The organism is Actinophytocola sp., assembly GCF_036555685.1.
Taxonomy (GTDB): domain Bacteria; phylum Actinomycetota; class Actinomycetes; order Mycobacteriales; family Pseudonocardiaceae; genus Actinophytocola.
The window spans coordinates 1-44,591 of sequence record NZ_DATBKY010000235.1; the positions used below are offsets into that span (position 1 = coordinate 1).

Annotated in this window: 46 protein-coding genes; 21 read left to right on the forward strand and 25 right to left on the reverse strand. The window is 72.8% G+C overall.

Annotated features, from left to right (window positions below; genetic code table 11):
* Positions 1–162: 162 nt before the first annotated feature.
* Positions 163–756 carry a dihydrofolate reductase family protein gene (locus VH969_RS22755; protein WP_331977558.1) on the forward strand — a complete coding sequence of 198 codons (594 nt, stop codon included), beginning with the start codon at positions 163–165 and terminating at the stop codon, positions 754–756.
* A gap of 33 nt (positions 757–789) precedes the next feature.
* Positions 790–1,167: a PPOX class F420-dependent oxidoreductase gene (locus VH969_RS22760; protein WP_331977474.1), complete on the forward strand. Its 378-nt coding sequence runs from the start codon at positions 790–792 to the stop codon at positions 1,165–1,167.
* A gap of 2 nt (positions 1,168–1,169) precedes the next feature.
* On the opposite strand, the gene VH969_RS22765 is transcribed toward VH969_RS22760, so the two are convergent.
* Complete coding sequence (locus VH969_RS22765) at positions 1,170–1,529, reverse strand: excisionase (RefSeq protein WP_331977476.1); 360 nt, start codon at positions 1,527–1,529, stop codon at positions 1,170–1,172.
* A 62-nt stretch (positions 1,530–1,591) separates the two neighbouring features.
* On the opposite strand from VH969_RS22765, the gene VH969_RS34580 reads away from it, so the two are divergent.
* On the forward strand, positions 1,592–2,608 hold the full coding sequence (locus VH969_RS34580; RefSeq protein WP_414638605.1) for a Clp protease N-terminal domain-containing protein: 1,017 nt from the start codon (positions 1,592–1,594) through the stop codon (positions 2,606–2,608).
* Positions 2,609–2,937: 329 nt separating this feature from the next.
* On the opposite strand, the gene VH969_RS22780 is transcribed toward VH969_RS34580, so the two are convergent.
* Genes VH969_RS22780 through VH969_RS22790 form a run of 3 tightly spaced genes read right to left on the reverse strand, consistent with a single transcriptional unit; the run spans position 2,938 to position 4,872 of the window.
* Positions 2,938–3,666 carry a VOC family protein gene (locus VH969_RS22780; protein ID WP_331977478.1) on the reverse strand — a complete coding sequence of 243 codons (729 nt, stop codon included), beginning with the start codon at positions 3,664–3,666 and terminating at the stop codon, positions 2,938–2,940.
* 31 nt (positions 3,667–3,697) lie between these two features.
* The gene (locus tag VH969_RS22785) at positions 3,698–4,462 is read right to left on the reverse strand and encodes a maleylpyruvate isomerase N-terminal domain-containing protein (RefSeq protein WP_331977480.1); all 765 of its coding nucleotides are present in this window, start codon (positions 4,460–4,462) and stop codon (positions 3,698–3,700) included.
* The gene (locus VH969_RS22790) at positions 4,459–4,872 is read right to left on the reverse strand and encodes an SAV_6107 family HEPN domain-containing protein (RefSeq protein WP_331977482.1); all 414 of its coding nucleotides are present in this window, start codon (positions 4,870–4,872) and stop codon (positions 4,459–4,461) included. The genes VH969_RS22785 and VH969_RS22790 overlap by 4 nt, the downstream gene beginning before the upstream one ends.
* 218 nt (positions 4,873–5,090) lie before the next feature.
* Between VH969_RS22790 and VH969_RS22795 the strand changes: the two genes are divergently transcribed.
* Both VH969_RS22795 and VH969_RS22800 read left to right on the forward strand, forming a co-directional pair.
* Complete coding sequence (locus tag VH969_RS22795; RefSeq protein WP_331977484.1) at positions 5,091–5,612, forward strand: YbaK/EbsC family protein; 522 nt, start codon at positions 5,091–5,093, stop codon at positions 5,610–5,612.
* Positions 5,609–6,172, forward strand: coding sequence for a GNAT family N-acetyltransferase (locus VH969_RS22800; protein ID WP_331977486.1), 564 nt, complete (start codon positions 5,609–5,611; stop codon positions 6,170–6,172). The genes VH969_RS22795 and VH969_RS22800 overlap by 4 nt, the downstream gene beginning before the upstream one ends.
* Before the next feature lies 1 nt (position 6,173).
* On the opposite strand, the gene VH969_RS22805 is transcribed toward VH969_RS22800, so the two are convergent.
* Positions 6,174–7,844, reverse strand: a complete 1,671-nt coding sequence (locus tag VH969_RS22805) for a DUF885 domain-containing protein (protein WP_331977488.1) — start codon at positions 7,842–7,844, stop codon at positions 6,174–6,176.
* Between the two features lie 91 nt (positions 7,845–7,935).
* Here VH969_RS22805 and VH969_RS22810 point away from each other — a divergent pair, with 91 nt between their 5' ends.
* The gene (locus VH969_RS22810) at positions 7,936–8,631 is read left to right on the forward strand and encodes an LppM family (lipo)protein (RefSeq protein ID WP_331977490.1); all 696 of its coding nucleotides are present in this window, start codon (positions 7,936–7,938) and stop codon (positions 8,629–8,631) included.
* A gap of 160 nt (positions 8,632–8,791) precedes the next feature.
* Here the strand turns inward: VH969_RS22810 and VH969_RS22815 are convergent, their stop codons facing one another.
* Positions 8,792–9,706: a methylenetetrahydrofolate reductase gene (locus VH969_RS22815; RefSeq protein WP_331977492.1), complete on the reverse strand. Its 915-nt coding sequence runs from the start codon at positions 9,704–9,706 to the stop codon at positions 8,792–8,794.
* A 159-nt stretch (positions 9,707–9,865) separates the two neighbouring features.
* Between VH969_RS22815 and VH969_RS22820 the strand changes: the two genes are divergently transcribed.
* The 4 genes from VH969_RS22820 to VH969_RS22835 all read left to right on the forward strand — a co-directional run bounded on the left by VH969_RS22820 (position 9,866) and on the right by VH969_RS22835 (position 14,982).
* On the forward strand, positions 9,866–10,990 hold the full coding sequence (locus VH969_RS22820) for a polyprenyl synthetase family protein (protein WP_331977494.1): 1,125 nt from the start codon (positions 9,866–9,868) through the stop codon (positions 10,988–10,990).
* A complete protein-coding gene (gene crtI, locus VH969_RS22825) occupies positions 10,990–12,540 on the forward strand; it encodes a phytoene desaturase family protein (protein WP_331977496.1) in 1,551 nt (516 codons plus the stop codon). Before VH969_RS22820 ends, crtI begins: the two co-directional genes overlap by 1 nt.
* A 64-nt stretch (positions 12,541–12,604) precedes the next feature.
* The gene (locus tag VH969_RS22830; RefSeq protein WP_331977498.1) at positions 12,605–14,035 is read left to right on the forward strand and encodes a hypothetical protein; all 1,431 of its coding nucleotides are present in this window, start codon (positions 12,605–12,607) and stop codon (positions 14,033–14,035) included.
* Entirely contained in the window at positions 14,032–14,982 is a 951-nt protein-coding gene (locus VH969_RS22835; protein WP_331977500.1) for a phytoene/squalene synthase family protein, read from the forward strand. Before VH969_RS22830 ends, VH969_RS22835 begins: the two co-directional genes overlap by 4 nt.
* Positions 14,983–15,211: 229 nt before the next feature.
* Here the strand turns inward: VH969_RS22835 and VH969_RS22840 are convergent, their stop codons facing one another.
* A complete protein-coding gene (locus VH969_RS22840) occupies positions 15,212–15,580 on the reverse strand; it encodes an Rv2175c family DNA-binding protein (RefSeq protein ID WP_331977502.1) in 369 nt (122 codons plus the stop codon).
* Positions 15,581–15,726: 146 nt separating this feature from the next.
* Between VH969_RS22840 and VH969_RS22845 the strand changes: the two genes are divergently transcribed.
* Positions 15,727–17,889, forward strand: coding sequence for a Stk1 family PASTA domain-containing Ser/Thr kinase (locus VH969_RS22845; RefSeq protein ID WP_331977504.1), 2,163 nt, complete (start codon positions 15,727–15,729; stop codon positions 17,887–17,889).
* 89 nt (positions 17,890–17,978) lie between these two features.
* The gene (locus VH969_RS22850) at positions 17,979–19,265 is read left to right on the forward strand and encodes a wax ester/triacylglycerol synthase family O-acyltransferase (RefSeq protein WP_331977506.1); all 1,287 of its coding nucleotides are present in this window, start codon (positions 17,979–17,981) and stop codon (positions 19,263–19,265) included.
* Between the two features lie 61 nt (positions 19,266–19,326).
* Here the strand turns inward: VH969_RS22850 and VH969_RS22855 are convergent, their stop codons facing one another.
* The 5 genes from VH969_RS22855 to VH969_RS22875 all read right to left on the reverse strand — a co-directional run bounded on the left by VH969_RS22855 (position 19,327) and on the right by VH969_RS22875 (position 24,808).
* Positions 19,327–20,715: a class II 3-deoxy-7-phosphoheptulonate synthase gene (locus VH969_RS22855; protein WP_331977508.1), complete on the reverse strand. Its 1,389-nt coding sequence runs from the start codon at positions 20,713–20,715 to the stop codon at positions 19,327–19,329.
* A 62-nt stretch (positions 20,716–20,777) separates the two neighbouring features.
* Entirely contained in the window at positions 20,778–22,157 is a 1,380-nt protein-coding gene (locus tag VH969_RS22860) for an amidase (protein ID WP_331977510.1), read from the reverse strand.
* 153 nt (positions 22,158–22,310) lie between these two features.
* On the reverse strand, positions 22,311–23,336 hold the full coding sequence (locus tag VH969_RS22865) for a 6-phosphofructokinase (protein WP_331977512.1): 1,026 nt from the start codon (positions 23,334–23,336) through the stop codon (positions 22,311–22,313).
* Positions 23,337–23,435: 99 nt separating this feature from the next.
* Complete coding sequence (locus VH969_RS22870) at positions 23,436–23,939, reverse strand: polyadenylate-specific 3'-exoribonuclease AS (RefSeq protein WP_331977514.1); 504 nt, start codon at positions 23,937–23,939, stop codon at positions 23,436–23,438.
* A gap of 98 nt (positions 23,940–24,037) precedes the next feature.
* Positions 24,038–24,808, reverse strand: coding sequence for a lysophospholipid acyltransferase family protein (locus tag VH969_RS22875; protein ID WP_331977516.1), 771 nt, complete (start codon positions 24,806–24,808; stop codon positions 24,038–24,040).
* A gap of 248 nt (positions 24,809–25,056) precedes the next feature.
* Here VH969_RS22875 and VH969_RS22880 point away from each other — a divergent pair, with 248 nt between their 5' ends.
* Entirely contained in the window at positions 25,057–25,533 is a 477-nt protein-coding gene (locus VH969_RS22880; RefSeq protein WP_331977518.1) for a hypothetical protein, read from the forward strand.
* A gap of 15 nt (positions 25,534–25,548) precedes the next feature.
* On the opposite strand, the gene VH969_RS22885 is transcribed toward VH969_RS22880, so the two are convergent.
* The 6 genes from VH969_RS22885 to VH969_RS22910 are packed head-to-tail and all read right to left on the reverse strand — an operon-like array spanning position 25,549 to position 29,670.
* Entirely contained in the window at positions 25,549–26,475 is a 927-nt protein-coding gene (locus tag VH969_RS22885) for an ROK family protein (RefSeq protein WP_331977562.1), read from the reverse strand.
* Between the two features lie 20 nt (positions 26,476–26,495).
* Entirely contained in the window at positions 26,496–26,867 is a 372-nt protein-coding gene (locus VH969_RS22890) for a hypothetical protein (protein WP_331977520.1), read from the reverse strand.
* Positions 26,864–28,003: an ArsA family ATPase gene (locus VH969_RS22895; protein WP_331977522.1), complete on the reverse strand. Its 1,140-nt coding sequence runs from the start codon at positions 28,001–28,003 to the stop codon at positions 26,864–26,866. The genes VH969_RS22890 and VH969_RS22895 overlap by 4 nt, the downstream gene beginning before the upstream one ends.
* A gap of 21 nt (positions 28,004–28,024) precedes the next feature.
* Positions 28,025–28,462: an SRPBCC family protein gene (locus VH969_RS22900; protein ID WP_331977524.1), complete on the reverse strand. Its 438-nt coding sequence runs from the start codon at positions 28,460–28,462 to the stop codon at positions 28,025–28,027.
* A 23-nt stretch (positions 28,463–28,485) separates the two neighbouring features.
* Entirely contained in the window at positions 28,486–29,274 is a 789-nt protein-coding gene (locus VH969_RS22905) for a metallophosphoesterase family protein (protein WP_331977526.1), read from the reverse strand.
* 9 nt (positions 29,275–29,283) lie between these two features.
* Positions 29,284–29,670 carry a polyketide cyclase / dehydrase and lipid transport gene (locus VH969_RS22910; RefSeq protein ID WP_331977528.1) on the reverse strand — a complete coding sequence of 129 codons (387 nt, stop codon included), beginning with the start codon at positions 29,668–29,670 and terminating at the stop codon, positions 29,284–29,286.
* A 41-nt stretch (positions 29,671–29,711) separates the two neighbouring features.
* Here VH969_RS22910 and VH969_RS22915 point away from each other — a divergent pair, with 41 nt between their 5' ends.
* The 5 genes from VH969_RS22915 (at position 29,712) to VH969_RS22935 (ending at position 33,340) form a co-directional block, all read left to right on the forward strand.
* A complete protein-coding gene (locus tag VH969_RS22915; protein WP_331977530.1) occupies positions 29,712–30,827 on the forward strand; it encodes an AMP-binding protein in 1,116 nt (371 codons plus the stop codon).
* A 108-nt stretch (positions 30,828–30,935) separates the two neighbouring features.
* Complete coding sequence (locus tag VH969_RS22920; RefSeq protein ID WP_331977532.1) at positions 30,936–31,976, forward strand: CHAP domain-containing protein; 1,041 nt, start codon at positions 30,936–30,938, stop codon at positions 31,974–31,976.
* Complete coding sequence (locus tag VH969_RS22925) at positions 31,973–32,278, forward strand: YbaB/EbfC family nucleoid-associated protein (RefSeq protein WP_331977534.1); 306 nt, start codon at positions 31,973–31,975, stop codon at positions 32,276–32,278. The genes VH969_RS22920 and VH969_RS22925 overlap by 4 nt, the downstream gene beginning before the upstream one ends.
* A 73-nt stretch (positions 32,279–32,351) precedes the next feature.
* Positions 32,352–32,813 (forward strand): hypothetical protein, encoded by a 462-nt coding sequence (locus tag VH969_RS22930; protein ID WP_331977536.1) that lies wholly within the window; start codon positions 32,352–32,354, stop codon positions 32,811–32,813.
* Positions 32,814–32,878: 65 nt separating this feature from the next.
* A complete protein-coding gene (locus VH969_RS22935; protein ID WP_331977538.1) occupies positions 32,879–33,340 on the forward strand; it encodes a hypothetical protein in 462 nt (153 codons plus the stop codon).
* On the opposite strand, the gene VH969_RS22940 is transcribed toward VH969_RS22935, so the two are convergent.
* The 7 genes from VH969_RS22940 to VH969_RS22970 form a co-directional block, all read right to left on the reverse strand.
* Positions 33,337–34,482 (reverse strand): glycosyltransferase family 4 protein, encoded by a 1,146-nt coding sequence (locus tag VH969_RS22940; protein WP_331977540.1) that lies wholly within the window; start codon positions 34,480–34,482, stop codon positions 33,337–33,339. The genes VH969_RS22935 and VH969_RS22940 overlap by 4 nt on opposite strands.
* Before the next feature lie 9 nt (positions 34,483–34,491).
* Positions 34,492–35,853 carry a peptidase MA family metallohydrolase gene (locus tag VH969_RS22945; RefSeq protein ID WP_331977542.1) on the reverse strand — a complete coding sequence of 454 codons (1,362 nt, stop codon included), beginning with the start codon at positions 35,851–35,853 and terminating at the stop codon, positions 34,492–34,494.
* An 89-nt stretch (positions 35,854–35,942) separates the two neighbouring features.
* Positions 35,943–37,001: an NlpC/P60 family protein gene (locus VH969_RS22950; protein ID WP_331977544.1), complete on the reverse strand. Its 1,059-nt coding sequence runs from the start codon at positions 36,999–37,001 to the stop codon at positions 35,943–35,945.
* Between the two features lie 429 nt (positions 37,002–37,430).
* Complete coding sequence (locus VH969_RS22955; protein ID WP_331977546.1) at positions 37,431–37,646, reverse strand: hypothetical protein; 216 nt, start codon at positions 37,644–37,646, stop codon at positions 37,431–37,433.
* 39 nt (positions 37,647–37,685) lie between these two features.
* Entirely contained in the window at positions 37,686–39,419 is a 1,734-nt protein-coding gene (locus VH969_RS22960; protein ID WP_331977548.1) for an NlpC/P60 family protein, read from the reverse strand.
* Positions 39,420–39,477: 58 nt separating this feature from the next.
* Positions 39,478–39,975 (reverse strand): GNAT family N-acetyltransferase, encoded by a 498-nt coding sequence (locus tag VH969_RS22965; RefSeq protein WP_331977550.1) that lies wholly within the window; start codon positions 39,973–39,975, stop codon positions 39,478–39,480.
* A 33-nt stretch (positions 39,976–40,008) separates the two neighbouring features.
* Positions 40,009–41,352: an NYN domain-containing protein gene (locus tag VH969_RS22970; RefSeq protein WP_331977552.1), complete on the reverse strand. Its 1,344-nt coding sequence runs from the start codon at positions 41,350–41,352 to the stop codon at positions 40,009–40,011.
* A 74-nt stretch (positions 41,353–41,426) separates the two neighbouring features.
* Here VH969_RS22970 and VH969_RS22975 point away from each other — a divergent pair, with 74 nt between their 5' ends.
* The 3 genes from VH969_RS22975 to VH969_RS22985 all read left to right on the forward strand — a co-directional run.
* Positions 41,427–43,136: a DEDD exonuclease domain-containing protein gene (locus VH969_RS22975; RefSeq protein ID WP_331977554.1), complete on the forward strand. Its 1,710-nt coding sequence runs from the start codon at positions 41,427–41,429 to the stop codon at positions 43,134–43,136.
* Between the two features lie 40 nt (positions 43,137–43,176).
* The gene (gene iolC / locus VH969_RS22980; protein WP_331977556.1) at positions 43,177–44,124 is read left to right on the forward strand and encodes a 5-dehydro-2-deoxygluconokinase; all 948 of its coding nucleotides are present in this window, start codon (positions 43,177–43,179) and stop codon (positions 44,122–44,124) included.
* The coding region (locus tag VH969_RS22985) for a Cgl0159 family (beta/alpha)8-fold protein (RefSeq protein WP_422653111.1) at positions 44,114–44,591 on the forward strand (478 nt) is incomplete at its 3' end. The genes iolC and VH969_RS22985, both read left to right, overlap by 11 nt.

The window sequence follows — 44,591 nt, forward strand, 5'->3', positions numbered from 1 at the left end:
CGTCCAGGGCTCCCCGAAGACGTCCAGCGTGCGCGCGATCGAGCACACCATCTCGCCGAAGTTCGTGCGCTGCATGGGACGACTCTAGCATGCGGGGTTCCCTTAGGGAACTCAAACTGTTATGGTCGTGACGTCTCTTGACGGAACTCGGAGGAGGGCATGATGGGCAAGATCTTCGCGGCGCTCGCGGTGTCGGTCGACGGTTACATCACCGGTCGCGGCCCCGGCCCCGGGCGTGGACTCGGCGACGGCGGGATGCTCTTCGACTGGTACGTCGACGGCGACACGCCCAGCGAGGTGTTCGACGGTTTCCGGCTGAGCGCACCCAGCGCCCGGGTCTTCGACGCGGTGGCCGGCCGCGTGGGTGCGGTGGTGGTGGGCCGCAACACCTACGACGACTCCGAGAACTTCGGCGGCGGCAGCCCGCACCCGACAGCACCGCTGTTCCTGGTCAGCCACCGCCCGGCACCGGAGATCAGCGACCGGCAGACCCTGGTGACGACCGGCATCGAGGACGCGATCGCCGCGGCCCGCAAGGCCGCCGGCGACCGGGACGTCGGCCTCATGGGCGGCGGCGTCGTGACGTCGGCGCTGCGGGCCGGCCTCGTCGACGAACTGGTCCTGCACCAGGTGCCGATCCTGCTCGGCGGCGGCCGGCCGTTCTTCCAGACGCTTCCCGAGCACATCCGGCTGCGCCTCGTCGAAGCCGTCCCCGCGCCAGGTGTCACCCACCTCCACTACGAGCTCGAGCGCTGACCCACACACCAACCCCTGCCAGGAGATGACGACATGCTCGACCAAGACGTCCGCCAGGTTCTCGACAGCACCTCGATCGCCCACCTCGCCACCGTCCTGCCCGACGGCGCTCCGCACTCCGTCCCGGTCTGGGTCGGCACGCACGGCGACCACATCACGGTCCTCACCGGTCCGGAGAGCCGCAAGGCGCGCAACCTGCGGCGCGACCCACGCGTCGCGCTCTCCGTGACACCGGCCGACAACCCGTTCCAGCCGGTCATCATCCGCGGCCGGGTCGTCGAGTGGCTCGAGGGTGACGCTGCCTGGGAGATCGTCGACCGGATGGCGGAGAAGTACATCGGCGGCCCGTACTCCCGCAGCGAGGAGCGGGTGGTCGCGCTCATCGAGCCGGAGCGGCAGAGCCGGGGTTGAGGTCAGCCGCGCGACTCCAGGGCGGCGAGGCGCATCTCGAGCTGGTCGAGGCGACTGCGGAGCAAGGTCACCTGCGCCTCCAGGCTGAGCTCGCGCTCCGCCCGCCGCTGGATCCGCGGCGACCGCGCCGCCCGCTCGACGACGGCGTCCAGCGGCACCAGCCGCTGCGGACCGTTGGGCCCGTCGACCAGGCGCGAACGAACCTCGCCGTTGCGGTACCACGAGCGCAGCGCGGACCGCGACACTCCGGTCTCCTGCTCGGCCTGCGCGAGCGTCACCCACGGCGTGTCCTCCAGCTGCGCGAACAGCTCCAGCTCGTCCCGCCAGCGCGAAAGGCGGTCGTCCCAATCCGAGGCACTCACACCGTCACCCTATCACTGGCACTGTATTGACAGGGTCGAAGACAACGTGCAGCATCAGCGGCATGTTCGAGCGGTTCACCGACAACGCGCGGGCGGTCGTTGTCTCGGCGCAGAACGAGGCGCGGTCGCTGCAGCACGACTACATCGGCACCGAGCACATCCTGCTCGGCCTCTTCAGCTCCCCCAGCGGCATCGCGGCGGAGGCGCTGCACCAGCTGGGAATCACCGCCGAGATGGTGCGCGCCGATGTCGTGTCGATGACCGGCACGGGCAAAGGCGCGCCGGGCGGGCACATCCCGTTCACCCCGCGCGCGAAGAAGGTGCTCGAGCTCGCGCTGCGAGAGGCGTTGCAGCTGAGCCACAACTACATCGGCACCGAGCACATCCTGCTGGCGCTCGAACGCGAGGGGGACGGCGTGGCCGCGAAGATCTTCGCGAGCCACGTCGAGAACATGAAGGACGTGTCGCGGACGGTCAAGGCGTTGATCGCCGAGCACACCGGGGGTGGGAGCAGCGCCTCGAGCAGGCCGAAGCGCACCACCGCGGCGGACGATGTCGTCACCGCGGCCGAGGCGCTCGCGGGTGGCGCGCCGATGGGCAGCCACCACCTGCTCGAGGCGCTGATCCGGGCCGAGGGCAGCATGGCCGCCACCGTGCTCGCCCAGCTCGGTGTGAGCGCGGACGAGGTCGCCGACAAGGTCGACGAGCTCGACGCCGACCAGACCACGGATGCCACGCCGCAGGAGACGGCCGCGCGCCAGATGGAGATCCGTATCGAGGGCGAGGAGGTGCACCTGGTCTTCCGCGACGAGGGCACGCTCGGCCTGGCGCGCGCGGTCAACGAGCTCACCGGCGAGGGCCCGATCCGCGCGAAGGGTCCGGTCATCGGCCGCTTCGTTCCACTGTGGACCCGGGTGAACGAGACGCTGCTCGAGCTGACGCGCCTGCTGCGCCCCGAAGGCGAGGCCGAGGGCAAGGACGTCAGCAAGGCCGCACTACTGGTCCGCCGCGTAGTGCACGACCGCCTGCGCCGGCGCCGCCCGGGGCCGCCTCCCGCCAACCCCGCCGCCGATGGCTGACGTAGCCACGGCCCAGCCGAGTTGTTCGAGCCCGCCCCGCTGGTTCGGCGTGAGGTCCTAAGGCGACAGTCGGGCCCTACCACGGCGCACCGACAATCCAGCGCGATGTCGATCAAGCCTGTGGACAACTTCGCGGCCCCCGATTTCAAGCATAGCCGCGAACACCGACGGTTCCTGGCGCGAACAGCGGGACGGACTCCCAGACACGCCAAGGAAATCCGCTAGATACCACGCAGCGCCGACATTTCCGAGCGGTGTTGATCAAGCCTGTGGATAACGCTTGGGCCCCCGATTTCCACATTACTTGGCGGGGCTGACGATTCCGGGTGTCAGCGAGGGGTGAGGATGCAGAACTCGTTGTCCTCCGGGTCGGCCATTACCTCCCACGGGACGTCGCCCTGGCCTATGTCGACTCGGTGGGCGCCCAGGGCCTCCAGGCGGGCCACCTCGCCGGGCACCGAGCCGGCCGGGAACGGGGCCACGTCCAGGTGTACGCGGTTCTTCACCACGTGGGGGTCGGCCGAGTGGATGAGCTCCAGCCATGGGCCGCGGCCGTCGGGGTCGCGCAGGGAGGCGTAGTCCTCCGCGCCGCGCACGACAGGCCAGCCGGACGCCGCCGACCAGAAGGCGGACAGCGCCCGCGGATCGGCGGCCTGGACGACGATCGCCGCGATGGCGCCGGTGTTCATGTACTCCGGGCGGGGATCCAGGACGCAGAACTCGTTGCCGCCCGGGTCGGCGAGTACGAACCACGGCACGTTGCGCTGGCCGATGTCGACGCGTACGGCACCGAGGCCCAGCGCGTGGTCGAGCATCGCCATCTGCTGGTCCGCCGAAGCGCTCGCGAGGTCGAGATGCACGCGGTTCTGCACCGTCTTCGGCTTCGAGACCGGGACGAATACCAGGTCGAACCGCCAGCCGTCGTCGGCCGGGGCCTGGAGGTCCACCTCGTCCGGCTCCTCCAGGCTGATTCCCCAGCCCAGCAGGTCCCGCCAGAACCGGGCCAGCGCGGGCGGATCGGCCGCGTCGACGACCACATTGACCAGTCGCGTGGACATGATCGGCACGCTAGCCGACCCCACCGACAAATCAACGCGTCGCGAGCCGCAGCAGGTACCACAGCTGCTCGATCGCCTCCCGCTCGCCGTCCGGCGTGGCCGTGCCGATCGGACGCCGGCCCCACAGCCACAGATACATCCCGGACGGATCCGTCGACACGGACGCGTCCGCTTCCTCGCCCGGTTCGGCCGGCCACGACGCCGTGCCGTCGGCCGTCATCTGCGCGATCCACCGCCGCCGGCCGGCGACCACCGCGACGCGGCCGGTCCACGTGTTCGTCACGCCCAGCACCCCGAGCCGGTGCGTGAACCACAGCGACAGCACCTCGTCGATGCCGTCGTACGCGATGTCCTCGTCGAACCGCGCGGTCACGGTCATCGCCGCCGCCGTGGTCTGCGCGTCGTAGCGGTGCACGGTCGTCTCGTGGGCGAGGCGGCGGTACCAGAACCCGTAGGTCTGATCGATCGGCCACCACGACGGCGCCGCGTCCGCCGGATCGTGCGCGGACAGCTCGGCCACGATGTCCCGCAGCCCCACCCGCAGGTACTCCGCGAGCGACTGCCCGGGGACCGGCGCGCGCTGCCAGCGGGTCGGCTGGTCGCCCGACCGCAGCCACGCCAGCACCATCCGGTAGACGCTGCCGACGTGCCGGACCGTGTCGCCCAGCGTCATGCCCTCGGCGTAGCGCACCGGCAGGTTCGGATCCGTCCCCATCGCCGACGTCGCCAGCAGCTCACCCTCCACCCGCAGGACCCCGAGCAAGCGGCCGTAGTCGGCCAGTGCCCGACCGGTCATGACGTGCCGTGGATCGCACGCGTCACGAGGTCGAGGAACTGGCCGGACTGGCGCACGAGGTCGTCCGCGGACCGCGGGGTGACCGCGCGCGTGATGCCGGCCTGCACCGAGGCACGGGTCGACGACCACGACGCGAAGAACGCCGCCCACTCGCGCAGCTCGGGTGCCACCGAGGCGAGCAGCGTCCACACGCTCATCGGCCGCGAATGCGCCCGGTGCGGGCGGCCGCGCACCGCGAGCAGGGCGGCCGCCGCACGCAGCGCCGCGAGGTATGCCTGGGCGAACCGCTGAGCCGGCTCGGGATCGAGCGACGCGTGCGCGAGGCCGCGCTCGGCCTGGGACAGCAGGTGGAGCGCCGGCTCCGGCACGGACAGGGGCTCGTTGTCGCGGTAGTCCAGAGTTGTGGTCACCTGACGCCTCCTCGCGGTCCGGGATCGTCACCGGTCGTGACGACACGCCGTGGGGAAGCCGGCGGTGCCCGGTGGTGAGGCGCTTCCCCCACCCCACCACCGGGCAGTGTTCGAACTGGTGTTCGAACGATTCGAGCTTAGCTCCGGGCACCGACAGACTCAACCTCGGCCCGGATTTTCAGCGGCGACGCCGGCCACATGTGTGCTCTGATGTGCCCATGACGTCTCTGGACCACCCCGCGATCAGCAAGATCTCCGCCGCACTGCGCGAGGCCGGGATGCCGGCCGCCGCCGACGGGATCCGCGTCCTCGACGACGAGGTGCGCACCGCGGCGGCCGCCGCGGCGGCTCTCGGCGTGCCGGTCGGCGCGATCGCGAACAGCCTCGTCTTCCGGGCTACCGAGGGTGACCGGAGCTTCCCGCTGCTGGCCCTGACGTCCGGCGCCCACCGCGCCTCCACGACCCGCCTGGCGACGCTGGCCGGCGCGACGTCGGTCGGCCGCGCGGACCCGTCGTTCGTCCGCGAGCACACCGGGCAGGTGATCGGCGGGGTGGCCCCGGTCGGGCATCCCCGGCCGATCACGACGCTGGTGGACAACGCGCTCGCCGCGTACGAGATTGTCTGGGCCGCGGCCGGACACCCGAAGGCCGTGTTCCCGACGACGTTCGCCGACCTGGTCGCGCTGACAGGGGGCGTGGCTGCGGACGTGGCGGACGGGGAGGAGAATCACGTGTCGTGACCGCGGTTCCACCTCGGGTCGAGCGGTTCGTCGACCTCAACCAGGACGAGCTGCGCACCCGCCTGCCCGAGGCGCTTTCCCTGTATGTCACGGCGATGCGCTACCCGCTGGGCACGGCCGAGCAGCGCGCGCCGATGTGGCTCGCGCACATGCTGCGCGCCGACTGGCGTTGCGTGGCCGCGCTCGACCCGGACGACACGATGGTCGGCATCGCGTACGGCTACCGCGGCGCGAAGGGCCAGTGGTGGCACGAGCAGGTGCGGCGCGGCGTCGTCGAGCGGTCGGGCCCGGAGTTCGCCGACCGCTGGCTCGACGACTACTTCGAGCTGACCGAGGTGCACGTCCGCCCGGCCGCCCAGGGCCGCGGCGTCGGCGAGGACCTGCTGCGGCGCCTGCTCGCCGACGTCCGGTCCAGCAAGGTCCTGCTCTCCACGCCGGAAGGCCCGTCGCGGGCGTGGCGGCTGTACTACCGCCTGGGCTTCACGGACGTGCTCCGCGACTACCGCTTCACCGGCGACCCGCGGCCGTTCGGCGTGCTGGGCCGCAGCCTCCCGCTCTGAGCTACAGCGCGGCCAGGCGCTCGCGCAGGGTGTCCAGGCCCATCTGTCCCATGCGCAGTGCCCGCATGTGGAAGTCCTTGAGGTCGAAGGCAGAACCGGCCCGGGCGCGGGCGTCGTCGCGGGCCTGCAGCCACAGGCGCTCGCCCAGCTTGTACGCCGGAGCCTGGCCCGGCCAGCCCAGGTAGCGGTCGATCTCGTCGCGGACCAGGGCCTCCTCGGTGACCGTGCGGCTCAGCATGAACTCCAGGCCCAGGTCCGGGGTCCACCGCTCGCCCTCGTGGAAACCGGTGCCGCGCGGGATCTCCAGCTCCAGGTGCATGCCGATGTCGACGATGACCCGCGCGGCGCGGAACAGGTTCTCGTTCAGCATGCCGAGCAGGTTCCCGTCGTCGGACAGGTAGCCGAACTCGCGCATCAGCCGCTCCGCGTACAGCGCCCAGCCCTCGCTGTAGGCCGGCACCCAGGCCAGCAGCCGCTGGAACTTGTTCAGCCGCTGCGACTCGAAGGTCGCCGTCGCGATCTGCATGTGATGGCCCGGCACGCCCTCGTGGTAGACGACGCTGACCTCGCGCCACGTCGTGAACTCCGACTTGTCCGGCGGCAGCGCCCACCACATCGCGCCCGCGCGGGAGAAGTCGTCCGACGGGCCCGTGTAGTAGGCGCCCGACCCGCCGCCCGGCGGGGCGATCCTGCAGTCCAGCCGCATGATCTCGGCCGGGATGTCGAAGTGCACCCCGCGCAGGTCGGCGAGCGCCTGGTCCGACAAGCGCTGCATCCAGTCGCGGAACTCGCCCACCCCGCCGATCCGGTACCGGGGGTCCGCGTCGAGCGCGTCGCTCGCCTCGCGGATGTCCGCGCCCGGCTTGACCCGGCCGGACACCTCCTTCATCTCCGCCTCGAGCCGGGTGAACTCCGCCCACCCCCACTCGTAGGCCTCCCGCAGGTCCACCCGCGCGCCCAGGTACATCCGCGACCACAGGCCGTAGACGTCCGCACCGACCGCGTCCCGCTCGGGCGCCTTGGGCAGCAGCTCGTCGGTCAGGAACGTGCCGAGCTCCGCGTACGCCTGTCCCGCCGCGGCCGCGGCGGCGTCGAGGTCCGCGCGCAGCGCGGGCTCGTCGGGCGCCTGCGCCACCATCGTCGCGAAGAACGCCGGGCCGCTGCCCGCCCCGGCCCACGTCGCGCACTGCTCGGCGACCTTGCGCACCTGCCGGACCGCCGAGACCCGGCCCTGTGCTGCCGCGTGCCGCAGGCTCTCCCGGTAGCTCGCGAGCGCCGCCGGCACCGCGGCCATCCGGGTCGCGATCACCCGCCAGTCGTCCGCCGACTCCGTCGGCATCAGGTCGAACGCCTGGCGCACGTCCTGCGCGGGACTGGCCAGCACGTTCAGCGAGGACACCACCAGGCCGGCGTCGTGGACCTCCTTCTCGACGCCCATCCGCTCGGTGAACACCGCCTTCGCGTCCCGCTCGCCGTCGTCGACGGGGTCCAGCCCGTCGATCGCACGCAGGGCGTTCGAGATCAGCGCCGCCCGCTCGGCGTGCCCGGCCGGGGAGAGGTCCGGCAACCGGTCGTCGTGGCCGGAGATGCCCAGCGCGGTCGCGATGGTCGGCTCGAGCGAGACGTAGTCGTCCACAAAGGAATCACAGAGTCGGTGCACCGGGGTGTCCATGGCACCGGACGCTACCCGGGTCGTCCCGTTATTTTCGAACAGAAAATCGCCTGCTGTCCGTGGAGCCGCCGGTTGCTGGCAGGATGGGCCCGTGCGCACCGCCGGCCGCGACCGAACTCGCCGTGTACTCGGGCTCGTCGTGTTGTGCGGCGTCCTGCTGACCACGCTCACCGGCTGCGTCCGCATCCACGCGGCGCTCGCCGTCTCCTCCGACGACCTGATCTCCGGCGACCTCGTCATCGCCGCGCTCCCGGTGAACAAGGACGACGACGGGCCCAGCCTCACCGTGCCGCCCGAGCTCGCCGAGAAGGTCCACACCGAGCCCTACACCGCGGACGGCTACGTCGGCCAGCGGGTCACGCTCAACGGCCTGCGGTTCGCCGACGTCACGCTGCTCGTCGACTCGATCTCCACGCTGCAGCAGTACCGGCTCTCGTTCCGCCGCTCGGGCGAGCTGGTCACGCTCGCCGGCTCGATCGACCTGACCCGCGTGCCCAAGGAGCGGGCCGACGTGCAGGTCAAGATCGCCTTCCCCGGCCGGATCACGCGCACCAACGGCGACAACGTCGACGGCACCATCAGCTGGTCGCCCAAACCGCAGGCGGTCACCGAGTTCAGCGCGACCGCGCAGTACTCGGACGCGTCCGGCATCTCGTGGAGCCAGTGGGTGGCGATGGTCGGCGGCGGCGCGATCGGCGTGTCGGTGCTCGTCGTGCTGCTCGCCCTGTTCACCCACCGGCGCAGCCTGCGGCTGGAGCGCGCGCAGCAGCGCCGGCCGGCCTATTAGTGTCCCGCGCCGGAAATTCCGTGCGTAAGTCGGTGGATCCAGGTTTCTGCTGGCAAGGCGCCGATTCGCCCTCGTACTGGACCGTACCTGGGTGGATCGGCAACGCCGCCAGCAGGAAGCTGGGCCAGCGAATTATGTGCCAGATTTCCGGCGCGGGACACTAGCCGACGGACCGCAAGTTCGCCCGCACGGCCGTCCGTTCCGGGGCGAGGTCGAGGCGCGCCACCATCTCCTTGGTCGCCTTCGACAGGTTGAACGTGTAGAAGTGCAGGCACGGCACGCCCTCGGCGAGCAGCCGCCGGGACAGCTCCTCGGTGACGTCCATGCCCGCCGCGCGGAACGCCTTCGGGTCCTCGGTCAGCGGGCCCAGCCGGTCGGCCATCCACGCCGGCACCTGCGCGCCGGACAGCTCCACGGTCTTCGACAGGATCTTCGGCGTGGTCAGCGGCATCACGCCGGGCAGCAGCAGCGAGTCGCAGCCGCGGGCGGCCACCCGGTCACGCATCCGCAGGAAGTCGTCGGCCTCGAAGAACAGCTGGGCGATCGCGAAGTCGGCGCCCGCGCGCAGCTTGCGGACCAGGTACTCGGTGTCGGTGTCCAGGTCGGCCGAGCGCGGGTGGCCGTACGGAAACGCCGACACGCCCACGCAGAAGTCGCCCAGCTCGCGCACCAGGCGCACCAGCTCCTCGGCGTACGCCAGGCCCTCGGGATGGCGGATCCACTCGCCCATCGGATCGCCCGGTGGGTCGCCACGCAGCGCGAGGACGTTCTTCACCCCCAGCTCGGCGTACCAGCCGATGACGTTGCGCAGGTCGGCGACCGAGTGGTCGACGGCCGTGAGGTGGGCCATCGACACCAGCGTGGTCTCCCTGACCACGCGGCCGGTCGTGCGGATCGTGCGGTCCCGGCTGGAGCCGCCCGCGCCGTAGGTGACCGAGACGAACGCCGGGTCCAGCCCCTCCAGCGAGCGGATGGAGTTCCACAGCCGCTGCTCGTCGGCGTCGTCGCGCGGAGGCATGAACTCGACGGAGAACACCGGCCGGCCACCCGGGATACGCGCCACCACCGAAGTCATGGGTCCAGGGTAGTGAAGGACCATATGACGCAACTCGGCTCCCAGCAGGAACCGACTAGGACCCGGCTCGTGGACGATTGCGAGCTCCCGTGCCGGGCAACGTAACCAGGAACACGGAACAACCCCCCGCTGACATGCGAGCCGGGCCGACCACGCACCATGGTCCCCGTGGCCCCGGCTCCTGATCTCCCCACCGTCGAGCAGTCCATCGACGCCGCGGTGCACCGGCACGTCGAGGACTTCCTCGCGCGCTACCTGACCGAGCGCCGCGCGGAGCTCCCCGAGCTCGCCCGCACCTTCGCCCAGGCCGTCGACGCCCTGTCCGACTTCGCGCTGCGGGGCGGCAAGCGGCTGCGGCCGACGTTCGCCTGGTGGGGCTGGCGCGCGGCCGGCGGGGAGGCGGACGGGCCGCGGGCGCGAGCCGTGCTGCACGCCATCACCGCCCTGGAGCTGATCCAGACGTGCGCGCTCGTGCACGACGACATCATGGACGCCTCCGAGCTGCGCCGCGGCCGGCCGACCGTGCACGTCCGGTTCCGCGAGGCGCACCGCGCCGGCGCGTGGCTGGGCGATCCCGAGCGGTTCGGCACGGCGGCCGCGATCCTGCTCGGCGACCTGGCGCTGGCCTGGGCGGACGACATGTTCGAAAGCGCGGAGCTCGAGCCGGCGATGCGGGCGGCCGCACGCGGGCCGTGGCAGGCGATGCGGGCGGAGATGTTCGCCGGCCAGTACCTCGACGTGCTCGCCCAGGCGGAGGGCGACGAGTCCGAGGAGCGGGCGCTCGGCGTGGCGCGGCTCAAGACCGCCGCCTACACCGTGGAGCGGCCACTGCACATGGGCGTCGCGTTCGCCGGCGCCGGGCCGGACACCGTCGAGGCCATCAAGACGTTCGGCACGGACATCGGGGTCGCGTTCCAGCTGCGCGACGACGTGCTGGGGATGTTCGGCGACACCGAGGTCACCGGCAAGCCCGCGGGCGACGACCTGCGCGAGGGCAAGCGGACGCTGCTGATGGCGCTCGGCCTGGACTACGCCACCCGCGCCGGCCGGCACGCCGACGCCGACCTCATGCGCCGTGCGCTCGGCGACCCCGACCTGCGGCCGCGGACGCTCGTCCGGGTCCGCGAGCTGCTCATCGACCTGGGCGTGGTGCAGGAGCTGGAACGGCGCATCGAGGCCCTCACCTCGGCCGCGCTGGCCACGCTCGACGCGGCCGGGCTCGCGGACCCGGGCGTCACGCGCCTGCGGGACCTGGCGCTCGCCGCGACCCGGCGGGACAGGTAGTGCGGACCGGTCCGAGATCCATCGCGGGCCCGACCGACCACGTCGTCGTGGTCGGCGCCGGGCTCGCGGGCCTGTCCGCCACGCTGCACCTGCTCGGCGCCGGGCGATCGGTCACCGTGCTGGAGTCCGCTTCCGGGCCGGGCGGCCGGGCCGGGTCCGCGCTGCTGGACGGCTACCGGATCGACACCGGCGCGTCCGTGCTGACCATGCCCGAGCTGGCCGACGAGGCGCTCGCCGCGGTCGGCGAGTCGCTCGCGGACCGCGTCCACCTGACCCGGCTCGACCCGGCCTACCGCGCGCGGTTCGCGGACGGGTCGGTGCTGGACGTGCACGCCGACGCGGACGCGATGGCCGACGAGGTGCGCCGCTTCGCCGGCCCGCGCGAGGCCGACGGCTACCGGCGGCTGCGGGCCTGGCTCACCGAGCTGTACCGCCTGCAGCGGGACCGGTTCATCGGCGCCGACTTCGACTCCCCGCTCGACCTCGCCACCCCCGCGCTGGCCCGGCTCGCGGCGATCGGCGGGTTCGGCCGGCTCGGCCCCGCGGTCGGCCGGTTCCTGCACGACGAGCGGCTGCGCCGCGTGTTCACGTTCCAGTCCCTCTACGCCGGGCTCGCGCCGCACCGGGCCCTCGCCGCGTACGGGGTCATCGCCTACATGGACACCGTGGCCGGCGTGTACTTCCCGCGCGGCGGCGTCGGGGCGCTCGCTTCGGCGCTCGCCGACGCGGCCGCCGCGCACGGGGCGGCCATGCGGTACCGCACGGGCGCGGCGTGGCTCGAGCGTTCCGGGGAGCGGGTCACCGCGGTGCGCACCAGCCACGGCGAGCGGATCGCGTGCGACGCGGTCGTGCTGACGCCGGACCTGCCGGTCAGCTACCGGCTCCTCGGCCGGGCGCCGCGCCGGCCCGTCCGGGCGCACTGGTCGCCGTCGGCCGTCGTGCTGCACGCCGGGCTCACCCGGCCCCGGCCCGAGCTCGCCCACCACACGGTGTACTTCGGCGACGCGTGGACGCGGACGTTCGACGAGATCCTGACCCGCGGCAGGCTGATGAGCGACCCGTCGCTGCTGGTCACCCGGCCCACCGCGACCGACCCCCGGCTCGCCCCGGCCGGCCGCGAGCTGGTGTCGGTGCTCGCGCCGTGCCCGAACCTCGCGACCGGTCCGATCGACTGGCGCCGCGTCGGGCCCGCCTACGCCGAGGAGCTCACCCGCGTCCTCGAGGACCGCGGGCTGACCGGCCTGCGCGCGTCGGTCGAGGTCTCGCGGCTCGTCACGCCGGCCGACTGGGAGGCGGGCGGCCACGCGGCCGGTACGCCGTTCTCGCTGGCCCACACGTTCCGCCAGACCGGCCCGTTCCGGCCGCGGAACCTGGTGCGCGGCGTGGCCAACGTCGTGCTGGCGGGCTGCGGCACCACACCGGGCGTCGGCGTGCCACCCGTGCTGATCTCCGGCCGGCTCGCCGCGGCCAGGATCACGGGGAACGCAAAGGCGGGTGCGTCAATTCGTAGCCAAGCCGTCAGGTGGATACTCCACACCCCACTCGCGTGAGTTGGGATACTGCGACCCGGAACTGGGCACGCCCATGGATGAGCGCGCCGGATGGGGAGTCACCATGCGGGCACAGGAAGCCGGGCGGCGGGCGGTCGCGGTGAGACGCCGGCTGATGTTCGCCGGGTTCGCGGCGGCGCTCGCCCTCGTGACCGCCGGCTGCAGCAACGACGTCGCCGGCGAGCCCCGGGGCGTGAACATCGGCCCGCTCACCACGGCCGAGGCAACGTCCCAGGCCCTGACCGACTTCGCCGAGGCCGCCGCCGTGCGCTACACCGGCTCGCTGGTCGCCGCGGACGGTGCCGAGCTCACCGTCGACCTCACCGCCACGCTCACCGGCGAGGTGTCCGGCGGCATCACGATCGACGCCCTGCCCGCGACCGTCCTCTACGTCGGCAAGACGCTCTACCTCAAGGCGAACACCAACTTCTGGAGCGGCATGGTCGCCCGGTTCGGCGTGACCTCCGGCGACGGCAGCGCACTCGCGAACCGCTGGGTCAAGCTGCCCACGTCGCTGATCGGCGTGGAGTTCGGCGAGATCTTCACGCCCGACGTCGTGGCCCAGACGGCCGGCAAGGTCACCAAGCAGACCGCCGATCTGGGGCTGCGGCACAACGCCGAGGAGAGCATCGCCGGGGTCGACGCGTACGCGATCGAGGTTGACGGCGGCACGGTGTACTTCGCGACCACCCAGCCGCACGGCGTGCTCCGCTTCGACCTCGACAAGCTGGGCAGCGGCGAGAACACCGCGGTCACGAGCGCGCTGCTCGACGTCACCGACGTCTCGCCGAACGTCGTCGCGATCTACCAGTCGCTGAACAAGGCCGCGGCCGGGCTCGGCACGGCGGTCGACGCGCTGACCGGCATCCAGCAGGGCGCCCACCGGTTCGACAAGTGCGGCGCGCCCAGCTGCACGCTGATCGTGGACATCAAGAACACCGCGAAGAGCGCCGTGCGCGTGCACCTGCGGGCCAACTGGACCGGCGACGGCACCAAGCTCGGCGGCTGCGAGTCGAAGATCGGCCCGGTGGCGCCCGGCGCCAGCAGCAAGATCAGCTGCCGGATCACGTCCGCGCAGTGGAAGAGCTTCTACCAGAAGGCGAACTCGGTGCCGGGCACGCATCCGTACGGCGCGCAGTGGTCCGCGCTCGTCCTCGCCGAGCCGCCGGACGTCGCCGACCTCAAGACCTGGGCGGCCGCCAAGCCCGCCGCCGCGGACGACCACAAGACCGACGGCACCCACGCGGTGTACGAGATCAGCGCGAGCGGCACGCCGTGGAAGTACGGCGTGGTGCCCAACCGGTACTGGCGCGACCACGCGAACGACCAGCGGCGCGCGTGCATGGCCGACAGCAGGTCCGCCTGCACCGTGTCGCGGGTGACCGTGGCCGACGACCCGGTGTCGGCGCACGCCCTGGCCACGAAGCTGATCGCCGACTACGTGTCCGAGCACGACGGCTGCCCCGCCGGCCAGTGGGTGAGCTGCACGAAGTGACCTCGGGCGCCGAGCTGGCGGAGGCCTACCAGGCGTGCCGCCGGATCAACGCGCACCACGGGCGTACCTATTTCCTCGCCACCCGCCTGCTCCCGGCGGACCGGCGGCCCGCGGTGCACGCGCTGTACGGCTTCGCCCGGCTCGCCGACGAGATCGTCGACGACGTGGCCCGCACGTCCGCCGACGGGCGGGCCCGCGCGCTCGCCGCGTTCGAACAGCAGGTCGGCACGGCGCTGCGGGGCGGCGAGCCGGCGAGCCCGGTGCTGCTCGCCCTCGCCGACACGGTGCGCCGCCACGCGATCGAGCCGGACCTGTTCGCCGAGTTCCTCGCCTCGATGCGGATGGACCTGACCGTCACCGGCTACCGGACCTTCGCCGACCTCGGCGAGTACATGCACGGCTCGGCCGGGGTCATCGGGCTGCAGCTCTTGCCGGTGCTCGGCACCGCCGGTCCGGCGGCGGACGCAGCGCCGTACGCGGCCGCGCTCGGCGAGGCGTTCCAGCTGACCAACTTCCTCCGCGACGTCGGCGAGGACCTCGACCGCGGGCGGCTCTACCTGCCGGCCGACGAGCTGGCCGCGTTCGGCGTGGACCGCGCGCGGCTGCTGCGTGCGCACCGCACCGGCCGGCCGGATCCCGCGATCCGGCGGGCGCTCGCGCACCTCGTCGCGTACAACCACGCCGTGTACCGGCGGGCCGAGCCCGGGATCGCGCTGCTGCGCCGCGAGTCGCGGCCGTGCGTGCGGACCGCGTTCACGCTCTACCGCCGGATCCTCGACGAGATCGAGGCGAGCGACTACGCCGTGCTGGGCCGCCGCATCGCGGTGCCCGTCCACCGGCGGCTGCGCATCGCCGTGCCGGGCCTCATCGCCGCGGTGGCGAGCCGGGCCGTGACCCGGGCCGTGAGCCGGGCCGGCGGCCGCCGGCGCGAGCTGGCGTCACGCTGAGAAGGCGCAGACCCGACGACGGAGAAACGAACGAGGCTCCCGCACCGATCAAACCGATGGTCCGGACGGTGACGGCCGGCTGCCGAGCGCCGGGAGCTCGCCCGCGCGGCCCGTCGTCCGCCGTTCGGACCGGTGCCGGTGACCGCCGTTCTTGGCGGCGGTCACCCTGCGCCGGGCAGCCCGGAACCGGTGCGGACCCGACGCCCGCACCCCGAACAGTGCGCTTGTCTCAGAGCGCCAGGGCCTGGGCGCGGCGCTTGACCTCGCGGCCGCCGGTGGCGCGCAGCTGGTCGATGGGCCGGCCGGGCAGCGAGTCGTCCGCGGTGAACAGCCAGCGGACCATCTCGTCCGGCGCGAAGCCCGCGTCGGCGAGGACGGTCAACGTGCCGGGCAGACCCTTGACGATCGAGCCTTCGCTGGTGAGGAATTCCGCGGGCACGCACAGCACCCCGTCGCGGCGGACCGCGACCAGCTGGCCGTCCCGCAACGCCTGGCGCACCTTCGTCACCGGGAGTCTCAGCCGCTCGGCCACATCGGGCAGCGCCAGCACCTCGACTCCGGGATCGAGCACGTCGTCGGCGGAGGGTGTCGCACTCACGCCCCTCACGATGCCACACCGGACACCGCCGTGCCTGGACGATTTCGGCCGGTGCGAGCCGTTCGACGGCCCTCGCGGGCAGATCGACGGTCACATAATCGACGGCTTCACCACGCGCCGGCTGCGGGCTCCGTACCATCACGGTCGTGGACGAAAGGGGAGCCCGGCTGATCGGCACGCTGCTCGAGCGGCGGTACCGGATCGACGCGCTGCTCGCACGCGGCGGGATGTCGTCGGTTTACCGGGGGCTCGACACCCGGCTCGACCGGCGCGTCGCGATCAAGGTGATGGACGCGCGCTTCGCCGACGACCGCGCCTTCGTCGACCGCTTCGAGCGCGAGGCCCGCTCCGCCGCGAAGATCCACCACCCCAACGTCGTCGCCGTCCACGACCAGGGCGTGGACGCCAACCCCGAGGGTGCGCTGGTCTACCTGGTGATGGAGCTGGTCGACGGCGGCACCCTGCGGGACCTCATCACCGAGCGTGGCGCGCTCGAGCCGCAGCTGGCCCTCTCGATCATGGAACCGGTGCTGGGCGCGCTCGCCGCGGCGCACCGGGCCGGCCTGATCCACCGCGACGTCAAGCCGGAGAACGTGCTGATCGGGCACGGCGGCGAGCAGGGCACGATCGTCAAGGTCGGTGACTTCGGCCTGGTGCGCGCCGTGTCCAGCGCCGGCACGACGAGCTCGAGCATCATCCTCGGCACCGTCGCGTACCTGTCCCCCGAGCAGGTCACCACCGGCAACGCGACCGCCCGCGGCGACGTCTACTCGGCCGGCATCCTGCTGTGGGAGTCGCTCACCGGCACCACGCCCTACACCGGCGACAACCCGCTCTCGATCGCCTACCGGCACGTGAACGAGGACGTGCCGGCGCCGAGCTCACGCGTCGCCGGCCTGCCGCCCGCGCTGGACGAGCTGGTCGTGCGGGCCACGCGGCGGGACCCGGCCGCCCGGCCCGCCGACGGCGCCGCGTTCCTCGCCGAGCTGGCCAACCTCCGCACGCAGCTGGGCTTGGCGCGGGTCGCGGTGCCGGTCCCCGAGCCGACCATCCAGGACCGCACCGTGCCGGTGACGCCGGTGGGCAACCGGATCGGCGGCCGGCCGACTGGCGAGGAGGACCCGGAGGCCACCGCGACCGGCCTGGACGTCGTCGACGCAGGCCGGCCGCTCGCGCATGCCACGGTCGTGCGCCAGGCGCCCGCCGGCTTCCAGGCGATGGGCCCGCGGGGCACCCGCGCCATGCTGCGCACCGACCTGGACCCGCCCCCGCCGTCGAACCCGTACGGCATGCAGCAGCCGGTGCTCGGCCCGCCGAGCATGGGTACGCCGATGGGCTCGCCCGCCATGGGCTCGCCCGCGATGGGCAACGCACTCCCGCCGATGCCACCCCCGCCGCGGCGGCAGCGCCCACCGGGCCTGCAGCCGAACAAGCGGAGCGGCAACATCGTGCTGCTCGTCCTCGCCGCCGTGCTGGCGATCGCGCTGATCGGGACGACCACGTGGTGGTTCACCTCCGGCCGGTACAGCACCGTGCCGAACGTGGCGGGCAAGGACCGTGCCGCGGCCGAGAAGATCCTCAACGACAGCGACCTCCAGCCGAAGTACGAGCACGCCTACAGCGACGACGTCGAGTCCGGCCAGGTGATCGAGACGAACCCGGCCGGCGGCGCGGAGGTGCTGCGCGGCGAGACGATCACCGTCACGCTGTCCAACGGCCCGCCGGTCGTCCCGGACGTGCGGGCCGGCTCGTCGGTCGACTCCGCCAAGCAGGCGATCAAGGATCACGGCCTGCAGCCCGGCGTCGACGACAGCAAGCAGGACTTCAGCGACGAGGTGGCCAAGGGCAAGGTCATCCGCCTCGATCCGGAGCCGGGCACCCAGCTGAAACTCGGCGAGCGCGTCGACATCATCGTGAGCAAGGGCGCCGCGCCCAAGCCGATCCCGGACCTGCGTGGCAAGACCCGCGACGAGGCGTTCGCCACGCTCCAGCAGCTGGGCTACGCCCCGGTCGACGCGCCACAGCAGTTCGATCCGGACATCGACAACGGTAAGGTCATCGGCACCGACCCGCCGGCGAACGTGACCCCCGCGCCGGGCACCGAGATAAAGGTGGTCACGTCGAACGCGATCACCGTGCCCGACCTGATGAACAGATCTCCGCAGGACGCACAGGCACTTCTGCAGGGGCTGGGCCTACAGGTCCAGATCCAGCAGTTCGGCGGCGCGAACCGGGTGTTCGGGCAGAACCCCGTCGCCAACACCCGCGTGCAGGCCGGCTCGACCGTCATCCTCTTCACAATTCTCTGACCAGCACGACAGCGAGAAAATCGCCGCCGACGCACAGTCTTAACGTGCTGACCATGCGAGGGTCACGCGTCCCTGGTGAGGTGGAACGCATGGCACGACTCAGCGGACTGGACGTCGCGTTCCTCTGTCTCGAGACGCGCACCCGGCCGATGCACCTCGGTGCGATCGGCGTGTTCCGGCCGGCCGGGCCAGTCGACCTCGGCGAACTACGGGAGTTGCTCGCGTCGCGGGCGGCCGCCACGCCGCTACTGCGGCAGCGAGCGCATCCCGTCTGGTTCCCGCCGGGCGGCGCGGAGTGGCGCGTGGACGACCGCTTCCGCGCGGCTGAGCACGTTCGTGGCTACCACGTGCCGGACCGGCGGACCTTCGAGGCGTACGCGTCCGGCTGGATGGCCACGCCGCTCGATCTGTCCCGGCCGCCGTGGGAGATCCACGTGGTGACCGGCCTGCCGGACGACGAGTTCGCCGTGTTGCTGAAGCTGCACCACTCGCTCGCGGACGGCGCCGGGGCGGTCGAGGTGGCCGGCAGGCTGTTCGACCAGTCGGCGCCCGCCCGGCCGGCCCCGCCGTCCCTCCCACCGTCCCTCCAGCCGTCCCTCCCACCGACCCTGGACCTGCTGAGCCAGGGCCGGGAGCTGCTCACCCGCGCGGGCACGGTGCTGCTCGCGGCGCGTCGCCCGCCCGCGCCGTCGCTGGTCACCGGGAGCTCGGCACGCCGCCGGCTCGCGTTCGTGCGGCTGGACCTCGACGACGTGCGGCAGATCCGCAAACAGCACGGCGGCACGACGAACGACGTGGCACTCACGGTGGTCGCCGGGGCGCTGCGGCAGTGGCTCGCGCTGCGGAACAAGCCCGTCGACGGGGTGACGTTGCGGGCGCTGATCCCGGTCAACACGCGGGCGCGGGGTGGTGCGGACGGCGCGAACCGGTTGTCGGCGTATCTGTGTGACCTGCCGGTCGGGCTCGCGGATCCGTTGGAGCGGTTGCGGTTCGTGCGGTCGGCGATGGACCGGAACAAGGCGGCCGGGCCGTCGGCCGGGCCCGGGGCGGTGCCGATCCTGGCGAATCTCATCCCGTCCGCGCTGCATCGGGTCTGCACGCCGGCCGCGGGAGCGGCGGCGCCGCTGCTGTTCGACACGGTCGTCACCAACGTGCCCCTGCCGCCCCGAGGGTTGGCACTGGCCGGGGCGGAGCTGCGGGAGGTCTATCCCTTCGCGCCGCTCGCCGCCGGGCACGGGCTGGGCGTGGCGATCTCCGCCTACCGCGATTCCGTCCACATAGGACTACAAGCCGACCATGACGCGGTGCCGGACTTGGACGTGCTCGCGGCCTGTCTGACGAAGGCGGCCAACACGCTGCACGAGAGGTGTGCTTAGGCCCTCGTCGTGCGGTCCTGGCCGGGGCGCGTCGGTCGACGTGGCGCGTTTCCGGCCTTCGTTACGAGCGGAGCATCTCCGCTACCAGGAAGGCCAGCTCGAGGCTCTGCTGCGTGTTCAGCCTCGGGTCGCAGGCCGTCTCGTAGCGGCCGTGCAGGTCCTTGTCCGAGATCTCCTGGGCGCCGCCCAGGCACTCCGTCACGTCCTCGCCCGTGAGCTCGATGTGGATGCCGCCGGGGTGCGTGCCCAGGTGCCGGTGCACCTCGAAGAAGCCCTGCACCTCGTCCACGATCCGGTCGAAGTGGCGGGTCTTGTAGCCCGTCGACGACTCGTGGGTGTTGCCGTGCATCGGGTCGCACTGCCAGATCACCTGGTGGCCCGACGCGGTCACCTTCTCGATGATCGGCGGCAGCACGTCGCGCACCTTCTGGTTGCCCATGCGGCTGACGAGCGTGAGCCGGCCCGGGGTGTTCTTCGGGTCCAGGCGCTCGACGTACTCGACGGCCATCTCCGGCGTGGTCGACGGCCCGATCTTGAGGCCGATCGGGTTCGCCAGCAGCTCCACCAGCGCGACATGCGCACCATCGAGCTGCCTCGTGCGCTCGCCGACCCAGATGAAGTGCGACGACAGGTCGTACAGCTTCGCGTCGGGCTCCGCGCTGTCCAGCCGCAGCATCGCGCGCTCGTAGTCCAGCAACAGCGCCTCGTGGCTAGCGAAGATCTCCGTCGTGTGCAGGGACGAGTCCTCGACCCCGCACGCCGACATGAAGCGCAGGCCACGGTCGATCTCCGTGGCCAGGGCCTCGTACCGCTCTCCGGCCGCGGAGTTGGAGACGAAGTTCTTGTTCCACTCGTGGACCCGCGTCAGGTCCGCCTCGCCGGCCGCGGTCAGGGCGCGGACCAGGTTCATGGCGGCACCGGCGTTGGCGTACGCGCGGATCATGCGGCCCGGGTCCGGCACCCGCGCCTCGGGCGTCGCGACCAGCGAGTTGACGATGTCGCCGCGGTAGACCGGCAGGCCCAGCGCGTCGGTCGAGCTGGAGCGGGGCTTGGCGTACTGGCCGGCGATGCGGGCGACCTTGACGACCGGCATGCTCGCGCCGTAGGTCAGGACCACGGCCATCTGCAGCAGCGTGCGGATGTTGCCGCGGATGTGCGGCTCGGTGTTGTCGGCGAAGGTCTCCGCGCAGTCGCCGCCCTGCAGCATGAACGCCTGGCCGCGCGCGACCTCGGCGAGCTTGTTGCGCAGCCGGTCGACCTCGGACGGCACCGTGATCGGCGGCACGCTCTCGAGTACCGTCCGGACCTGGCGGACCGCGTCGGCGTCGGGCCACTCCGGCTGCTGCGCCGCACGGCGGGCGAGGGCGTCGTCGAGGCGGGCACGCAGCTCGGGCGAAAGCGGTGGCAACTCGGGAAGATCGTCCACCGGAACATCGACAGTCCAGTTCACGGCCATAGCGTAGCCATCCCGGTCATCCGCCTTTCCGCCGACAGTGACGCCGGCCGGTGGGCCTACAGCGGCGGCCGCTCGCCCGCCCACGGGTGCGCGCGCTCGAGCTGGCCGGCGAGCGAGAGCAGCCGGTGCTCGCTGAACGACGGGCCGACCAGTTGCACGCCCATCGGCAGGCCGCCGGAGTCCCGGCCAGCCGGCACGGCGGCCACCGGGTAGCCGAGCACGTTCCAGGTCGGGAAGTACGGGATGCCGATCGACACTCCCGCGAGCGTCGCGGACGCGCCGCTTCCGTGGTAGCGGCCGATCCGCGGCTGCCGGCCGGTCCAGCCGGGCTGCAGGATCACGTCGTGGTCGGCGAAGAACCCGCGCATCCGATCGTCCAAGTCGGACTCCGCGGCCCGCGCCCGGGCGAGCACGCGGTCCGGGATGCGCCGGCCCATCGCGGCGATCCGGCGGGTGCGCGGCTCGAGCCACTCCGGGTGCGGCAGCTGGGCGACGTCGTCGGCGACGCCGCGCAGGTAGCGCACGAGGAACTGCGGGCTCGGCCGGGGTCCCAGCGGCGGGTCGGCGTCGACGACCTCGTGGCCGAGCGCGCGCAGCCGCTCCGCGGTCTCCCGCACGGCCTGCTTGCGCTGCGCCTCCACGGGCGGCTTGCCCAGCGGCGTCCACCACGAGAGCGCGATCCGCAGCCGGCCGGGGTCCGCGTCGGCCGAGTCGCGGTACAGCCCACCCGGGTGGTCCTCCTCCGCGACGACGTCGAGCATCGCGGCCGCGTCGGCCACCCGCCGGCCGAGCGGGCCGACCCCGGCGAGGCCGTGCCAGTGCTCCTCCGGACCCATGTCGATCAGGCCACGCGTGGTCTTCAGGCCGAAGATGCCGCAGAACCCCGCCGGGATGCGCACCGAGCCACCACCGTCGGACCCCGTCGCCGCGCCGACGACCCCGGCCGCGACCGCCGCCGCCGAGCCGCCGGACGAGCCGCCGGGCGTGTGGTCGAGGTTCCAGGGATTTCGGGTCGCGCCGTGGGTGAGCGTCTCGGTGAACGGCCACAGGCAGCGGTCGGGTGTGTTCGTGTGCCCGACGAGCACGGCGCCGGCCGCACGCAGCCGCGCCACGGCGGGGGCGTCCTCCTCGGCCGGGGCGAACTGCGCGCGCCCGCCCATGCCGGTGATGTCGCCGGTGACGTCGAGGTCGTCCTTGACCGCGAGCGGCACACCCAGCAGCGGCGTGCGCTCCCCCGCCTCGAGCCGCCGCTGCGCGGCGGCGGCCTGCGCCCGCGCTTCGTCGGTGTAGACGATGCGGAAGAGGTTCAGCCGCGAGTTGACCGCGTCGAGGCGGCGCAGCACCGCCTCGAGCAGATCGGGCGCGCTGACCGTGCCGTCCCGCAACGCCTGCGCCTGCGCGTCCGCGCCCGCCCACAACAGCTCATCGAGGTCCATGCGCCAACACTAGGCCCTGTTTCGTGGGTGATCATGAGTCTTGGACCAGCCAACGCAACCTCAGGGGAACGTGACGTCACCCAGCCACGTGTACGTGAACAATTGCACCATCCGCTGGGAGGCGACCAACACTTTGAATTCCGGGGAGGCGGACTAGCCGAAGAAGACCTCGGCCTCGGCGTAGCGCTCCGGCGGCACCGTCTTGAGCTCGGCCGTCGCCTCGGACAGCTTCACGCGGACGATGTCCGTGCCGCGCAGCGCGACCATCACGCCGAAGTCGCCGTCCTGCACGGCGTCCACCGCGTGCAGGCCGAACCGGGTCGCGAGGACGCGGTCGTAGGCAGTCGGCGTGCCGCCGCGCTGGACGTGCCCGAGCACGACCGCGCGCGACTCCTTGCCGGTGCGCTGCGCGATCTCCTCGGCGAGCCAGGTCCCGACGCCGCCGAGGCGGACGTGGCCGAAGGCGTCCTTCTCGCCGCTCGCCAGCACCTCGGCGCCGCCCTCGGGCAGCGCCCCCTCGGCGACGACGATGATCGGCGCGAACTGCCGCTCGAAGCGGCGGGTGACCCACTCGACGACCTTGTCCACGCTGAACGGCCGCTCTGGTACGAGGATGACGTTCGCGCCGCCGGCGAGTCCGGAGTGCAGCGCGATCCAGCCGGCGTGCCGGCCCATCACCTCGACGACGAGCGCGCGGTGGTGCGACTCGGCGGTGGTGCGCAGCCGGTCGATGGCCTCGGTCGCGATGTGCACCGCGGTGTCGAAGCCGAACGTGTAGTCGGTGGCGCTGAGGTCGTTGTCGATCGTCTTCGGCACGCCGACCACGCCGACGCCGTCGTCGGTGAGCCGCTTCGCGACGCCGAGCGTGTCCTCGCCGCCGATCGCGACGAGCGCGTCGACGCCGTTGTCGGTGAGGACCTGCCTGATGCGGTCCACGCCGCCGTCGACCTTGTACGGGTTGGTCCGCGAGGAGCCAAGGATCGTGCCGCCGCGGGTCAGGATGTCCTCGACGTCGTCGAGGCCGATCGGCTTGAGCAGGCCCTCGATCGGGCCCTGCCAGCCGTTGCGGAAGCCGACGGTCTCCCAGCCGTGGACCTCGATGCCCTTGCGGACCGCGGCCCGGATGACCGCGTTCAGTCCTGGACAGTCACCGCCACCAGTGAGCAAGCCGACGCGCATGTGCCCGATCCTCCATCCGGCTGCTAGAGCTGTGGTCCTAACCCGGTCGTACGCGCACAGGGTGCCACCTTCTGGATCGGTGCAGCAACCGGTCGTCGCCTAACGGTTCGGGAATCCTCGGCGAACCCGTTCCGCCTCGATCACCCGCCAGCGCGCGAGGTTGTGCCGGGCGTCGGCGAGCGCGTCGTGCGCGTCGCGCGGCGGCGCCGGGAGCGCGGGCTTGCCCACGTCCTCCCAGCGTTGCCGAAGCTCGCGGGTGAAGCGCGGCAGCTCGCGCGGCAGGGCCGGCATGTCGCCCCAGAGCTGGGCGAGCGCGACATGGTCGTAGGCGGCGAACCAGGCCCACAGCTCGATCTTGTCGCGACCGCGGTTCAAGAACCTGAGCAGCCGCTCGCGCATGGTGGCGCGGTCGCACCAGGCGGAGTCCGACGGCGGCGGGAGCTTGTCGAGCACGTTCTCGCGCACCCACTGGCCGGCCCGGTCGGGGTCGAACTCGGTGGAGACGGCGTAGAACTCGCGGCCTTCCTCGTCCACGACACCGATCGAGACCAGGTCGATTGTCGTTCCGTCCTCGATGAACTCGGTGTCGTAGAAGAACCGCACCGATGCAGATTAGTGGTCAGCGAGAGCGCAGCCGCGCCCGCCGTCCGGACTGCGAACGGTCGACACGGGTGGGGTCGTTCAGCCGGCCTCAGCCGGCCTCAGCCGGCCTCTGTCTCGGGGATGCGGTCGGCGTCGGCGGCCGTGCGGCGGCGTTGCTGGGCCGGCACCTCGGCGGCCTCGCCGTTCGCCTGCGCGGCGAGCAGTTCCTTGGCCTTGGCCGCGTAGATGTCGACGTACTCCTGGCCGGACAGCTCCATCAGCGCGTACATGATCTCGTCGGTGATCGACCGCTCCACGAAGCGGTCGCCGGCGAGGCCCTCGTAGCGCGAGAAGTCCATCGGCTTGCCGATCTTGATGCGGATCTTGTGCGGCTTCCACATCTTGGAACCGATGGGGTTGGCCTTGTCCGTGTCGAACATGGCCACCGGGATGACCTTGACGCGCGCCTCGAGCACCATGCGGGCCAGGCCGGTCTTGCCCTTGTAGAGCCGGCCGTCCGGGGAGCGGGTGCCCTCGGGATAGATGCCGAGCAGGTGGCCCTCACGCAGCAGCCGGATGCCGGTGTCGAGCGCGGCCTGCGCGGCGGCGCCGCCGGAGCGGTCGATCGGGATCTGGCCCATGCCGGTGAAGAACCACTTCTTGAACCGGCCCTTGAGGCCGGGCTGCGTGAAGTACTCCAGCTTCGCCGGGAACGTCACGCGGCGCCTGAGCATCAGCGGGAGGAAGAAGGAGTCCGCGACGGCGAGGTGGTTGCTGGCGAGGATCGCCCCACCGTCGGCCGGGATGTTCTCGCCACCCTCGACCTCCGGACGGAAGAAGAGCCGGAGAAGCGGACCGAGGAACACATGCTTCATCAACCAGTACAGCACCGCTACCCGCGCCTCTCGCTTTGCCGGCCGGTCACCCGTTTGTCGAGGGTACGAAGGGTGTGTTGCGGACACAATCCTTCGCCACCCGAATGTCGGAACATGTAACAGGCGACACCACTCAGAAGACTCCCTTGGCTGCCACGGTACCCAACGAGTAAACAAGCCAGTGTGATCCGGCCATCCGGTCGCGGGTTCGTGCGACGATGGCCACATCACCTGCTCGTGTGCCTGATCGTGAGGAGGCCCAGGTGTCCGACCGCCCGGAGGACGTCGACGCCGCGTTCGCGGCGATAGTGGCCGACCTCGAACGCGAGGGGCTGGGCAGCAACCTATCCGACCTCGACGATCCCGGCTCGGCGGAGGAGACCACAGCGCCGGCACCCCCACCCGCGCCGGCACCCAAGCCGCAGTCGAGCCCCCCGCCGGCCGCGTGGCGAGGGCAGGAGACGGAGTGGGACTGGACCTGGGGCACGGACGACGAGCACTACGTCCCGCCGGAGCCCCCGCCCCTGCCGCGGCTGCGGCCGCTGACGATCGTGGCGCTGGTCCTCATCCTCGCGGCGGTCGTGCTGCTGGTGCTGCCGGGCGTGATCGGCCTGGACGCCCGCATCGGCACCCCGATCGCCCTGGTCGCACTGACGTGTGGCGGCGCCATGCTGCTGCTGCGCATCCGCCAGACCCCGAAGGAACCAGAGGACGGCCGCGACGACGGCGCCCAGATCTGACCCCGGCCGCCGGCGCTATCCGCCGTTCGCCGCCAACGACGCGGCGCCCACCATGGCTGCTTCGTCCCCGAGCTGGGCCGTCCTGATCCGGGCCAGGGGGCGGTAGCCGGCGCCGGTGACCAGCTTCTTGTAGTGATCCCGCGCGTCGTCGAGGAACAGCGGGGCCGACTCCGAGACGCCGCCCGCGATGACCACGATCTCCGGGTCGTAGATGTCCGCCACCAGGGCCAGGCCCTCGCCCAGCCACGTCGCCAGGTCCGCCATCGCGCGCTGGGCCAGCGGGTCGCCGTCCCGGGCGGCCGCCGCCACCTTGCGGCCCGTCACCGCCCGCTTGTCCGTCGCCACCTCGCGGCCAAGCACCGTGGAGCGGCCGGGGAACCGCGCCAGCAGCTCCACCGCCGTCGCCGACAGGGCCGTACCGCTGCAGTACCGCTCCCAGCAGCCCGACTTCCCGCACGGACACGGCCGGCCGTTCGGCACCAGCGACAGGTGGCCCAGCTCCGGCGCCACCCCGTACGCGCCGCGGAACAGCTTGCCGTCCAGCAGCAGCCCGCCGCCGATGCCCGTGCCGATCGCCACCAGCAGCGCCACCCGGGCGCCCCGTGCGGCGCCGAACCGGTGCTCCGCCAGGACGGCCGCGTTGGCGTCGTGCTCCAGGACCACCGGCAGGCTCAGCCGCGCCGAGATGCGGTCCGCCACCGGTGCCTCGCGCCACGCGAGGTGCGGGGCGAACATCACCGACCGGCGGTCGGTCGTGACGAAGCCGGCCACCGCGAGGCCTACCGCCGTGACCCGGTGGCGCAGCGCGAGCGTGCCGACGGCCTGCACGATCGCGTCCTCGAGCGCCCGCTCGCTCGTCGGGGTCGGGGCGCGGGCGGTGTCCAGCACCGTGCCGTACCGGTCCACGACACCGGCCCGCACGCTCGTGCCCCCGATGTCCACGCCGATCGTCGTCTTCGTCCTCAAGCCTGCGGCTCTCCCTTGCGCCGCACCGGGATCCGCTGCACCCGCGGCCGCTCGCCGGTCCGCGCCGGGCGCGGCGGCGGGGTGAAGCCCGGCATGTGCGGCGCGCCCGGCTGCCACCGGTCGGCGAGCACCGCGCGCAGCAGCGCCACCGCGTCCGCCGCCCGGTCCAGGCTCCGCGCCGCCAGCTCGTTCGGCTCGCCGCGCACCAGCGCCACCACCGCGCACGCCGGGCACCGGCACGAACCGCCGGGCGGCGCGGAGGCCGACACCCGGTCCAGCCACGGCCCGGCCCGGTCGGCGACCGCGTCGAGGAGCAGCCGCAGCTCTTCCACCAGCCGGGTACCGGGCTCGATGGGAGGCTCGGTCATGCCTCCCCCTCGAAGCGCAGCACCAGCCCGCGCTCGTCGATGAACGCGTCGGTCACCTCGTGGCGCCGCAGCAGGACCGGGACCGCCACGAGCCGGCGCACGCCGTCGACCGTCACCGCGAGGTCGTCGCCCACCCGGGCGAGGTCGAGCTCGGCCGTGTCGGTCAGCGGCAGCGCGATCGCGAGCTCGTAGCCACCCTCGTCGAGCGGGCGCAGGTCCACCAGCGGCCGCACGGCATCGTCGCCGCCGTGCGGCTCCGCGAGCGGGTCGGCGTCGCCGTAGAGATCGCCGGCGAGCTCCAGCAGCGCGTGGACGCCCACCGGCTCGGCCGGCCGGTGCTCGACGAGGTGCACCCGCAGCGGCGTCGACGCCGCCAGCTCCTCGAGCACCGCGTCCTGCTCGGCCCGCCGCGTCCGCAGCCAGCTCGCCGCCGGGCCCTGCCACATCCGGCCCCGCGGCACGAGCCGGTTCGCCACGAGGCTGTCGACCCGGATGCCGCGCAACGCCAGCGCGGCGAGCGTGCGCCGGGTCTCCGCGACGACCAGCCGCTCCGGCGTCGTCACCAGCCGCACGCTCGTCACCGACGGATCGGTGAGCAGCCGCCGCAGCCGGCCGAGGTGCTCGGCGAGCCGGCCGAGCGCGGAAGCCTTGGCGCGCAAGGAGGGCATGAACAGCCGGTCCACATAGTCCGCGATCGCCTCCGGCAGGGCCAGCAGCCGCAGCGTCTCCGCGGTCGGTCCACAGTCGACGACCACGACCTCCCACCGCCCCTGCCCGGCGAGCCGGGCGACCTCGCTCAGCGCGAGCAGCTCGTCCACGCCGGGCAGCACGGTCAGCTCCTCGGCGTCCAGCTCGTCGAGGCCGACGCCGGCGAGCCAGTCCCGCAGCTGGCGCCGGATGTCCTGCCAGGACTTGTCGACGAGGCCGCGAGCGTCCACATGGGCCGCGTACAGGCAGGTGTCTACTTCGGACGGCTCACCGGTCAGTGGCGCGCCGAACACGTCGCCGAGCGAGTGCGCCGGATCCGTGGAGGCGACGAGCACCTTGCGGCCGCTCACCGCGAGGCGCGCAGCCGTCGCCGCGGCGAGGGTGGTCTTGCCGACCCCGCCCTTGCCGGTGAACAGCAGTATGCGCACGCCCGCCATGGAGCCCCGGGCCTAGCTGCCCTCGACCCGGCGCTTGAGCTCCTTCAGCGCGATGTCCATGATCATTTTCTCGGCCTTGCGGCGGAACAGGCCGATCATCGGCACGGCCAGCTGGACCGACAGCGTGTAGGTGACCCGGGTCTTGTCGCCTTCGGGTGTCAGCAGGTAGCGGCCGTTCTGCGCGCGCTGCATCTGCCCCTTCACGAGGTTCCACGTGACCGAGAGCCCGTCGGGAGCCCAGTCGTACTCCAGCGTGTAGACGTCCTTGAACGGACCCGCGTCGAGCGTGAACCGCACCTGCTTCGCGTGCCCGTCCGTGCCCTCCTCGAGGACCTCGGTCCGCTTCACGGCGTTGGCCCATTCCGGGTACGCGGGAAAGTCAGCGATCACCGGCATGATGTCCGCAGGCGGCGCGTCGACCACGATGGACTGGGTGGACTCATCGGCCATGCCGGGGAGGCTACCCGGTTGGGTCACCAGCGAAGCACGTAAGGCCGCTGTGTCCGCTGGAAATGGCCCACGTTGGCGCATTCGGTATACCCGAGCCGCATCCGCTGTGCGAGCGGCTGGTGCACGTGCCCGAACACCGCCCACCGCGGCGACTGCTCGCTGATCACGCGCAGCAGCGTCGGCGAGCCGAGCTCCTGGCGGCGGGACACGACGTCGTAGGTCAGCTCCGGCACGTCCGGCGGCATGTGGCTGCACAGCACGTCCACCTCGCCGAGCTTCGCGACGTCGGCCGCGACCTCGTCCTCGGTGCGCAGGTACGGGCGGAACGCCCCGCCGCGGCGGCGGATCGCGCCGGGCGGCAGCAGCGCGCCACCGACGAAGCCGAACCGCAGCCCGCCGAGCTCGGCCGTCGCGCCGTCCAGGATCCGGACGTTCTCGCCCGCGTACTCCGGCCACAGCGCCGGCACGTCGACGTTGCCGGGGGTGGCGTAGGTCGGCACGGTCATCGCCGCGAACAGGCGGGTGTACTGTTCGCGGATCGCCGACTCGACCACCGCGCCCGGGTCGTCGAGGCTCGTCCACAGCGACCGGGCGAACGCGGCCACCTCGTTGTGCGCGCGCTCGCGGCGCAGCCGGGCGAACGTCGCCATGGCATCCGGGCCGAACACCGCGCCCATGATCCCGCCCGCGTGGTCGTGGTAGTCGACGAAGTCGATCAGGTCGCCGAGGACCACGAGCGCGTCCGCGCCGTCCCCGGCCTTGGCCAGTGCCTCGGCGTTGCCGTGCACATCTGAGACCACGTGAACCCGCACGATCGCAGGTTAGCCGTTGGCCGGCGGGCACCCCGGCCTGCGGCCGCCCTCGAGCTCGGTCTTGAGGTCGAGCGCGACGGCCTTCGCGGCCAGCTGACGTCGGGTTCTCTCGCGGCGCAGCCGGGTGGGGCGCACCTGCGCCCCGGGCGGGGGGTCGGCACGCAGGAAATAGTGCAGCAGGGTCCCGTCGAGCACCGGCTCGAGCCAGACCTCCATCGTGCCGACCAGCGCGCCGCGCACGGTCCAGCGCAGCCCCTCGTCACCGCGGTCGGCGTAGACCTCGAGCCGCAGGTCCGGCCAGTACCGCCGCCAGGCGTCGGGATCGGCGAACGCCTTCGCGACCGACCCGGGCGGCACGGCCAGGAACGTCTCGTCGATCACATCCACGGCGGGCACCCGTGCAGCATGTCATGCGCCGTTCGCGCTACGTTTTCCGTGTGACCGCACCGGAGAGCCTGACCGACATGGTCCGGGCTAACGCCGAGCGGTTCGGGGGCACCATCGGGGTGCGCCGCCGGACCGACGGCTCCTGGCTGGACGTCACCACGCGCGAGTTCGCGCGCGCCGTGCTCGACGTCGCCAAGGGGCTGATCGCGGCCGGGCTGCGGCCCGGCGACCGGATCGCGCTCCACGCGTCCACCCGCTACGAGTGGACCCTGTTCGACTTCGCCGCCTGGACGGCCGGCTGCCAGACCGTGCCCATCGACGCCACGGCCCCGGCCGAGGACGTCGAGTGGGTCCTGTCCGACTCCGGCGCCTGCGCGATCGTGCTGGAGAACTCCGCCCATCGCGAGACGCTGCGCCGGATCGTCGACCGGCTGCCCGAGCTCGGCTGGGTGTGGCAGCTCGACGCGAGCGAGGCGGACGCGGACGTCGTGCCGGCGGTCGCCGAGCTCACCGAGCTGGGCCGCGAGATCACCGACACGGTCGCCGACGACCGCCGGCAGGCCGTGCCCGCCGACGCCGTGGCCACGCTCGTCTACCCCTCCGGCGACCGGCACGCCAAGCGCGTCGAGCTGACACACGGCGAGCTGCTCGCCGAGGTCCGCGCCGCCGTCACGGCGTACTCGCCGATGCTGCGCGCGGGCAGCTCGCTGCTCGTGCTGAGCTCCCTGGCCGGCCTCGGCGCGCGGATCCTGACGATCGCCTGCGTGTACACCCGGACGACGCTCGGCCACGTGCCCGACTCCGGGAACCTGACCACCGACCTCGGCATGTTCCGCCCGCGCACGATCGTCACCGGTACGGGCCTGCTCCGCGACCTGCACGCGGCCGCCCGGGACAAGGCCGCCGCCGAGGGCCGCACCGCCGTGTTCGACACGGCCTCGGGCATCGCCGTGCGGTTCGGCGCCGGCGGGCGGCCGTCGCTCGGGCTGCGCCTGCAGCACGCGGTCGCGGACAAGGCGGTCTACCCCAAGCTCCGCGCGCTGTTCGGCGGCCGCTGCGTCGCCGCGCTCACCACGGGCGAACCGCTCGCGGACGACCTGGTGCGCTACTACCGCGGCATCGGCATCGCCGTCCGGCCGGCTCCGGCGGGTGAGCCGGCGCGCTGACGTGCGCACCGGTGCACCCGATGTGCCCATCCGTGCAGCGCTGCTTTCCCCGAGGTGGTCGCGGGTCAGAGAGTGACCTTGTCGCCCACACGGGGAGAGGACGGGGTCGTGGACAGTCGGGCAATCGCGCGCAAGGCGGCCGAGCAGCTGGTCGCGCACCGCAACAAGCTGGCCGGCAAGGCCGAGGACGCCTACCTGGTGCACGCCGCGCTGGACACCACCGCGAAGACGATGGACCGCCACCAGCACGACCACAAGTCGGCCGCCGCCACCGCGACCAGCCACTGGGAGGGCAAGAACGCGGCCGCGTTCGACCGCCGGGCGCGCAAGGTGACCAAGGTGCTCGGCACGACGTCGTCCGTCGCCGGGAAGGCGGCGGACATCGTGGCGACGACGGCCGCGTCGCTGGACACCAACCACAAGGCCGTCGCCACGCTCGTCGACGAGTACACCGACAAGGCGACCCGGCTGCTCGACGCGGCCCGCGGCGTGACCGGTGCCGGCTCCCAGGGCGCGCTGGTGCGGGCGGTCGGCCAGGTCGTCGACCTCGCCCGCGACTACACCAACGAGTCGGTCAAGCACCTGCGGCGCGTCCAGCACCAGATGAAGGACGCGGCACAGGAGCTGGGCAAGCTCGAGAAGAACGTCGAGCACGACGGCTTCGCCGACCCGACGCACCGCAAGCGGCACACCAAGAGCCACCACGCGGCCAAGCCGCCGAAGACGAAGTCCGGCCTGAGCAACAAGATCAAGAAGATCGCGCGCGGCCAGCTCGGCTACCACGAGGGCCCGGGCAACCAGAACAAGTACGGCCCGACCGGCCCGTGGTGCTCGAACTTCGCCACCTGGGTCTGGAAGAAGTCCGGCGTGCACATCGGGATCCTCCCGTTCACCGGCGATGTCTATCACTGGGGCCAGGAGCACGGCCTGGCCTACGGCAAGCACAACCTCGACGCAGCGCGGCCGGGCGACGTGCTGCTGTTCGGCACGAGCCCGAACAGCCCGTCGACGAGCACGCACATCGGGATCGTGGAGAGCGTCCACGGCGACAAGGTGACGCTGATCGAGGGCAACTCGTCCGACAGGGTGCAGCGGGTGACCCACACCCTGTCCAGCTCGACGTTCTACGGAGGGGTGCACCCGCGATGAGTGAGATCACCGGAAGTGCGGCGGACCGCGGGATCCGGGTCGAGGTCTACCCGGGCGGCGCGCTGTCGTCGCTGACGCTGGACCGGCGGGCCATGGCGCTCGGCTCGCAAGGGCTCAGCGCCGCGATCCTCGCGGCGGTCGGCGACGCCACCGCGGTCGCGAACCAGCGGACGAAGGCGGTGCTGCGCGAGGCGCTGGACGGGCTCGGCGAGGACGAGCTGACGATGCTCGGCCTCACGCAGGACAACGCCACGACCGAACGCGCGGAGTCGACCACACCGGACTCCTGGAGGGCATCGTGAGCCGAGCCTGCGGAGCGAACGATCAGACACAGGGCGACCGCGAGCGGCGCCACGGAGCCCGCGAGGGAGCGTCATGAGTTACGACACCTACACGGTCGAGGAGCTGCTCGACGCGAACGCCGCGATGAACGAGCGGGCCGACGGGCTGTTCGAGCGGTTGGGCCGCATCTCGTCGGCCGCCGCCGACCGCGGCATCGAGGTGCGGGTGAACCTGGAGGGCCGGCTGGTCTCGCTGGACCTGTCCGTGGAGGCGATGGGCCTGGAGCCCGAGGAGCTGGCGGCGGAGATCTTCCGGCTGGCCCAGGAGGCGTCGGCCGCGGCGCTGTCCGAGGGGCTCGCCGCGCTCGAGCCGGTCGCCGGCGAGGAGCTGACGGCGGACCTGTCGGAGCTCATCGCCGCGCGCCCGCGGCCCCGTCCCACGCAGCCGCTCGAGATGATCCACGTACCGGTCGAGCCGCTGCGGACGCGCACGTTCGAGGCGCTCGACGATCAGGAGGACTTCTCGGCCGTCGAGTCCTGGGCTCTACCTCGGTAACGTAACGGTCGCCCATCGCAACCGACCATCCGAGTAGATGGGACGAACCGGAAGCGAGGGCCCGCATGGCCAACACCCGCAACCTGACGACCGCGGTCGTGGATCACGTGCGGGATGTGTTGTCGGCGCAGTACCAGACGGTCTTCCACAACCGGCGGATGCGGCTTCAGCCGGGCGGTTACCACGAGTTCGAGGCGGTGTCGGACAACGGCCGCATCGTGGCTTCGGTGAAGACCGCGGCGGGCAACGGCCGGCATCCGGCCGGCACGATATCCAACTGCCTCGCGGCGCTGTACTTCCTGTCGCTCGTGCGCGCGCACCGCAAGATCCTGGTGCTGACGTCGCCGGAGTTCCACGCGATGTTCATGATCGCGATGGACGGCAAGATCCCGCACGGCGTGGAGATCATGCACGTCCCGCTGCCGGCGGACGTCCAGGCCCGCGTGGCCGCCGTCCAGCAGGCCGGCACGGACGAGACCCAGCCGGCCCTGGACGCCGAGGAGCTACGCGCGGTCGGCGGCCACTAGAAGGCGCTGCCGTCCAGCAGCCGGGCCAGGCGCGCGGCGATGTCCTCCCAGCGCCAGTGCCGCGACACCCACCGCCGGCCCGCCTCGCCCATCTCGCCCGCGAGGGTCGGGTCGGCCAGCAGCGTGGCCACCTTGTCCGTGATCTCGTCGAGGTCCCGGCCGTCCACGACGTTGCCCGTCACGCCGTCCAGCACGGTCTCCGGGGCGCCACCCGAGCGGCCGGCCACCACGGGCAGGCCGGACGCGGACGCCTCCAGGTAGACGATGCCCAGGCCCTCGACGTCCAGGCCGCGGCCGTGCGTGCGGCACGGCATCGCGAACACGTCGCCCGCCACGAAGTGAGCCGGCAGCTCCTCCCACGGCACCCGGCCCGTCATGATCACGTGGTCGCCCACGCCGAGCTGGCCGGCGAGCGCGCGCAGCCGGTCCTCGTACGGGCCGCCGCCCACCAGCAGCAGCGCCGCCTCGGGGACGCGCCTGCGGATCCCGGGCAGGGCCTTGATCAGCATGTCCTGTCCCTTGCGTGGCCACAGGCGCGACACGCACACCGCGACCGGGCGGTCGCCGAGGCCGTAGCGGGCGCGGATCTCCTTGCCCGCGGCCGGGTTCGGCTGGAACTGCTGAGTGTCCACACCGGACGGCAGGTACTCCAGTGCCGCCATCGGCCCGAACGCCGCGGCGAAGCGGGAGCGGGTGTACTTCGACACGAACGTCACCACGTCGGTCGTCGAGCCGATGCGGCGCAGCGCCTGGCGCGCGACCGGCAGCATCGACCAGCCGACCTCGTGCCCGTGCGTGCTCGCGATCACCCGGCGCGCACCGGCGGCCCGCAGCTGGGGGGTAAGCAGCGCCAGGGGTGCGGCCGCGCCGAACCAGACGGCGTCGCACCGCTCGGCCCGCAGGATCTCCTTCGCGCGGCGGGCGACGGCCGGGGTCGGCAGCATGAGCCCGCCGTCGTGGCGGATCACCGGAAAGGGCTGCCCGGCGTCGAACTCGGGGTGCGAGCCTGAGCTGTGCTGCCAGGACGGCGCGTAGACGACCAGGTCCTGGTCGGGCAGCCGCGTCGCGAGAGCGTGCAGGTACGACTGGATCCCGCCCGGGCGGGGCGGGAAGTCGTTCGTCACCACCAAGGTCCGAGCCACCGGCAAACCCTACTTGAGGGCAACGCGCAGGTAGTCCCGCCAGTCCCCCACCAGCTCCGCGCGGTCCATGCCGAGCACGTCACGCAGCAGGTCGTCGGTCTGCCGCGCGGACGCCGGACCCACCGCGGCGAGCTTGCGGTACAGCCTGACCAGCTTCTTCTCGCCGTACCGCTCGGCGACGAAGCGGGCGAGCGACCAGCTCTGCTGGTAGGCCAGGTCGAGGTCCGTGCCGCTGGCGCGGAACGCCCGGTCCTCCGGCAGCGCCGTGGGCGGGCCGTCCTCGCGGACCTTCTTGGCGAGGTCCGGGGCGCCCTCCTCGAGCGTCAGGCCGCTGTCGCGGTAGCCCACGTAGTCCGCGAAGCCCTCCAGCAGCCACGTGGGCGAGCCGTCGACGGTGTCGGCGCGGGCGGCGAGGTGGGTGATCTCGTGGCGCAGCACGACGCGCAGGGAGGGGATCGACAGCGCGCGCACGCCGTTCGGACTCAGCACGACCCGCTGGCCGGTCACCGTGCGGCTGGCGTTGTCCACCCGGTCGGCCACCGCCACCGCGACCACGGACTCCACCGGGAAGTCGGGGCCGACCAGCGCCTTCATCTCGCCAGCGGAGTCGGGCAGCATCAGCACGACGCGCTTCGACCAGGAGGTGGGCCAGATGTCGCCGACGGCCTGGACGGACGGGTCCAGCTCGCGGGCGAGGCGGTCGACGATCTGGTCGTTGCGCGGGTGGCTCACGACGATGCCGGATCGGGTGGCGGTGACCTGGCACGGCCCGAAGTCCCACGGCCCGCGCCAGGTGCGCCTGCCGAGCGAGTCGAGGGCGGTGTCGGAGCGGACGAACCAGCCGCCGCCGTCGGCGTCGCGGTGGCGCGCGAAGAGGTAGCCGAGGGCGCGGCTGGTGGGCGTGACGTCGCCGCCGCGCAGGGCGTAGCGGAGGTCGACGGCGGGCGCCCACAGCTCGTCCGCGCCGGCCTTGTCCTTGCCGGGCAGGTCGTCGACGTCCACGGTGTCGTCGGCGTGGAGCTCGTAGGACCACGCGGTGAACGGGACCTTCGCGAGGTTCTGGAACAGCCGGCGCTGGTTGCCGGCGAAGATCTTGTCCGCGCCCGGGTCGACGGTGGCCATGAACGCCTGCTCGTCGTGCCTGCGGACCGCGTCGGCCCGCCGGTTCAGCAGGTCCTCGACCGCCGCGGTGCGCGAGTCGTCGGCCTTGTCGGACGGTCGCTTCGGGGTGGCCGCGCCGAGCGGCTGGCCAGGCCCCGGCGCCGCCGGGAAGGGCGACTGGCCGGGGATCGCGACGAACACGAGCGCGCCGAGGATCACGACGGCCAAAGCCGCGCCCAGCCAGATCCGCAGGCTCGCCCTTGGAGTCACGTAGACAGATGCTAGGGGTAGACGTACGACTCGGGGCCGGTGCGCCACCGCACCGGCCCCGAGTTGGTCCGATCTTCGTCTGGCCGGCCTCAGCCGGCGATCCGCTTGGCGCCCAGGAAGTCGCTGCCCGCGCCGTACGGGGCCTCGGCGGTCTTCACCGGGACACCGGATGTGGACGCGTGCACGAGCATGCCGTCGCCGATGTACATGGCCACGTGGTGGATCGAGCCCGCGCTGCTGCCGTAGAACAGCAGGTCGCCGACCTGGAAGTCGCCGTTGGCCACGGACTTGCCCATCGTGAACTGCGCGCGGCTGGAGTGCGGCAGCGAGATGCCGGCGGCGTTGTAGGCGTACATCGTCAGGCCGGAGCAGTCGAACGTGTCCGGGCCGTCGGCGCCGTAGACGTACGGCTTGCCGCGCTGCTGCATGGCGACCTCGGCGGCGGTGCCACCAGCGCCGGGCGGACCGAGGTAGACGCTGTTGTCCTCCGGACCGGCGAGCGCGCTCTGGTCGGCGCCGCTGAGGTTGTTGTAGGCCGACTGGACCTTCTGGATCTTCTTGTCCAGGTCGGTCTTCGTCTTGGTGACCTTGGCCAGCAGCGTCTTGGCGGCGGCCGTCGCGTCCCGCGCGCTCTTCTGCGCGGAGGAGGCCTTGGCCTGCGCGTCGGCGGCCATGTTGACCGCGCCGGTCAGCTTCGACAGCGCTTCCTCGTTGTCCGAGGCGAGCACGCCGAGAGCGGACGCACGCTCCAGGAAGTCGTCCGCGGACGACCCGGTGAGCAGTGCCGAGAGCTTGTTGAAGCGCGCGCCCTGGAACGAGGCGTTGGTCAGCACGTCGACCTTGTCGCGGAACGCCTCCTCGTCGGCGGCCGCCTGCTTCATCGACGCCTTGGCGTTCTTCAGGTCGGCGGTCGCCTTGGACAGCTGCTTGCGCTTCTTGTCCAGGTCGGTCCGGGCGGCGAGGAGGTCCTCGTTCACCTGGTCCGCCTGCGCGGTCAGCTTCTTGTACTGGGCCAGCGCCTCTGAGGCCGTGTCGGGCGGGGGCTGCTGGTGCGCGGGGGTAAGCGCGAGAGCCGGGGTGGGGGAGGAGATGCTCACCACGGCGACCGCCGCGGTGACGCTCGCTGCTACCCGGAATGCGCGCTTCATTCGATGCGACGCCACGTTCGCGCGGGTCTCCTTCGTTATCCAACCGCCTGAGGGCTCGAGGCACGAGTTCGACCGCAAGTGGCCGCAACGGCCACGCGCGATCGCAGTGCTCTCGCCCCACCGTGGGGGACTCCGGCCCAACCTTCCCGACAAAGGCTGGCTCGGCGGCGATCCCGCGTAGCTGCCCCGGGGTGGGCCGCTGTGGGCCGCGAGATCTCGGACAGGTTACGAAAAGTGCGTCCGTGCGTCTACCGACTCCCCCGAAAAAAGTGGATCGGACCTCGGCGGACACCAATGGAGCAGCGTCAACTCCACCCTGTGATCAGGGCAACACCGCAGCTCACCCGGTGTGGGGAGTTCTTCACAACCATTCGTCGACAGGGAACGACCGTTTACCGAACGGTTGCCGTCGCCACGCGTGTCGGGTGGTCACGCGGATTTGTCAATATGTTCCAGGCGTAGTCGCGGTACTATGCCCGCCCTGCCAAGGGCATCGATGGCGCGCTGCTCCGATGCGTCCAGCTCCACGTTCGGCGGCGCGCCCAGCAGCACGCTGACCACGCAGTCGCCGCAGGCCAGTCCGCGCACCACGCAGCTGTCACAGTCGATGATCATTCCCTGCTCCTTGCGGTCCGAGCTCCTCATGAACCGAAGGCTAGGGAGGGGGTCCGACAATTTCGGACCTCAGCCGGTGAACTCCCAGTGCCAGGGCTCCTCGCGGCCCTCGCCGGGCCGCGCCCACGGGGGGTTCGACCAGCCGAAAGCCGGCGCGTGCGTGGCCAGCCACGCGTACTCGCGGCTCGCGAACGACTGCGCGCCGCCGCACAGGTCGACAGCCAGCGCCCAGCCGTGGTTGCTGGTGCCGGGCACCGCCGCGAGCGCGGGTTTCACGCCGTAGAGCCGGATCTGTTCGGCGAAGGTGCGGTAGGAGTCGGTCACGCAGATCGGGCGGCCGAACGCGGCGGCGTACGCGCTGTTCAGCGCCCGGAACGCGGCCGCGGCGTCGCAGCGCAGCGCGTGCCGGCCGACCCCGATCGGGCAGAGCGCGCCGCCCGGGATGAAGCCGTTGGGGTAGCCGCCCCAGGCGCCGGCCGCCTCGCCGCTGCGGGCGGGCGGGAGCTCCACCCCGCCGCAGCGCCAGGTCAAGCCCCCGTCATTCGCCTTCGGCACGCCGCGCCGCGGGACGGCCGGCAGCGAGGGCCGGGTGACGCCGAGGACGTCGGCGGCCGCGGGGCGGTCGGTGACCACGACGCCGGCGAGCCGGGCGTCCGCGGTGAGCATGGTCCGCTCGTCCAGCACGATGCCCACGCCCTGCACGCCGTACTTCGCCGGACCGAGAAACACCAGGTCACCGGGCTGCGCGTCAGTCGGCGGGACCGGCGTACCGGTCGCCAGCTGGTCCGCGGCGCCGGCCGGCAGCCGCACGCCGGCCTTGCCGAACGCCGACCGCACGAGGCCCTCGCACGAGTACGCGTCCGGGCCGGTCGCGCCGCGCCCGGGCACGTAGGGCGTGCCCAGCGCGTCGACGGCGGCCGTGACCGCGGCGATCGTCTCCTTCGGCAACACGCGCAGGACCTCGCCGGAAGGCAGTGTGACGCTTGCCACACCACGCTGCGGTCCGTGCTTCCCCACCAGGGCGGTGAGGCCCGCGGGCAGCCGGACGAGGTCCCGGAGGGCGGCAGCCGGCGGCGGGACCACGCCCGCCTCGGCGAGCCGGCCGACGTAGGACCGCCAGCTCGCGGCGGTCCGGTCGTTGCGCCGCCGCTGGTCGCGCTGGGCCTTGAGCACGGCGGCGTCGGTGTCCGCCACGGCCCCGGCCAGCTCGCTGGCGACCGCGGCCGCCCGCTCGCTCGCGTCCGCGGTGCGATCCTCCAGGTCGGCCCTACGTTCGGCGGCATCCGAGCGGGCCTCGTTCGCGGTACGCTCGGCTCGTTCCGCCGCGGCCTGCCGGCGGATGGCACCGGCCAGCCGGACGTCCTGGTCCGCGCGCAGCCGGTCGAGCAGTCCCGAGCCGTCGAGGAAGTTCTCCGGCCCACCCGACATAAGGGCGCGGATCTCGGACGGCTGGGCCAGGGTGGCGTACAACGTCGCCGAGTAGGCATCCACATCCGCCTGCTGTGCGGCGACCACCCGGTCGGACTGCTCGCGAGCGTCGCGCGCGGCGGTGGCCGCGGCGGTGGCGGTGCGCAGCTCGTGCTCCGCGTCGTGGATCTTCGCGGCGAGGTCGCCGAGCTCGCGCTGCACGCCGGCCGCGGTGTGCTGGAGCTGGGCGACCTTCGGACCGGCGAACGCCTCGCCGGGCCGCGGGTCCGTCCGCGGCTCACCCGGCGCGCCGGCCTCCGGATCGGCACCGGCCTGGACCGGCACCGCGACGAGCACGACGAGCACGGCGGCGCACACCGCTTTGATGATCCGCAACCACGCCTCCACGCTCGTCCCCTTGCTCGTACAACGGGCCGGGGCGAGTCCGGTTGCGTCACCCGATCCAGTAACGCCGGTACGAGCTTGCGGGCAGCGGGTCGAATACGCCCCCGCAGGTCTCGATGACCCGCCGCGAGGCGACGTTGTCCTCGGCGCATGTGACGAGCACGCGGTCGACGCCCGCCGCCCGGGCCACGACCAGGCTCTGGCGGAGGATCTCGGTGGCGTGGCCACGACCGCGGTACGGGGGCAGCACGCAGTAGCCGACGTGCCCGCCCTCGCGCCACAGGAAGTCGTTGAGCTCGTGGCGGATCGAGGCGCGGCCGACGATCTCGCCCTTGACCTCGGCCACGAGGAACGTCGCCGCCACGAGGCCGTCCGGCACCGCCATGCCCGTCCGCTGCCCCGTGAGCGAGCCGAGGTAGTCCGCCCACGACATGCCGGGCGCCAGCCCGAGGCCGAAGACGAAGTTCTCCGCGGCCATCACCTCGTGCGCGGCCCGGAACGCGAACTCGTCGGCCATGCGCGGCGGCCGCAACCGAAGCTCCCCCATGGCTCCAACGTAACCGCCGCAGCCAGCGGTTTTCTACGAGCGGCCCAGCCGGGCGAGCAGCACCGCGGACGGGACCGGGTGCGCGCCGCGCCGCCGGACCGAGTCGGCCACCGCCCGGTCGGAGGTGACCACGACGACCGGGCGCCCCTCGGGTTCCGCCGTGACCAGCGCGCGGATCACGTCGTCGGCCAGCACGCCCGGGTCGCTGAACAGCACGCGTACCCCGCGTGGCGCGGTCGTCGGCACGGCCACCACGCCCGCGCCGTCGAACACCAGCGTCACCTCGGCCGACGTGCGGGCGGCGAGCGCCGCCAGCTGGCGGATCAGCCGTTCCCGCTGGTCGGACAGCGACAGCTCCGGATAGCCGGTCTTCGTCACGTTGTAGCCGTCCACCACCAGGTGCACCGACGGCAACGCCAGCAACCGCTCCAGCGCGGCCGGGTCCTCCACCCGGCTCACCGAGCCCTGCGCCTCCGTCGCCCCGCGCACGAGGTCCGCGGGCCGCGGCCCGGACCCGCCGAGCGCCAGCTCGCGGCGCAGGCCGGTCACGGCCCCGTCGAGCGTGTCGACCAGCAGTGCGAGCCGGACCTCGTCGGCCTGCCTGGCCTCGCGTGCGGACTGGCGGGCGATCTCCGCGTCGGCCTCGGCGCGCTCGGCCCGGGCCCGCTCGGTGTCCGCCCGCTCGCGCTCGCGGTCCCGCTGCTCGGCCAGCGCGGCCAGCTGCGCCTTCGCGTCCGCGCCGACCCGGTCCATCTCCAAGCCCGCCTTCGTGGCGGCGTCGCGTGCCTCGCGCACCTTGACGCCCTGCTCGCGCAGCCGCTTGCGCAGCCGCTCCAGCTCGACCTCGCCCTCCTGGCGCACCTTGCCGATGGCGCCCTGCACGGAGTCCAGCTCGGCGCGCACCTTGGCGAGCTCGTTCTCCGCCTTCTCCGCGCGCACCACGGCCGCGTCCCGCTGCGCGCGCAGCGAGGCGTCCGACGCCCGGCGCGACACCAGCTCCAGGTAGTGGCCCGCGGTCTCCTCGCCGAGCAGCACCGCCGCGGCGGCGACGGCGACCGGGTCGTCACCGGTCAGGTCGAGTGCACTCGGTCGGTGCTGGCGGCACCACTCGACGACCGCGGTCCGGAACGCCATCGAGTCGCGCAGGCTCGCGATCAGCGGCGCCCCGCCGAGCCGGGCGCGCTTGGCCGGGGTGAACCGGGCGACCGCGCGCAGCTGCTGGGGAATGTCGACCGGCGGCAGCGCGCCGATCGCCTCGGCGCCGAGCTCGGCGATGCGCCCCCGCACGGCGTCGGGCAGCGCCGACCAGTCCACAGTGGACTCGACGGGCTGGTGTGCCAGCTCGTCCGGTCCGACCGGCTCGCTCGACGGTGCCATCCACATAGGCTAGCCGGGACGACCGAAGGTCACTCGACGGCTTTTTGTCGGTGCCCTCCGTTAGCTTCCGGATCATGACGAAGGCGGAAGGCCAGCTGGCCTTCGACGAGCTCGGCACGCCCTTGCGCGCCACCACCTTCGTCGTGTTCGACCTGGAGACCACCGGCGTCAGCGACGAGGACACGGTCACCGAGATCGGCGCGGTGAAGATCCGTGGCGGCGAGGTCGTGGGGGAGTTCGCCACCCTGGTCGACCCGGGCCGCGGCATCCCGCCCGAGGTCGTCTCGCTCACGGGGATCACCAACGCGATGGTGTACGCCGCGCCCCGGCTGGACACGGTCCTGCCCGCGTTCCTGGAGTTCGTCCGGGGCGCGGTCCTGGTCGCGCACAACGCCGGCTTCGACACCAACTTCATGCGCAAGGCCTGTGAGCGGCACGGGCACCGCTGGCCGCGCCCGACCGTCGTGTGCACCGTCCAGCTGGCCCGCCGGGTGCTGACCCGCGAGGAGGCGCCGTCCTGCCGGCTGTCGTTCCTGGCCGAGCTGCTCGGCGCGCGGACCAGGCCGGTCCACCGGGCACTGGCCGACGCGCGGGCCACGGTCGACGTCTTCCACGCGCTGCTGGAGCGGGTCGGCTCGATCGGCGTGCAGTCGCTCGAGGAGCTGCTCGACTACATCCCGGAGGTCACGCCCGAGCAGCGGCGCAAGCGCTCGATGGCCGCCGAGCTGCCCAACGAGCCGGGCGTGTACCTGTTCCGCGGGCCGGGCGACGAGGTGCTCTACGTCGGCACCGCGACCGACCTCAAGCGGCGCGTCCGGCAGTACTTCACCGCCAGCGAGACCCGCCGCAGGCTGCGCGAGATGGTCGCGCTCGCCACCAGGGTCGACCACGTCACCTGTGCGCACCCGCTGGAGGCGCAGGTACGCGAGCTGCGGCTGCTCGCTACCCACAAGCCGGCGTACAACCGGCGCTCGAAGAACCCGAAGCAGTCGTGGTGGATCACGCTCACCGACGAGGCGTTCCCGCGGCTGTCGCTGGTCCGGCTGGCCCGCGAGGGCGCGCTGGGCCCGTTCCGGTCGCGCTCGCTCGCGGAGGACGCGATGGTGGCGCTGCAGGACGCCACCGGCATCCGGCCCTGCACGGTGCGGATCCCGGCACAGCGGGCGCACGCGCGGCCGTGCGCGCTCGCCGAGCTGGGCCGCTGCGCGGCGCCCTGCGCGGGGCGGCAGAGCGTCGTCGAGTACTCCCCCGCGGTCGGCTCGTTCGCCGCGCTGGTGGCCGGGCGCCGGGTGGATCCGTTACGCCGCCTGGCGAACCGGCTCACCGAGCACGCCGCGGCGCAGCGCTACGAGCAGGCCCGGCTCGACCGCGACCGGATGCGCGTGCTGCTCCGCACGCTGGACCGGGGCCAGCGGCTGGCGGCGCTCGCGGCCGTGCCGGAGCTGATCGCGGCCCGGCCGGACGGCAACGGCGGCTGGCAGTTCGCGGTGGTACGCCACGGGCGGCTGGCGTCGGCGGGGGTGGCGCCGCGTGGCGTGCCCCCGATGCCGGTGGTCGACGCGCTCGCCGCCGGCGCGGAGACCGTCCTGCCCGAGCCTGGCCCGCTGCGCGGCGCGCCACCGGAGGAGGTCGGCGTGGTGCTGCGCTGGCTGGATCGACCGGGCACCCGGATGGTTCGATGCTCCCAGCCATGGACCGAGCCGGCCATGGCCGCGGCCAGCTGGCGAGGCTGGCTCACCAGGGCGGACGAGGCGCTGAAGCCGGTGGAGGTCTACCACTCGTGAGCGGGAGCGACGCAGCGTCCGCGAAGGAGCGGAGCGAACCATGAACGCAGCGTTCGACGTGATCACGATGGGGCGGGTCGGGGTGGACATCTATCCCGAGCAGACCGGCGTCGGGCTCGCGGATGTCACGTCGTTCGGCAAGTACCTCGGCGGCAGCGCCACCAACGTGGCCGTCGCGGTCGCGCGGCACGGGCACCGGACCGCGGTGATCACGCGCACCGGCGAGGACCCGTTCGGCGACTACGTGCACCGGGCGCTGCGCGAGTTCGGCGTGGACGACCGGTTCGTCTCCGGCGTCTCCGGCCTGCCGACGCCGGTGACGTTCTGCGAGATCTTCCCGCCGGACGACTTCCCCATCTACTTCTACCGCTACCCCAAGGCCCCCGACCTCGTGATCAACACCGACGAGCTCGACCTGGCCGAGATCCGCGCCGCGCGGATCTTCTGGGTCACCGTCACCGGCCTGTCCGAGGAGCCGTCCCGGTCGGCGACGCTCGCCGCGCTCGCCGCCCGGCCGCGCGACGCGATCACCGTGCTGGACCTGGACTACCGGCCGGTGTTCTGGTCCTCCCGCGAGGAGGCCCGGCGCTGGGTCCAGCAGGCACTCGAGCACGTCACGGTCTCGGTCGGCAACCTCGACGAGGTCGACACCGCGGTCGGCACCCGCGACCCGCGGGAGGCGGCGAAGGCGTTGCGGGACAAGGGAGTCTCGCTCGCGGTGGTCAAGCAGGGTCCGGCCGGCGTGCTCGCCGTCGACGGCTCGGGCGCGGTCGAGGTCCCGCCGCTGCCGGTCGACGTGGTGAACGGCCTCGGCGCCGGCGACAGCTTCGGCGGCGCGCTCTGCCACGGCCTGCTGTCCGATTGGGACACCGAGCGGACGATGCGGTTCGCGAACGCGGCCGGGGCCATCGTGGCGTCCCGGCTGTCGTGCTCGGCGGCCATGCCGACCACCCGCGAGGTCGAGGAGCTGATGTCGGGTGCGGGATGACGTGCGGATGATCACCGACACGCGCGCCACGGACCCCGGCCGCATCGCGGAGCTGGCCGCCGCCCGCAAGCGGCCCGAGCCGTTCGGCACCGGCCGCCCACTGATCATCGCGGCCGACCACCCCGCTCGCGGTTCGCTGCGCGCCGGCGCCGAGCCGATGGCGATGGCCGACCGGGCGGACCTGCTCGACCGGCTGCGCACGGCGCTCGACCGGCCCGGGGTCACCGGCGTGCTCGGCACCGCCGACATCCTCGAGGATCTGCTGCTGCTCGGCGCGCTCGAGGAACGCAGCGTGTTCGCGTCGATGAACCGGGGAGGGCTGGCCGGCGCGTCCTTCGAGCTCGACGACCGGTTCACCGGCTACGACGTCGACGCGATCGCCATGTTCGGCTACGACGGCGGCAAGATGCTGCTCCGCGTCGACCTCGACGACGACCGCACCGCGCCGACGCTCGAGGCGTGCGCGC

Bases quoted from the DNA above. Each gene is read 5' to 3' on its own strand.
- iolC (WP_331977556.1), top strand. From the start codon at position 43,177: ATGAACGCAGCGTTCGACGTGATCACGATGGGGCGGGTCGGGGTGGAC.
- VH969_RS22975 (WP_331977554.1), top strand. From the start codon at position 41,427: ATGACGAAGGCGGAAGGCCAGCTGGCCTTCGACGAGCTCGGCACGCCC.
- VH969_RS22780 (WP_331977478.1), bottom strand. From the start codon at position 3,666: ATGTCCACGCGACTGGTCAATGTGGTCGTCGACGCGGCCGATCCGCCC.
- VH969_RS22755 (WP_331977558.1), top strand. From the start codon at position 163: ATGGGCAAGATCTTCGCGGCGCTCGCGGTGTCGGTCGACGGTTACATC.
- VH969_RS22830 (WP_331977498.1), top strand. From the start codon at position 12,605: ATGCGGGCACAGGAAGCCGGGCGGCGGGCGGTCGCGGTGAGACGCCGG.
- VH969_RS22900 (WP_331977524.1), bottom strand. From the start codon at position 28,462: ATGGCCGATGAGTCCACCCAGTCCATCGTGGTCGACGCGCCGCCTGCG.
- VH969_RS22820 (WP_331977494.1), top strand. From the start codon at position 9,866: ATGGTCCCCGTGGCCCCGGCTCCTGATCTCCCCACCGTCGAGCAGTCC.
- VH969_RS22860 (WP_331977510.1), bottom strand. From the start codon at position 22,157: ATGGACCTCGATGAGCTGTTGTGGGCGGGCGCGGACGCGCAGGCGCAG.
- VH969_RS22935 (WP_331977538.1), top strand. From the start codon at position 32,879: ATGGCCAACACCCGCAACCTGACGACCGCGGTCGTGGATCACGTGCGG.
- VH969_RS22925 (WP_331977534.1), top strand. From the start codon at position 31,973: ATGAGTGAGATCACCGGAAGTGCGGCGGACCGCGGGATCCGGGTCGAG.
- VH969_RS22955 (WP_331977546.1), bottom strand. From the start codon at position 37,646: ATGAGGAGCTCGGACCGCAAGGAGCAGGGAATGATCATCGACTGTGAC.
- VH969_RS22865 (WP_331977512.1), bottom strand. From the start codon at position 23,336: ATGCGCGTCGGCTTGCTCACTGGTGGCGGTGACTGTCCAGGACTGAAC.
- VH969_RS22930 (WP_331977536.1), top strand. From the start codon at position 32,352: ATGAGTTACGACACCTACACGGTCGAGGAGCTGCTCGACGCGAACGCC.
- VH969_RS34580 (WP_414638605.1), top strand. From the start codon at position 1,592: ATGTTCGAGCGGTTCACCGACAACGCGCGGGCGGTCGTTGTCTCGGCG.
- VH969_RS22815 (WP_331977492.1), bottom strand. From the start codon at position 9,706: ATGACTTCGGTGGTGGCGCGTATCCCGGGTGGCCGGCCGGTGTTCTCC.
- VH969_RS22950 (WP_331977544.1), bottom strand. From the start codon at position 37,001: ATGAAGCGCGCATTCCGGGTAGCAGCGAGCGTCACCGCGGCGGTCGCC.
- VH969_RS22970 (WP_331977552.1), bottom strand. From the start codon at position 41,352: ATGGCACCGTCGAGCGAGCCGGTCGGACCGGACGAGCTGGCACACCAG.
- VH969_RS22785 (WP_331977480.1), bottom strand. From the start codon at position 4,462: ATGACCGGTCGGGCACTGGCCGACTACGGCCGCTTGCTCGGGGTCCTG.
- VH969_RS22805 (WP_331977488.1), bottom strand. From the start codon at position 7,844: ATGGACACCCCGGTGCACCGACTCTGTGATTCCTTTGTGGACGACTAC.
- VH969_RS22965 (WP_331977550.1), bottom strand. From the start codon at position 39,975: ATGGGGGAGCTTCGGTTGCGGCCGCCGCGCATGGCCGACGAGTTCGCG.
- VH969_RS22760 (WP_331977474.1), top strand. From the start codon at position 790: ATGCTCGACCAAGACGTCCGCCAGGTTCTCGACAGCACCTCGATCGCC.
- VH969_RS22850 (WP_331977506.1), top strand. From the start codon at position 17,979: ATGGCACGACTCAGCGGACTGGACGTCGCGTTCCTCTGTCTCGAGACG.
- VH969_RS22890 (WP_331977520.1), bottom strand. From the start codon at position 26,867: ATGACCGAGCCTCCCATCGAGCCCGGTACCCGGCTGGTGGAAGAGCTG.
- VH969_RS22795 (WP_331977484.1), top strand. From the start codon at position 5,091: ATGACGTCTCTGGACCACCCCGCGATCAGCAAGATCTCCGCCGCACTG.